The sequence below is a fragment of the Streptomyces sp. NPDC021115 genome (assembly GCF_044333065.1).
In the GTDB taxonomy this organism is placed as follows: domain Bacteria; phylum Actinomycetota; class Actinomycetes; order Streptomycetales; family Streptomycetaceae; genus Streptomyces.
This window is the reverse complement of record NZ_JBIRQF010000033.1, coordinates 1-55,868: the sequence shown is the minus strand read 5'-3', so window position 1 is coordinate 55,868 and position 55,868 is coordinate 1. Positions and strand designations below refer to the sequence as shown.

The 55,868-nt window shown below is 73.5% G+C and carries 52 protein-coding genes and 1 pseudogene (1 of these 53 running past the window's edge); 28 read left to right on the top strand and 25 right to left on the bottom strand.

Features of this window, described 5'->3' with window-relative positions:
- From dhaK to ACH4TL_RS44770, 4 genes are all read left to right on the top strand, one after another.
- Positions 1-355: the final stretch of a dihydroxyacetone kinase subunit DhaK gene (gene dhaK, locus ACH4TL_RS44785; RefSeq protein WP_398331234.1), read on the top strand. Its footprint begins 638 nt before the window's first position; 355 of the gene's 993 nt are visible here — the last part of the coding sequence; its start codon lies off the left edge, out of view; the stop codon is at positions 353-355.
- Between the two features lie 70 nt (positions 356-425).
- Positions 426-1,061, top strand: a complete 636-nt coding sequence (dhaL, locus tag ACH4TL_RS44780; protein WP_398331237.1) for a dihydroxyacetone kinase subunit DhaL — start codon at positions 426-428, stop codon at positions 1,059-1,061.
- Entirely contained in the window at positions 1,058-1,483 is a 426-nt protein-coding gene (locus ACH4TL_RS44775; protein ID WP_398331240.1) for a PTS-dependent dihydroxyacetone kinase phosphotransferase subunit DhaM, read from the top strand. The genes dhaL and ACH4TL_RS44775 overlap by 4 nt, the downstream gene beginning before the upstream one ends.
- Before the next feature lie 171 nt (positions 1,484-1,654).
- On the top strand, positions 1,655-3,022 hold the full coding sequence (locus tag ACH4TL_RS44770; protein WP_398331243.1) for an MFS transporter: 1,368 nt from the start codon (positions 1,655-1,657) through the stop codon (positions 3,020-3,022).
- Positions 3,023-3,068: 46 nt separating this feature from the next.
- Here the strand turns inward: ACH4TL_RS44770 and ACH4TL_RS44765 are convergent, their stop codons facing one another.
- Genes ACH4TL_RS44765 through ACH4TL_RS44755 form a run of 3 tightly spaced genes read right to left on the bottom strand, consistent with a single transcriptional unit; the run spans position 3,069 to position 6,476 of the window.
- Positions 3,069-5,156 (bottom strand): helix-turn-helix domain-containing protein, encoded by a 2,088-nt coding sequence (locus tag ACH4TL_RS44765; protein ID WP_398331246.1) that lies wholly within the window; start codon positions 5,154-5,156, stop codon positions 3,069-3,071.
- Positions 5,141-5,941 carry a 3-hydroxybutyrate dehydrogenase gene (locus tag ACH4TL_RS44760; RefSeq protein WP_398331249.1) on the bottom strand — a complete coding sequence of 267 codons (801 nt, stop codon included), beginning with the start codon at positions 5,939-5,941 and terminating at the stop codon, positions 5,141-5,143. The genes ACH4TL_RS44765 and ACH4TL_RS44760 overlap by 16 nt, the downstream gene beginning before the upstream one ends.
- Before the next feature lie 55 nt (positions 5,942-5,996).
- Positions 5,997-6,476 carry an NUDIX hydrolase gene (locus ACH4TL_RS44755; RefSeq protein WP_398331252.1) on the bottom strand — a complete coding sequence of 160 codons (480 nt, stop codon included), beginning with the start codon at positions 6,474-6,476 and terminating at the stop codon, positions 5,997-5,999.
- Positions 6,477-6,686: 210 nt separating this feature from the next.
- Here ACH4TL_RS44755 and ACH4TL_RS44750 point away from each other — a divergent pair, with 210 nt between their 5' ends.
- A complete protein-coding gene (locus tag ACH4TL_RS44750) occupies positions 6,687-7,727 on the top strand; it encodes an O-antigen ligase family protein (protein WP_398331255.1) in 1,041 nt (346 codons plus the stop codon).
- A 337-nt stretch (positions 7,728-8,064) separates the two neighbouring features.
- Here the strand turns inward: ACH4TL_RS44750 and ACH4TL_RS44745 are convergent, their stop codons facing one another.
- Positions 8,065-8,637, bottom strand: coding sequence for a hypothetical protein (locus tag ACH4TL_RS44745; RefSeq protein ID WP_398331258.1), 573 nt, complete (start codon positions 8,635-8,637; stop codon positions 8,065-8,067).
- A gap of 76 nt (positions 8,638-8,713) precedes the next feature.
- Positions 8,714-9,505, bottom strand: a complete 792-nt coding sequence (locus ACH4TL_RS44740; RefSeq protein WP_398331261.1) for a glutamate racemase — start codon at positions 9,503-9,505, stop codon at positions 8,714-8,716.
- A 68-nt stretch (positions 9,506-9,573) separates the two neighbouring features.
- Between ACH4TL_RS44740 and ACH4TL_RS44735 the strand changes: the two genes are divergently transcribed.
- Complete coding sequence (locus tag ACH4TL_RS44735) at positions 9,574-10,797, top strand: glycosyltransferase (RefSeq protein WP_398331264.1); 1,224 nt, start codon at positions 9,574-9,576, stop codon at positions 10,795-10,797.
- Positions 10,798-10,816: 19 nt separating this feature from the next.
- On the opposite strand, the gene ACH4TL_RS44730 is transcribed toward ACH4TL_RS44735, so the two are convergent.
- Positions 10,817-12,148: a TerD family protein gene (locus tag ACH4TL_RS44730; protein WP_398331372.1), complete on the bottom strand. Its 1,332-nt coding sequence runs from the start codon at positions 12,146-12,148 to the stop codon at positions 10,817-10,819.
- 212 nt (positions 12,149-12,360) lie between these two features.
- On the opposite strand from ACH4TL_RS44730, the gene ACH4TL_RS44725 reads away from it, so the two are divergent.
- Positions 12,361-12,867 carry a DUF6643 family protein gene (locus tag ACH4TL_RS44725; RefSeq protein WP_398331267.1) on the top strand — a complete coding sequence of 169 codons (507 nt, stop codon included), beginning with the start codon at positions 12,361-12,363 and terminating at the stop codon, positions 12,865-12,867.
- A gap of 136 nt (positions 12,868-13,003) precedes the next feature.
- Positions 13,004-13,849: an MOSC domain-containing protein gene (locus ACH4TL_RS44720; protein WP_398331270.1), complete on the top strand. Its 846-nt coding sequence runs from the start codon at positions 13,004-13,006 to the stop codon at positions 13,847-13,849.
- A gap of 259 nt (positions 13,850-14,108) precedes the next feature.
- Here ACH4TL_RS44720 and ACH4TL_RS44715 read toward each other — a convergent pair whose 3' ends face one another.
- Positions 14,109-14,828 carry a response regulator gene (locus ACH4TL_RS44715; protein WP_398331273.1) on the bottom strand — a complete coding sequence of 240 codons (720 nt, stop codon included), beginning with the start codon at positions 14,826-14,828 and terminating at the stop codon, positions 14,109-14,111.
- A gap of 132 nt (positions 14,829-14,960) precedes the next feature.
- Complete coding sequence (locus ACH4TL_RS44710; RefSeq protein ID WP_398331276.1) at positions 14,961-15,410, bottom strand: cyclic nucleotide-binding domain-containing protein; 450 nt, start codon at positions 15,408-15,410, stop codon at positions 14,961-14,963.
- A gap of 242 nt (positions 15,411-15,652) precedes the next feature.
- Here ACH4TL_RS44710 and ACH4TL_RS44705 point away from each other — a divergent pair, with 242 nt between their 5' ends.
- The 5 genes from ACH4TL_RS44705 (at position 15,653) to ACH4TL_RS44685 (ending at position 22,202) form a co-directional block, all read left to right on the top strand.
- Positions 15,653-16,087 (top strand): ATP-binding protein, encoded by a 435-nt coding sequence (locus tag ACH4TL_RS44705; protein ID WP_398331279.1) that lies wholly within the window; start codon positions 15,653-15,655, stop codon positions 16,085-16,087.
- A gap of 102 nt (positions 16,088-16,189) precedes the next feature.
- Complete coding sequence (locus ACH4TL_RS44700; protein WP_398331281.1) at positions 16,190-17,068, top strand: universal stress protein; 879 nt, start codon at positions 16,190-16,192, stop codon at positions 17,066-17,068.
- A 56-nt stretch (positions 17,069-17,124) separates the two neighbouring features.
- The gene (locus ACH4TL_RS44695; RefSeq protein ID WP_398331284.1) at positions 17,125-18,876 is read left to right on the top strand and encodes a GAF domain-containing protein; all 1,752 of its coding nucleotides are present in this window, start codon (positions 17,125-17,127) and stop codon (positions 18,874-18,876) included.
- Between the two features lie 91 nt (positions 18,877-18,967).
- A complete protein-coding gene (locus ACH4TL_RS44690) occupies positions 18,968-19,570 on the top strand; it encodes a hypothetical protein (RefSeq protein ID WP_398331375.1) in 603 nt (200 codons plus the stop codon).
- Between the two features lie 187 nt (positions 19,571-19,757).
- On the top strand, positions 19,758-22,202 hold the full coding sequence (locus tag ACH4TL_RS44685; RefSeq protein WP_398331287.1) for a right-handed parallel beta-helix repeat-containing protein: 2,445 nt from the start codon (positions 19,758-19,760) through the stop codon (positions 22,200-22,202).
- Here the strand turns inward: ACH4TL_RS44685 and ACH4TL_RS44680 are convergent.
- The gene (locus ACH4TL_RS44680) at positions 22,172-24,253 is read right to left on the bottom strand and encodes a hypothetical protein (protein WP_398331378.1); all 2,082 of its coding nucleotides are present in this window, start codon (positions 24,251-24,253) and stop codon (positions 22,172-22,174) included. The two genes, ACH4TL_RS44685 and ACH4TL_RS44680, sit on opposite strands and share 31 nt — an antisense overlap.
- Positions 24,254-24,810: 557 nt before the next feature.
- Here ACH4TL_RS44680 and ACH4TL_RS44675 point away from each other — a divergent pair.
- Positions 24,811-25,659: a DeoR/GlpR family DNA-binding transcription regulator gene (locus tag ACH4TL_RS44675; RefSeq protein ID WP_398331290.1), complete on the top strand. Its 849-nt coding sequence runs from the start codon at positions 24,811-24,813 to the stop codon at positions 25,657-25,659.
- 32 nt (positions 25,660-25,691) lie between these two features.
- A complete protein-coding gene (locus tag ACH4TL_RS44670) occupies positions 25,692-26,162 on the top strand; it encodes an SRPBCC family protein (RefSeq protein WP_398331293.1) in 471 nt (156 codons plus the stop codon).
- On the opposite strand, the gene ACH4TL_RS44665 is transcribed toward ACH4TL_RS44670, so the two are convergent.
- Positions 26,163-27,263, bottom strand: coding sequence for a PLP-dependent cysteine synthase family protein (locus tag ACH4TL_RS44665; protein WP_398331381.1), 1,101 nt, complete (start codon positions 27,261-27,263; stop codon positions 26,163-26,165).
- Positions 27,264-27,468: 205 nt separating this feature from the next.
- On the opposite strand from ACH4TL_RS44665, the gene ACH4TL_RS44660 reads away from it, so the two are divergent.
- Together ACH4TL_RS44660 and ACH4TL_RS44655 are read left to right on the top strand one after the other, a co-directional pair.
- Positions 27,469-27,795: a hypothetical protein gene (locus ACH4TL_RS44660; protein WP_398331296.1), complete on the top strand. Its 327-nt coding sequence runs from the start codon at positions 27,469-27,471 to the stop codon at positions 27,793-27,795.
- Positions 27,796-27,981: 186 nt separating this feature from the next.
- Positions 27,982-28,497: pseudogene (locus tag ACH4TL_RS44655) on the top strand (ATP-binding protein); the annotation flags it as partial.
- A gap of 238 nt (positions 28,498-28,735) precedes the next feature.
- Here the strand turns inward: ACH4TL_RS44655 and ACH4TL_RS44650 are convergent.
- The gene (locus tag ACH4TL_RS44650; protein WP_398331299.1) at positions 28,736-29,026 is read right to left on the bottom strand and encodes an SHOCT domain-containing protein; all 291 of its coding nucleotides are present in this window, start codon (positions 29,024-29,026) and stop codon (positions 28,736-28,738) included.
- 130 nt (positions 29,027-29,156) lie between these two features.
- Between ACH4TL_RS44650 and ACH4TL_RS44645 the strand changes: the two genes are divergently transcribed.
- Complete coding sequence (locus ACH4TL_RS44645; protein ID WP_398331302.1) at positions 29,157-29,753, top strand: TetR/AcrR family transcriptional regulator; 597 nt, start codon at positions 29,157-29,159, stop codon at positions 29,751-29,753.
- Between the two features lie 12 nt (positions 29,754-29,765).
- Positions 29,766-30,353 carry a DUF4865 family protein gene (locus ACH4TL_RS44640; RefSeq protein ID WP_398331305.1) on the top strand — a complete coding sequence of 196 codons (588 nt, stop codon included), beginning with the start codon at positions 29,766-29,768 and terminating at the stop codon, positions 30,351-30,353.
- A 16-nt stretch (positions 30,354-30,369) separates the two neighbouring features.
- Here ACH4TL_RS44640 and ACH4TL_RS44635 read toward each other — a convergent pair whose 3' ends face one another.
- Positions 30,370-31,596 (bottom strand): ROK family protein, encoded by a 1,227-nt coding sequence (locus ACH4TL_RS44635; RefSeq protein ID WP_398331308.1) that lies wholly within the window; start codon positions 31,594-31,596, stop codon positions 30,370-30,372.
- 17 nt (positions 31,597-31,613) lie between these two features.
- Here ACH4TL_RS44635 and ACH4TL_RS44630 point away from each other — a divergent pair, with 17 nt between their 5' ends.
- From ACH4TL_RS44630 to ACH4TL_RS44615, 4 genes are read left to right on the top strand one after another with little or no spacing between them, the layout of a single operon-like run.
- Positions 31,614-32,909, top strand: coding sequence for an MFS transporter (locus ACH4TL_RS44630; RefSeq protein ID WP_398331311.1), 1,296 nt, complete (start codon positions 31,614-31,616; stop codon positions 32,907-32,909).
- 49 nt (positions 32,910-32,958) lie between these two features.
- Positions 32,959-33,693 carry a maleylpyruvate isomerase family mycothiol-dependent enzyme gene (locus ACH4TL_RS44625; protein ID WP_398331314.1) on the top strand — a complete coding sequence of 245 codons (735 nt, stop codon included), beginning with the start codon at positions 32,959-32,961 and terminating at the stop codon, positions 33,691-33,693.
- A gap of 56 nt (positions 33,694-33,749) precedes the next feature.
- A complete protein-coding gene (locus ACH4TL_RS44620) occupies positions 33,750-34,028 on the top strand; it encodes a DUF6332 family protein (RefSeq protein ID WP_398331317.1) in 279 nt (92 codons plus the stop codon).
- Positions 34,025-34,924, top strand: a complete 900-nt coding sequence (locus ACH4TL_RS44615; protein WP_398331320.1) for a DUF2797 domain-containing protein — start codon at positions 34,025-34,027, stop codon at positions 34,922-34,924. The genes ACH4TL_RS44620 and ACH4TL_RS44615 overlap by 4 nt, the downstream gene beginning before the upstream one ends.
- A 21-nt stretch (positions 34,925-34,945) precedes the next feature.
- Here ACH4TL_RS44615 and ACH4TL_RS44610 read toward each other — a convergent pair whose 3' ends face one another.
- From ACH4TL_RS44610 to ACH4TL_RS44600, 3 genes are all read right to left on the bottom strand, one after another.
- Positions 34,946-35,611, bottom strand: coding sequence for a response regulator (locus ACH4TL_RS44610; RefSeq protein WP_398331384.1), 666 nt, complete (start codon positions 35,609-35,611; stop codon positions 34,946-34,948).
- A gap of 5 nt (positions 35,612-35,616) precedes the next feature.
- The gene (locus ACH4TL_RS44605) at positions 35,617-36,903 is read right to left on the bottom strand and encodes a sensor histidine kinase (protein ID WP_398331323.1); all 1,287 of its coding nucleotides are present in this window, start codon (positions 36,901-36,903) and stop codon (positions 35,617-35,619) included.
- Between the two features lie 95 nt (positions 36,904-36,998).
- Positions 36,999-37,700 (bottom strand): TetR/AcrR family transcriptional regulator, encoded by a 702-nt coding sequence (locus ACH4TL_RS44600; RefSeq protein WP_398331326.1) that lies wholly within the window; start codon positions 37,698-37,700, stop codon positions 36,999-37,001.
- Between the two features lie 135 nt (positions 37,701-37,835).
- Here ACH4TL_RS44600 and ACH4TL_RS44595 point away from each other — a divergent pair, with 135 nt between their 5' ends.
- Positions 37,836-38,291: a nitroreductase/quinone reductase family protein gene (locus ACH4TL_RS44595; RefSeq protein ID WP_398331329.1), complete on the top strand. Its 456-nt coding sequence runs from the start codon at positions 37,836-37,838 to the stop codon at positions 38,289-38,291.
- A 10-nt stretch (positions 38,292-38,301) separates the two neighbouring features.
- Here ACH4TL_RS44595 and ACH4TL_RS44590 read toward each other — a convergent pair whose 3' ends face one another.
- The gene (locus ACH4TL_RS44590; protein WP_398331332.1) at positions 38,302-39,507 is read right to left on the bottom strand and encodes a geranylgeranyl reductase family protein; all 1,206 of its coding nucleotides are present in this window, start codon (positions 39,505-39,507) and stop codon (positions 38,302-38,304) included.
- A gap of 148 nt (positions 39,508-39,655) precedes the next feature.
- On the opposite strand from ACH4TL_RS44590, the gene ACH4TL_RS44585 reads away from it, so the two are divergent.
- Complete coding sequence (locus tag ACH4TL_RS44585; protein WP_398331335.1) at positions 39,656-41,017, top strand: dipeptidase; 1,362 nt, start codon at positions 39,656-39,658, stop codon at positions 41,015-41,017.
- 63 nt (positions 41,018-41,080) lie between these two features.
- Here ACH4TL_RS44585 and ACH4TL_RS44580 read toward each other — a convergent pair whose 3' ends face one another.
- The 4 genes from ACH4TL_RS44580 to ACH4TL_RS44565 form a co-directional block, all read right to left on the bottom strand.
- A complete protein-coding gene (locus tag ACH4TL_RS44580) occupies positions 41,081-42,115 on the bottom strand; it encodes an NUDIX domain-containing protein (RefSeq protein ID WP_398331338.1) in 1,035 nt (344 codons plus the stop codon).
- A gap of 137 nt (positions 42,116-42,252) precedes the next feature.
- Positions 42,253-43,173 carry a carbohydrate ABC transporter permease gene (locus tag ACH4TL_RS44575; protein ID WP_398331341.1) on the bottom strand — a complete coding sequence of 307 codons (921 nt, stop codon included), beginning with the start codon at positions 43,171-43,173 and terminating at the stop codon, positions 42,253-42,255.
- Positions 43,170-44,084: a carbohydrate ABC transporter permease gene (locus tag ACH4TL_RS44570; protein ID WP_398331344.1), complete on the bottom strand. Its 915-nt coding sequence runs from the start codon at positions 44,082-44,084 to the stop codon at positions 43,170-43,172. Before ACH4TL_RS44570 ends, ACH4TL_RS44575 begins: the two co-directional genes overlap by 4 nt.
- A gap of 12 nt (positions 44,085-44,096) precedes the next feature.
- Positions 44,097-45,353, bottom strand: a complete 1,257-nt coding sequence (locus tag ACH4TL_RS44565; RefSeq protein ID WP_398331386.1) for an ABC transporter substrate-binding protein — start codon at positions 45,351-45,353, stop codon at positions 44,097-44,099.
- A 237-nt stretch (positions 45,354-45,590) separates the two neighbouring features.
- On the opposite strand from ACH4TL_RS44565, the gene ACH4TL_RS44560 reads away from it, so the two are divergent.
- The gene (locus ACH4TL_RS44560; RefSeq protein WP_398331348.1) at positions 45,591-47,627 is read left to right on the top strand and encodes an NPCBM/NEW2 domain-containing protein; all 2,037 of its coding nucleotides are present in this window, start codon (positions 45,591-45,593) and stop codon (positions 47,625-47,627) included.
- Between the two features lie 42 nt (positions 47,628-47,669).
- On the opposite strand, the gene ACH4TL_RS44555 is transcribed toward ACH4TL_RS44560, so the two are convergent.
- Both ACH4TL_RS44555 and ACH4TL_RS44550 read right to left on the bottom strand, forming a co-directional pair.
- The gene (locus tag ACH4TL_RS44555) at positions 47,670-49,310 is read right to left on the bottom strand and encodes a serine/threonine-protein kinase (protein ID WP_398331351.1); all 1,641 of its coding nucleotides are present in this window, start codon (positions 49,308-49,310) and stop codon (positions 47,670-47,672) included.
- Positions 49,311-49,371: 61 nt separating this feature from the next.
- On the bottom strand, positions 49,372-50,346 hold the full coding sequence (locus ACH4TL_RS44550; RefSeq protein ID WP_398331354.1) for an ROK family protein: 975 nt from the start codon (positions 50,344-50,346) through the stop codon (positions 49,372-49,374).
- A 147-nt stretch (positions 50,347-50,493) separates the two neighbouring features.
- Between ACH4TL_RS44550 and ACH4TL_RS44545 the strand changes: the two genes are divergently transcribed.
- The gene (locus ACH4TL_RS44545; RefSeq protein WP_398331357.1) at positions 50,494-51,558 is read left to right on the top strand and encodes a LacI family DNA-binding transcriptional regulator; all 1,065 of its coding nucleotides are present in this window, start codon (positions 50,494-50,496) and stop codon (positions 51,556-51,558) included.
- A 248-nt stretch (positions 51,559-51,806) separates the two neighbouring features.
- Here the strand turns inward: ACH4TL_RS44545 and ACH4TL_RS44540 are convergent, their stop codons facing one another.
- Positions 51,807-52,190: an SHOCT domain-containing protein gene (locus ACH4TL_RS44540; RefSeq protein WP_398331360.1), complete on the bottom strand. Its 384-nt coding sequence runs from the start codon at positions 52,188-52,190 to the stop codon at positions 51,807-51,809.
- A gap of 200 nt (positions 52,191-52,390) precedes the next feature.
- On the opposite strand from ACH4TL_RS44540, the gene ACH4TL_RS44535 reads away from it, so the two are divergent.
- Positions 52,391-53,023, top strand: coding sequence for a GAP family protein (locus ACH4TL_RS44535; protein ID WP_398331363.1), 633 nt, complete (start codon positions 52,391-52,393; stop codon positions 53,021-53,023).
- Here the strand turns inward: ACH4TL_RS44535 and ACH4TL_RS44530 are convergent.
- Complete coding sequence (locus ACH4TL_RS44530) at positions 53,007-54,221, bottom strand: hypothetical protein (RefSeq protein WP_398331366.1); 1,215 nt, start codon at positions 54,219-54,221, stop codon at positions 53,007-53,009. The genes ACH4TL_RS44535 and ACH4TL_RS44530 overlap by 17 nt on opposite strands.
- Positions 54,222-54,323: 102 nt before the next feature.
- Positions 54,324-55,601 (bottom strand): DUF6986 family protein, encoded by a 1,278-nt coding sequence (locus tag ACH4TL_RS44525; RefSeq protein WP_398331369.1) that lies wholly within the window; start codon positions 55,599-55,601, stop codon positions 54,324-54,326.
- Positions 55,602-55,868 lie beyond the last annotated feature (267 nt).

Below are 55,868 nucleotides of genomic sequence, written 5' to 3'. Positions count from 1 at the left end.
GGGCGTGGGTATCCACGGCGAGCCGGGGCGGGAGCGGCGGGCCATGATGACCTCGCGCGAGATCGCCGACTACGCGGTGGACGCGGTGCTGGACGACCTGCGCCCGGACAACCCGGTGCTCGTCCTGGTCAACGGCATGGGCGCCACCCCGCAACTGGAGCTGTACGGCTTCGCGGCCGAGGTGCACCGGGTGCTCGGCGAGCGCCGCGTGGCGGTGGCACGTACGCTCGTCGGCAACTACGTCACATCACTCGACATGGCGGGCGCCTCGGTCACGCTGTGCCAGGTCGACGAGGACCTGCTGCGGCTGTGGGACGCGCCCGTGCGGACCGCCGGGCTGCGCTGGGGCTGCTGACCCGGAACCTCCCACCACCTGGCCCGATACGTACGCTGTCGCCGTCGGTTACCGTCATGAGGAGGCGTCTGTGTCCAGCAGTGAATCCGCAGTCGAACACGCGCTCGACACCTCTTTTTTCCAACGCTGGCTCACCGCAGCGGCCGAGTCCGTGCACCGCGAGGCGACCCGGCTGACCGAACTGGACTCCGCGATCGGCGACGCCGACCACGGCACCAACATGCAGCGCGGTTTCACGGCCGTGACCGAGGCGCTGGAGAAGGAGCCGCCGGGCTCGCCCGGCGCCGCGCTCATCCTGGCCGGGCGCCAGCTGATCTCGAAGGTGGGCGGCGCCTCCGGGCCGCTCTACGGGACGCTGCTGCGGCGCGCGGGCAAGGCGCTGGGGGACGCGGCGGAGGTCACGCCCCAGCAACTGGCGGACGCGCTGCGGGCCGGGGTGGACGCGGTGGCCCAGCTCGGCGGCGCGGCGCCGGGCGACAAGACCATGCTGGACGCGCTGCTCCCCGCGGTGGAGGCGCTGGGCGGCGACACCGCGTCGTTCACCGCGGCGGGCGAGGCCGCCGACAAGGGCGCGCTGGCCACCGTACCGATGCTGGCGCGCAAGGGCCGGGCCAGCTATCTGGGCGAACGCAGCGTCGGCCACCAGGACCCCGGCGCCACCTCGTCCGCGCTGATCGTCACGGCGCTCGCGGAGGCCGTCCGATGACCGACACCACCGGGAGCGGCGACGAGAAGCTGGTCGGGGTCGTGGTCGTGTCGCACAGCGGGGAGGTCGCCGAGTCGGTCGCCCGGCTGGCCACCGCGCTGGCGGGCGGCGGCACCGCGCCCGTGCGCGCCGCGGGCGGCACCCCGGACGGCGGATTCGGCACCAGCGAGGAGCTGATACGCGACGCCGCCTACGCGGTCGACCAGGGCGCGGGGGTGGCCATACTGGTCGACCTCGGCAGCGCCGTACTGACCGTCAAGGCGCTGCTGGCCGAGGAGGACGAGCTGCCGGAGGGCTCGCGCCTGGTGGACGCGCCGCTGGTGGAGGGCGCGGTGGCGGCCGTCGTCACCGCATCCACCGGCGCGGACGTGGACACGGTCGCGGGGGCCGCGTCGGAGGCGTACGACTACCGCAAGGTGTGACGTCACGCGAACGGGCCCGGGGGCGTGGAAGCCCCCGGGCCCGTTCGTATGGGCGCGGGACCCGCAGCGGACGGCCGAAGTGTGGAGTCCGCGTACATATCCGAGCTGACATGCGCATTTCTACGGTGTGGCACACGAATCCGTCCCCGCACCCGCTCGGAAGTGGTAACCATGGCTCCTCCGACCAGCCCCGGATCGCTGCGCCGCGTCGTCGCGGCGAGCCTCATCGGCACCACCATCGAGTGGTACGACTTCTTCCTCTACGGGTCGGCCGCCGCGCTCGTGTTCAACAAGCTCTTCTTCCCCGACTCCGACCCGCTCGTCGGCACCCTGCTGTCGTTCCTGACGTACGCGGTCGGCTTCGCCGCCCGGCCGATCGGCGCCCTGGTGTTCGGGCACTACGGCGACCGGCTCGGCCGTAAGAAGCTGCTGATCCTGAGCCTGCTGCTGATGGGCGGGGCGACGTGTGCGATCGGTCTGCTGCCGACCCACGCCACCGTCGGCTCGGCCGCGCCCGTGCTGCTCACCGCGCTGCGGCTGGTGCAGGGCTTCGCGCTCGGCGGCGAATGGGGCGGGGCGGTGCTGCTGGTGTCCGAGCACGGGGACGCTCGACGCCGCGGATTCTGGGCGTCCTGGCCGCAGACCGGCGCCCCCGCGGGGCAGTTGCTGGCCACCGGGGTGCTGTCGGCGCTGACCGGGCTGCTCTCCGAGAGCGCCTTCGAGTCCTGGGGGTGGCGGGTGCCGTTCCTGCTCTCCGGTGTGCTGGTGCTGGTCGGCTTGTGGATTCGTCTCTCTGTCGATGAATCACCGGTCTTCAAGGCCGCGCTGGCGCAGGCGGAGGCGCGGAAGGCGTCCGACGTGGCGGAGAAGCTGCCGCTGGTGGCAGTGCTGCGCCACCACTGGCGGGACGTCCTGGTCGCGATGGGCGCCAGGATGGCCGAGAACATCAGCTACTACGTGATCACGGCCTTCGTCCTCGTCTACGCCACCTCCGACCACGTCGGCCTCGGCAAGCAGACCGCGCTCAACGCCGTACTCATCGCCTCCGCCGTGCACTTCGCGACGATCCCGGCCTGGGGCGCGCTGTCGGACCGTATCGGCCGCCGCCCGGTCTATCTGCTGGGCGCGGTGGGCGTCGGCGCGTGGGCGTTCCCCTTCTTCGCGCTCATCGACACGGAGGACTTCGGGGCGCTGCTCCTCGCGGTCACGGTGGGGCTGGTCTTCCACGGTGCGATGTACGCGCCCCAGGCGGCCTTCTTCTCGGAGATGTTCGCGACCCGGATGCGGTACTCGGGCGCCTCGATCGGCGCCCAGTTCTCCTCCGTCGCGGCCGGGGCGCCCGCCCCGCTGATCGCCACCGCGCTGCTCGCCGACTACGACAGCGCCACCCCGATCGCCCTGTACGTCATCGCGGCGGCACTGCTGACGGTGGTGGCGGTCGGCGCGGCGAAGGAGACCCGGGAGCGCGACCTGGCCGCCATCGGCGCGGAGGACGAGCCGCGGACGGCGTCGGCGACATCCCCCTCGGCGTCGTCCTGAGCCCTGGGGGGGGGTCAGGCCCGGCCGGGTTCAGGACCTGCCGGGCTCAGCGCTCCACGGCTTCCGTCAGCCGGTGCAGCCGCAGCGCCAGCTGTATCTCCAGCGACCGGGCGGGCGACTGCCAGTCGGCGCCGAGCAGCCGCCCGACCCGCTCCAGCCGCTGCGCCACGGTGTTCACGTGCACATGCAGTTCGTCCTTGGTGCGGGCCGGGCTCATCCCGCTGGCGAAGTACGCGTCGAGGGTGCGGACCAGTCCGGTGCCGCGCCGCGCGTCGTAGTCCACGACCGGACCGATGGTGCGCGTGACGAAGTCCCGCACCCGGGTACCGTCCGGGGCGCCGCCCCGGGTACCGGCGAGCAGCAGGCCGAGGAAGCCGAAATCCTCCGCTGCGGCCCCCTCACCGGCCCGGCCCAGCACCCGCAGGGCGGCCAGGCAGCGCCGGGCCTCGGCGTACGAGGCGGCGACCTCGCCGGGGCGGGCGGCGGGCGCGGCGACGGCCGCGGATGCGCCGACGGTGACGGGCGCGTGCACGGCGGTGCCCAGCTGCCGGGCGGTGCGGCGGGCTACGGCGTCGGCGGTGTCGCCCTCGGCGAGCGGCAGCAGCAGCACCGTGCCGCCGTCGCGCGCCGCGGCCAGCCCCTGCCGGGTGGCGGCCAGATGGGACGCGGCGGACCACAGGCGCTGCCGGTCGGCGGCGTCCTCGGCGGTGCCGGGGCCCGGCGCGACCGCCGGTTCGGCTCCGGGTTCGCCGCCCGCCGCGGCGCCCGGCGCGTCGATGGCCGCGGCGAGGACGACATGGGGCGCGTCCAGGTCCGCCCGCAGCCGCGCGGCACGCTCCCGCAGCAGCCGCGGCTCCCGGTCGGGCGCGTCGAGCAGATCGTCCAGCAGCTCGCCGCGCACCCGCTGTTCGGCCTCGCCCGCCGAGCGGCGGGCGAGCTGGAGCAGCGAGGTGACCATGGCGGCGCGCTCCAGGGTGCGCTGGTCGACGGGGTCGAGCCGGGGGTGACCGTGCAGGACGAGCGCGCCGAGGAGTTCGCCGCCCGCGGAGACGGCCGCGATCCAGTCCTCGCCGTGGCGTACGGCGTGGCCGTCGGCCCGCGAGCGGTCGAGGGCGTCCGCTGGCGCCTGATCCGCCTCCAGGAACTCCACCGATCCGCTCAGCACCTCGGCCACGGCTGCGGCGACGTCGCGTACTCCGCCGCCGCGCAGCACCAGTTCGGTGAGCCGGTCGTGGACCTCGGAGGCGCGCTCGATGACACCGCTGCGGTCCCGGATGATCTCGTTGGCGGTCTCCAGTTCGGCCAGCGCCGTCCGCGTCTCGGCGAGCAGATGGGCCGTGTCGATCGCGACGGCCGCATGCGCGGCGAACGAGGCGAGCAGGGCGATCTGTTCGCGTTCGAAGACGCGCACGCGGCGGTCGGCCGCGAACAGCACCCCGATGACGCCGCTGCCGAGCAGCAGCGGCACCCCGAGGATCGCCACCAGGCCCTCGTCGCTGACGCCCGCGTCGATGGTGCGGGTGTGCTGGAACCGTGGGTCGTCGAAGTAGCTGTCGGTCACATAGGGGCGCGCGGTCTGGGCGACGAGCCCGCCCAGCCCCTCCCCCATGCCGAGCCGCAGCTGCTGGAAGCGCGCCGAGACCGAACCGTCGGTGACCCGCATATAGGTGTCCCCGGCGGTCGGGTCGTTGAGGGTCAGATACGCGACCTCGGTTCCCAGGAGCGAGCGGGCGCGCTGCACGATGGCCTGGAGGACGGCGTCCAGATCGCGCAGCCCGGCGAGGTCGTGGGCGGTCTCGAAGAGCGCGGACAGCTCGGCCTCGCGCCGCCTGCGGCCCTCCAGTTCGCCGCGTACGCGCAGGGCGAGCAGCTTGGCGCGCTCCAGGGCGGCCAGCCGCTCGGCCGGGGCCTTCTCGGCGCGCGCCCGCAAGCCTGGGCGCTCGTACGCCTCGGCGGGCGCGCCGCGGGCGAGGAGTTCCAGGTACGGGGCCTCGGGGTGGTCGTCGGGCGGGGGCGCGCTCCCGCCGGAGGCGGCGGCACCGGCAGTCGCGCGGCCCGGCGGTCGGTGCGCGGGGCGGCCGGGCAGCGGTCCTTCCGGCCGGTCGTCCGGTGGTCCGTTCAGTGGGCCGTCCATCCGCCGTCCATGGTGAGCGAGGCACCCGTGATGAACGAGGCGTGCGGACCGCACAGATACACCACGGCCTCCGCCACCTCCTCCGGCTCGACGAGCCGCTTGACCGCCGCGTCTGCCAGCAGCACCTCGGAGACGACGCGCTCCTCGGAGATGCCGTGCGCCACGGCCTGATCGGCGATCTGACGCTCGACCAGTGGGGTACGCACATAGCCGGGGTTGACGCAGTTGGACGTCACCCCGTGGGGCGCGCCCTCCAGGGCGGCGACCTTGGACAGGCCCTCCAGCCCGTGTTTGGCGGCCACATACGCGGACTTGTACGCGGAGGCGCGCAGCCCGTGCACGGACGAGATGTTCACGATCCGCCCCCAGCCCCACTCGTACATCGCCGGCAGCGCACCGCGCACCAGCCGGAACGGGGCCTCCAGCATCACCGTGAGCACCCGGGAGAAGACCTCCGGCGGAAAGTCCTCGATCGGGCGGACGAGCTGGAGCCCCGCGTTGTTGACCAGGATGTCGGCGCCCTCGGCGGCCCGTTCGGCCGCGTCGAGGTCGGTGAGGTCCAGGACGTACGGCTCGACGGTGCCCGGCGCGTCGGCCGTCCGCTCGGCGGCGGCGACCAGGTCGGCCAGGCCCTCGGCGTCCATGTCGACCGCCCGGACCCGCGCCCCTGCGGCCGCCAGCCGCAGGCTGCAGGCCCGCCCGATGCCCCCGGCGGCGCCGGTGACGACTGCGGTACGGCCGGCGGGACCGGGGGCCTCGGAACTGGATGCGGGGGACGCGCTCATGAGCGGCAGACTAGGCGGCGGCCGCGCCCGGACCGATGGGGGCGCGGCACACTCTTCACTCCGCCGGGGTGGGTTCGAACCACGTCGGCCCCTCACCGAGCGCCTGCTTGATCCGGGTGAGCGAGAAGTCCTCCAGCTCCGGCAGCGCGTCCAGCGGGAACCAGCCCACGTCCAGCGACTCGTCGTCGTTCACCCGCGCCTCGCCGCCCACCGCGCGGCAACGGAAGCAGACGTCCATGAACTGGCACTGGTCGTCGTTGGGGTACGTCACCGGCGCGAGGGTCCGTACGACCACGATGCGCTCCGGCACGCACCGCACCGCGGTCTCCTCGTACACCTCGCGCACCACCGCCGTGGCGGGCTGCTCGCCCGGTTCCGGGATGCCGCAGATGATCGCCCAGCCTCCGTTGTCGGCGCGGCGGCCCAGCAGCACTCTGTCCTGGTCGTCGAAGACGACGGCGCTCACGCCCGGCAGATAGAGAAGTTGATGGCCGATGGAGGCCCGCAGGCCGAGGATGAAGTCGGGGGTCGCCATGCGGCGAGGGTATCCGCCGCACGGGAATCCGCGCCGGTCGCCCGCGCCGGGCGTCCGTTCTGCGCGCTCGGGGTGCGTTTCACCACTGACACATCGTTTCTGCGCAACATATACACATACCTCATGCCAAGCGCTACCGTTCCCGGAGCATGGCTCGCGACGCGACGTACCGTCGCTGCGCGATGCCCGTCACGACGGGGGGTCGACGGGATGACGTCATCAGCGCTGGGTCCGGTCGTACAGGATCACGACCGAGGTCACGACAGCGATCACCGAAGCCAGGCCCTGGGCAGCGCGCCCGACATCGCGGGCGTGGCGATCTTCGCTTCCTGCGCCCTCTGGGCGCTCATCACCGCCATGGGGCGCACCGCGCGCCCCGAGGGGGTGCTGCTCGCCGTCCTGGCCGTGGGCGCCGGGTACGCGTGCGGCCGCATCGCCGGGTCGCTCCTGCCGGTCGCCTGCGCGGCCGCCGCCGCGCTCGCGGGGCTCGGGCTGACCCTGGCCACCGGTTCGAACGGCCATCAGGGTCTTGGCGCGGCCCAGCCGACCCTGGCCACCGGCGCCGCCTGCTGCGCCGCGTGGGCCGCCCGGCGGCCCGCGCTCCGGCTCGCGCTGTGGCTGCTGGCCCTGACGATCACGCTCACCGCCGTGGTGAGCGCGCCACCGGCGGGGTGGGCCGCGAGCGGCGCGGTCCTGCTGTGCTCCCTGGCCGCCGCCCGGCTGCGGCGGCGGCTCGCCGCACTGACCGTGCTCGCGCTCGTCGCCGCGGTCGCCGTCGTCGGCTGCTGGGCCGTCGCGGCGGACGCGGTGCCCGGCGGGCTGCCGCGCTCGCTGCGGTCCCACCTCACCGAGCACCGGATCCGCCTGTGGCACGACGCGGCCCACCTCGCCGGGGCGAACCCGGTCCGCGGCGCAGGACCCGACCTCTTCACCGAGCTGAGCCCGACCGCCGCGCGGTCCCCCGCCCCGGAGACCACCCCGCACTCCGCCCCGCTCCAGCAGGCCGCCGGACAGGGCCTGCCGGGGGTGGCCCTGCTGGGCGCGGCCTTCGCCTGGCTGCTGTACGGCCTGTGGCGCTCGCCCCGCTCCACGCCGGCCGTCCTGACGGCGGCGGTCGCGCTGACGGCCCTGGCCGTCGAGGCGTCGCTGGGCAATGCGCTGAGCTTTCCGCAGGTCACGGCCGGTGCGGGCCTCCTAGCAGGCCTAGCCACAGCCCGCCCCCCAGACCCCCCGCCCCAGCCCCTGCCCTGACCCACTCCGCCGAGGCTCCTCTCCCCTACCCCGCCCCTCCCCGAAACCGGGGACACCCCGGCCCCCGCCCTGGCGGGATCGGCCAGTCCCCAGGGCGGCCGGGGCGCCCAGCCCCCGGCGGTCACCGAGGACGCCCCGGGGCGCTGCGGGCGCCCGGTTCAGCGAGGGCCCCGGCACAGGAAACCGCGCCCGGCGCCAGCCGACGCCCGGCCCCACCCCGGACTGAGCCTCGAACGGGGCCGGGGGTATCCCCCGGATTCGGGAAGGGGCGGGGTAGGGGAACAACCACCACCGGACTCGGGCGGCCTCGCCGCCGGGGGCAGCCCGGGCTTGAGGGCTAGACCTGGGGGGTGGGGGTGGCGATGCGGCGGAGGCGGTCGCGGATGACGCGGACGGCGGCCTCCGCGTCGTCGACCGTCACCGTGAAGATGCGGCCGTCCCCCAGCTTCAGCACCAGCCCCTCACCGCGCCGCACGATCACGGCGGTGCCCTTGTCGGGGCGCCATCGGTAGCCCCAGCCGCCCCATTGGCAGGGGGTGACGCGAGGGGCGACGTCGGCGTGGACCACGTCGCTGAGGGGGATGCGGCGGCGGGGCAGCCCCATGTGGCCGCAGCGGACCTCCAGACACTCCTCGTCGACCCGCACCGCGACGTGGACGAAGGCGAGGGTGCCGAAGAGCATCAGCAGGCCGGCGGCGAGACAGCCGATGACGGACATCAGGAGCGGGGCGAGCCCGGTGGTCCAGGGGGAGGCGACGGCCAGGTCGATGCCGAGCGCCACACACGCGGCGCCCGCGATCGCCAGCACCCACTGCACCCGGTTGTGGGCATGCCCGGTCCAGACCGCGGGCGTGCCCTGGCCCGGGGTCTGCTTGCCGTGGTGGTCGGGGTCCTCGGCGTGGGGCCTCATGACTGGCAGGGTACTCAGATTCCGGTACCACGGCAGCCGACGGCACCGTTCGGGCCGGTGGGAGGGGTGCGGGAGGTCAGCCGCGCGCCGGGGCGGCGGGGGCCAGCAGGCCGCCCTCGGCGTAGGCGAGCGCGCCTTCCGGAAGCGTGCCCTCGCGGCCGCTGAGGATGACCGTGAGCGTGCCACGGGCAGAGCCGGCCGGCAGGGAGGGCTCGGCACCGATCCGCCGCAGCGCCTGCGCGGCGACGGCCCCGGCCGACCCGTGGAGGGCGATGGGCGGCGCGCCGGCGGGCTGGACGGCGGCCCGGATGCGTTCGGCGACCAGCTCGTAGTGGGTGCAGCCGAGGACGACGGCCCGGACATTGTCCGGGGTGCGGGCAGCGGCGGCGGCCACCGCGGCGTCGATGCCCGCCTCGTGGACGTGCTGGACGGCGTCGGCGAGCCCGGGGCAGGCCACCGCCGTCACGTCGACGCCGTCCGCGAAGTCACGGATCAGCTCGCGCTGGTAGGGGCTGCCGGTGGTGGCGGGCGTGGCCCAGATGGCGATGGGCCCGCCCCCGGCCGCCGCGGGCTTGATCGCGGGTACGGTCCCGATGACCGGAAGCCCGGGCTCCAGCTCGGCCCGCAGCGTGGGCAGGGCGTGCACGGAGGCGGTGTTGCAGGCGACGATCAGCGCGTCGGGCCGGTGCGCGACGGCAGCGCGGGCGCAGGCCAGGGCGCGTTCGGTGACGTCCTCGGACGTACGCGGCCCCCACGGCATGCCGTCGGGGTCGGAGGAGAGGACGAGATCGGCGTCGGGCCGAAGGCGGTGCATCGCCGCCGCGGCGGGCAGCAGGCCGAATCCGGAGTCCATTAGCGCGATCTTCACCCCGTCACTTTAATGGATCGGCCCCGAGCCCTCGGCACCCGGGCGCCGGTTCGGGCAGACTGCGGCGGGTGAGCGCGCTGACGTGGATCGCCGCCGGAGCCCTGCTGGTGTGGCTGTGGTTGCTGCTGGGCCAGGGGTTCTTCTGGCGTACGGACGTCCGGCTGCCCCGGACCCCGCTCGGTGACAACGGCCCCCCGAGCGGACCCCCGATCGGGGCCCCGGGCGGCGAGGAGCCGGGCGACTGGCCCTCGGTGGCCATCGTGGTGCCCGCCCGGGACGAGGCCGCCGTCCTTCCCCGCAGCCTTCCGTCGCTGCTCGCGCAGGACTATCCGGGACCGGCCGAGGTCTTCCTGATCGACGACGGCAGCTCCGACGGCACCGGAAAGCTGGCCCGTGAACTCGCCGACACCTTCGGCGGGCTGCCGCTGACCGTCGGCTCACCGGGCGAACCGGAGCCCGGCTGGACGGGGAAGCTGTGGGCGGTGCGGCACGGTATGGCGCTCGCCAAGCATGCCCATGAGGCCGAGTTTCTGCTGCTCACGGACGCCGACATCGCTCATGAGCCGGACTCGCTGCGGGAGTTGGTGCGGGCCGCCCGGGCCCACGGCCTGGACCTGGTGTCGCAGATGGCGCGGCTGCGGGTGACGACCGGCTGGGAACGGCTGATCGTCCCCGCGTTCGTGTACTTCTTCGCCCAGCTGTACCCGTTCCGTTGGGTCAACCGGCCCGGGGGCCGCTGGGCGGCCGCCGCGGGCGGATGCGTCCTGCTGCGCCGGGAGGCGGCCGAGCGGGCCGGGGTCCCGGAGGCCGTCCGGCAGGCGGTCATCGACGACGTGGCGCTGGCCCGGGCGGTCAAGCGCTCCGGCGGGACGATCTGGCTGGGCCTCGCCGACCGGGTCGACAGCGTGCGCCCGTATCCGGGGCTGGGCGAGCTGTGGCGGATGGTCGCGCGCAGCGCGTATGCCCAGTTGCGGCACAATCCGCTGCTGCTGGTGGGGACAGTCGTGGGGCTCGCGGTGGTCTATCTCACGCCGCCGGTCGCGCTGTGCGCGGGCGCGCTCGCCGGACGCCCGGCGCCGCTGGCGGCGGGCGCCGCCGCGTGGGCGCTCATGGCCGCCACGTACATCCCGATGCTGCGCTACTACCGGCAGACCCTGTGGCTGGCGCCGCTGCTGCCGCTGACGGCCCTTCTCTATCTGCTGATGACCGTCGACTCGGCGGTACGGCACTGGCGGGGGCGGGGCGCGGCCTGGAAGGGCCGCACCTACGCCCGTCCCAGCGCCGCGCCCTGACGGGAATGTGGCCGGATTCTCACTTGCGGCCGGGGGTCCAGTTCATGCCCCAGCCGTACGCGTAGTCGAGGGTGCGCTGCGGGCTGACGCCGCGGTCCGGCACCAGATAGCGAGCCTCGCGCTGAACGACGAGGTCGCCGCCGTTGTTGGTGATGAGCGCGAGCGCGCAGACCGTGGACGGGACGGTGCACTCGTCGAGCGAGAAATCGACCGGCGCGCCGAACTGTGGCTGAAGAGTGACGGTGGCGTGGAGGTTCGCGAAGCTGCGTGCACCTTCGTAGATGGTGACGAACACGAGAATGCGGCGGAACGCGTCCTTGTGGTCGAGGTTGACGGTCAGGTTCTCGCCCGCGGAGCGGGCGCCGGTCCGGTCGTCGGCGTCGAGCTGGATGAACGGCGGCTGGTGCAACGAGCCGAACGAGTTGCCCAGCGCCTGCACCACGCCCTTGCTGCCGTCGGCGAGTTCGAACAGGCAGCCCAGGTCGAGGTCGAGATCGCCGTGCATGGCCAGGGCCCTGCCGAGCTTCTGGCCCCACCCCTGGAACTGCTTGTGCACCTGCCAGTTGAGGTTGACCCGCAGGGCGCCCGAGGTGCCGCCCTGCTTGGTGAGCGAGACGGCGGGCGCGTCCTTGGTCAGCGTGACCTTGCTGAGGCTCACGGGCGCACCGCCGCCGGCGGCACCCGCGGGCGGCGGGAAGGGCGCGGAGGCGGCCGCGGACGGCGGCGGGAAGCCGGCGGCCGGAGGCCCCGACGGCGGGGGCGGGGGCGCGGCGGGAGGCGCGGGAGGCGCAGCCGGGGGCGCGGCGACGGAGGCGGGCGCGGGCGCCTGCCGCGGTTCGTCGACGCTGATGCCGTAGTCGGTGGCGAGGCCCGCGAGCCCGCTGTCGTAGCCCTGGCCGACCGCGCGGAACTTCCAGCCGCCCTGCCTGCGGTAGAGCTCGCCGAGGACGAACGCGGTCTCCACTGAGGCGTCCTCGCTGTCGAAGCGGGCGATCTCCGCGCCGCCGGACGCGTCGAGGACGCGGATGTGCAGGCCGGGCACGCGGCCAAACGTTCCGCCATCGGCGGAGGCGGCGAGCACCACCGTCTCGATCGCGGGCTCGACCCGGCCCAGATCGACGGTGAGGGCGTCGGTCACGGTGTCACCGGCGGTGCGCTTGCCCTCGTGCCGTACGGCGCCCGAGGCGTGCACGGCCTGGTTGTAGAACACGAAGTCCGCGTCGGAGCGAACCTTTCCGGCCACCAGCAGCAGCGCGGAGGCGTCCACGTCGGGCACTCCGGGGCCGGTGCGCCAGCCGAGTTCGACCCTCACCACCCCCGCCGCGACCTGGGTGTTGCTGCCTTTGCGCATCGCCATGTGGTCCCCCTGTCTTTCTGTTCGCTTCATCTTCTGGACGGGCATGTGACCCTCTGAAAACGCGCCCTTTACAGGATCTCAACGTACCCTGACGACCGTTTTTCCCGGGTTCGATCGCATTGGGGATCCGGGACCGCTCCGAACACTGAAAACAACCCACCTACCGGGCTCCCCAATCAGCACATGGTGGGCTTAACTTATGGTCTATGACCTCCCCCCGCAGCACCTACGGCGGCGGCTACTACTCCTCGCCGTCCTTCCCGGACACCCCCATCTACGACAGCCTTGTCGCCGAGCGGGGAACGCCCCAGATCGCACCCATCCGGGTGCCTTCCGCGTATGACAGCGGAAGTCACCTTCCGGCACTGCCCTCGGCGCTTCCCGCGCTCCCGGCCGCTTCGTCCCAGCAGACCCCGCCGCCCGGCTATCAGCAGCAGGCCCCGCAGCAGGGCATGCAGCCCGGCGGCATGCAGCCGGGCGGGCTCCAGCAGACGCCCTCCCCGTACATCCCGCCGCAGGCGGGCCCGCGCGGCTACCCGGGGGCGCAGCAGCAGCGCCCGGCGGCGCCGAACGGGTACGAGGCGATGCGCCCGGCGATGCCGCGTCCCGCGGCGCCCCGCCCGGCGGCTCCCTCGCCGTCGCCGTACGACGACCCGTACGGCCGTCAGCAGCAGTACCCCGGGCGTCCCCAGCAGCCGGGGGGCGGCTACTGACCCCAGCGCACTCTTCGCGCACCGTTCACCGCACGCCCCGTGGGCCCGGTGGTCCGGCTTCCGGACCGCCGGGCCTCGGCTCGTGTTCACCCTGCGGCCCACCGGCCTGTCGGACCCTGCTGGCAGGATGTTCAGCATGGTCGACCCACAGCTCAGCGCCCTGAATGTCTACCCCGTCAAGTCCGTCGCGGGGTCGGCACCCGGTGCCGCGACCGTCGAACCGTGGGGGCTGGCCGGTGACCGCAGATGGATGGTCGTCGAGCCGGACGGGCGCTATGTGACCCAGCGTCAGCAGCCCAGGCTGGCGCTCGCCTCGGCCGAGCCGCTGCCGGACGGTGGCGTCCGGCTCACCGCCGAGGGCCACGAGCCGTTGACCGTGACCGCACCCGGGCCGGGGGACCCGTCGGTGCCGTCATCGGTCACCGTGCCCGCGATGCTGGCGCGGACGGAGGTCGAGGTGGTGTCGGCGGGCGCCGCCGCCGACGCCTGGTTCAGCGCCTTCCTGGGCACCGAGGCGCGGCTGGTCCACCTCGACGATCCCGCCCGGCGGCGGCCCCTGACCCCGGAGTACGCGCGCGGCGGGGAGACCGTGAGCCTCGCCGACGAGTTTCCGCTGCTGCTCACCACCACGGCCTCGCTGCACGCGCTCAATTCGCTGATCGCGCAGGGTGACCACCCCGACGAGGGCCCCCTGCCGATGAACCGCTTCCGGCCGAATGTCGTGATCGACGGCACCGCGCCCTGGGCCGAGGACGACTGGCGGCGGATAAGGATCGGCGAGGTCGTCTTCCGGGTGCCCAAGCCGTGCTCCCGCTGTGTGATCACCACGACCGACCAGAGCACCGGCGAGCGCGGCAAGGAGCCGCTGCGGACGCTGGCGCGGCACCGGCGGTCGGGTGACCGCCTGCTCTTCGGCCAGAACCTGGTTCCGGAGGGCACGGGCAGGCTGCGGCTGGGCGACCCGGTCGAGATCCTGGACTAGCCACGGCGCCGGGGCGTCCCTTGGCGCACGGCGGCCCAAATGGCCCCGCTCCAGGGGCCGTTCGGCCCTCCCCGCCGGGGGCCGAGGCGCGGGATGCTGGCGGGAAGCGGTGTGACCCGGCTGACCACGGGGCGGCCGGGCTCTCACTCCACTGCGGTGATGAGCCTCCACGATGGGCCGACCCCGTTCGGCGTGGGGTGCGGGGCCGGATGGGGAGCCGGCCTCGTGCCCCCCGCGACCCGGGGGCCCGGGGAGGGCGTCACTGCCCGGTCTCGCGCTCCCTGATCCGCTCGGCGATCACCGCGGCCTGGATGCGCCGCCCCACGCCCAGCTTGGACAGGATCGCGGAGATCCGGTTCTTGACGGTCTTCTCGGCGAGGAACAGCCGCTCGGCGATCTGCCGGTTGGTCAGCCCGTCGCCGATCAGCTCCAGGATCTCCCGTTCGCGCGGGGACAGCCGCTCCAGTTCATCGGGCGCGCTGGGCTGGGGTCCGCGGAGCCGGGCCATGACGCGGGCCGTCGCGCCCGGGTCGAGCATGGACCGGCCGCCCGCCACGGTGCGTACGGCGGACACCAGGTCGGAGCCGTTGATCTGCTTGAGCACATAGCCCGCGGCCCCCGCCATGATGGCGTCGAAGAGTGCCTCGTCGTCGTCGAAGGACGTGAGCATCAGGCAGGCGAGGCCCGGCAGCCGGGCCCGCAACTCGCGGCAGACCGCGATCCCTTCGTGGTCGGCGCTCTCCCCCGCCCCGCCCAGCCGTACGTCGAGCACCGCCACGCGGGGCCGCACGGCGGGGGCGCGGGCGATGGCCTCGCGGGCGGTCGCCGCCTCGCCGACTACCGTGAGATCGGCTTCCGCCTCCAGCAGGTCGCGCAAGCCCCGTCGCACCACCTCGTGGTCGTCGAGCAGAAAGACCCCGATGGGCTCGGCGGGCGAGTCGACGCCCACGGCCTCGGCGGTGTCGGCTGTTTCGGGCACTGCCCTCTCCTCCGTGGCGCGCGGGGCGCCGGTCGTGATCCGGTTGCCCACTCTTACCGTCCTGCCGCGGGAAGGAGTAAGGGGCCATTCGGCCCCCTGGCGCCCCTCTCCGCGATCGGCGGAGCGGCCCGGTCAGGGGGACATGCCGCCCGCGTAAGGCCCGTACAGGTCCAGCAGCCTGCTGCGGGCGGCCTGGAGGCGGCGTCCGATCACCTGGGCGCAGGCCAGCGCGAGCGCGTAGCCCAGCTCCGCGTCCTCGTCGCACAGCCGGCGCACCGCCTCCGCGTCGAACTCATGTGCGCGCACCGGGCTGAGCGCCTCCGCGCCCAGGTGCCAGGTGTCCGGCGGGAACAGCCACGACCAGCCGATCAGCTCGCCGGGGCCCAGTGTCTCGATGACCGCGGCCCGGCGGCCCGGGACCCGCAGGTCGAGGGTGACCGCGCCGGTGCGGATGATCCAGAAGCGGTCGGCCTTCCGGCCCTCCTCGAAGATGCGGCCGCCCGAGGGGAAGGACACCTCATGGGCGAGCGCCATCAGCCGCTCGCGGTGCTCGGTCTTCAGTGCGCCCAGAAGTCCCATCATGGCCTCACTCTGCCGCTTCCTCCCCCGCCTCGCCCCTCGGCAGTGACCGTGCGTGCGAGGTGCCGCCGATCCGAAGCGATACGCCGATGAGCGCGTACCGACTCTCTCTTAGTCATTTCCAGTCGAATTGCCGATATGACACGTCATTTATGGTCACACCTCCCGATGGCATCCCGCGCCCCATACCCTCGGCTGCTTCACCGACCCTGAGGTCACTCGCCCTCGTCACCCGGGAGGCCCTGGTGCCAGCCGACTGTCGCCGTCGGTCCGCCAACCGAGCCGCAGCACACCTGGAGCATCTTCTGCACCGCCGCTTCACCGCCGGTGAGCTGCCACGGCTGCGCGTCCTCGTGGAGGAGTGCGCCGCCTGGGCCGGGCTCAGCGAGACCCGCCGCGGTGACTTCGTCCTCGCCGTCGACGAGATCGCCAGCAACGCGATCGAACACGCGGGCGGGAAGGGGTCCCTGCTGCTGCTGCGGGTGGGCGACGAGCTGGAGTGCCGGATCAGCGACTCAGGACCCGGCTTCTCCGAGGACGTCATCCCGCAGATCCTGCCGGGCCTGGACGGCGCGACCAGCGGCCGCGGGCTGTGGCTGACCCGCCTGGTCACCGACCGGCTGGCGATCAGCGCCGGGGCCATGGGCGCCGTCGTGACGCTCGCCATGCGGCTGCGCTAGCCCGTATGCGCGAGTGTGCCCCGACAGCGCGTGATGGCCATCGCTTCGAGGGGACAATGAGCGGGAATACAGCCATGTGCCGACAGGAGAGGCGGTGGCAGCGTGGAGCTCCCCGTGGTCGTCGGGGTCGACGGTTCGGACGCCGCCTCCGCCGCGCTGGACTGGGCCGCCGACATGGCGGCCCTGCGGCGGCTCCCCCTGCGCATCGTGCACGCCTCCCTGTGGGAGCGGTACGAGGGCTATGTCTCCGCCACGGCCGCCGACCGCCCCACCGAGCGCCTGCACAGCGAGGCCGTGCTGGCCACCGCGGCCGAGCGGGCCGGGCGGCGCGCACCGGCGCTGAAGGTGATGACCGATCTGGCGGCCGACGACGCGGTGACCGCCCTGCTGCGCGCCGGGCAGAGCGCGGAGGCGGTGGCCGTCGGGTCGCGCGGACGCGGCGAGTTCGCTTCCCTGCTGCTGGGCTCGGTCGGGCTGGGCATCGCGGCCCGCGCGTCCTGCCCGGTGATCGTCGTCCGCGGCCGCCCTGAGGGCGGGTACGGCGGGACGCACCGCGTCGCGGTGGGCATCGCCGAACGCGAGCGCCCCGGTGAGCACGACCCCGTCCCGCCCTCCCCCGCCGTCGCCTTCGCGCTCCGGGAGGCCCGGCTGCGCGGCTGTGAGCTGGAGGCGGTGCACGCCTGGCGCTGCGCGGGGCCGGAGGACCACGGACCGCACGAGGACCACGCGCGGCACGCCGCCGAGCTGCTGGACGAGGCGCTGGGCGGGGTGACGGAGATGGCGCGGCCGCCCGTACCGGTGGCCTACCGCGCGGTCGAGGGCCCGGCCCGCAAGGCGCTGCTGGACGCGTCGGAGCGGGCCGGTCTGCTGGTGGTGGGCGCCCGGCGGCGGCAGGGCCACTTCGGGATGCAGCTGGGCCTGGTCAACCACGCCGTACTGCACCATGCCCGCTGCCCGGTGGCGGTGGTCCCGCAGCCCTGACTGTCCCACCCGCTCGCTACCCTTGTCCGGGGGAAGCATCAAGGGGGGGCTGACAGGTGTCTGCGGATCAGGGGCGTCACCCCGCGCTGCCCCAACTCCGGCTGGATCAGCTCCTCGACGAGCTCCAGGCGCGGCTGGACGCCGCCCGGTCCACGCAGGGGCGGATGCACAGCCTGCTGGAGGCCGTGCTGAGCGTGGGCCGCGAGCTGGATCTGGAGCAGGTGCTGCGGCGGATCGTGGAGGCGGCGGTGCTGCTGGCCGACGCCGAGTACGGGGCGCTGGGCGTGGTCGACCGGAACCGGCTGTCGCAGTTCCTGCCGGTGGGCATATCGGAGGATCTCGCGCACCGGATCGGCCCGCTGCCGAGCGGCCACGGGCTGCTGGGCGAGCTGATCCGCCATCCGCAGCCGCTGCGGCTGACCGATCTGTCCGAGCATCCGGCGAGCCATGGCTTCCCGGACGACCATCCGCCGATGCGCTCGTTCCTCGGGGTGCCGATCCGGGTCCGGGACCAGGTGTTCGGCAATCTGTACCTCACGGAGAAGCGCGGTGGCGCGCAGTTCGACGCCGATGACGAGGCGGTGCTGACCACCCTGTCGGTCGCCGCTGGGGTGGCCATCGACAACGCGCGGCTGTACCACGAGAGCCGCCGCCGCGAGCAGTGGCTTGAGGCGCTGGGGGTGATCACCCGCACACTGCTGGCGGGCACCCCGGCGGCCGAGGTGCTGAGCCTGATCGCCCGGCTGGCCCTCCAGGTCTCGCTGGCCGATTCGGCGGCCATCCTGCTGCCCGCCCCGGGCACCGACAGCCTGATGGTGGAGGTCGCGGAGGGGCATGACGCGGAGCGCGTCGGCGGCCTGGTGGTGCCCTCCGACGGCTCGCTGGCCGGTCTCGCGGTGCGCACCGGGCGGCCCGCGGTGGCGAGCGACGTACGGACCGACGCCCGGGCGCGGGCCTGGCCGCTGCCGGACCAGGAGAGCGAGTTCGGCCCGCTGGTGGCCGTACCGCTGGTCGCCCATGAGCGGTCCACCGGGGCGCTGCGGCTGTGCCGCCTGGCGGGGCGGCCCGCGTTCGACGACCACGAGGTGGAGCTGCTGTCGGGCTTCGCCGCGCAGGCGGCGCTCGCGCTCGAACTGGCCCGGCACCGTGCCGAGTCCGAGCATCTGACGCTGCTGCACGACCGCGACCGGATCGCCCGTGACCTGCACGATCTGGCGATCCAGCGGCTGTTCGCGACGGGTCTTACGCTCCAGAGCGCGAGTCGGCTGATCGAGCATCCGGAGGCGGGTGAGCGGGTCGGCCGGGCGGTGGACGACCTGGACGAGACGATCAAGATCATCCGTTCGACGATCTTCGCGCTGCGGGCGGTCGGGGACGAGGACGGCGAACCTGCCAGTTTGCGGAGGCGGCTGGTGAAGGCTGTACGGTCGGCGTCGGACATCCTGGGTTTCACGCCGTCGCTGCTGATGGACGGGCCGGTCGACACCGATGTGCCGGACGAGACCGGCGACCAGGCGCTGGCGGTCCTCGCCGAGGCGCTCAGCAACACCGTCCGGCACGCCCATGCCCAGCGGGTCGACGTGCGGTTCACGGTCGGCGCCGATGTCGCGCTGACGGTCACCGACAACGGAGTGGGCGTCGGGGACGCCGTCCCGAGCGGCGGGCTGGTCAACATGCGGTCCCGGGCCGAGCTGCTGGGCGGCACGCTGAGCATCGAGGCTCCGGAGGCGGGCGGTACCCGGGTGGTGTGGCGTGTCCCACGCACCGTAGGCGGCCCCGCGGGTGCGGCGAAAGGGTTCAGCCCGTGATATGGCTCTCTCTTCGCCGAATCGGCGCATATCCGGCCTGCCATGCGGTATCCACGAATGGGGAAGGGGGTTGTCGAAACACGTGCGGATGATGCAAATGATCAGGGGCTTGTGGCGTTGGCGGCGTAATCCGCTCCGCCGTAAGACCGACTTGGCCGAGGCGTACGCGGCGCTGGTCGCTGCTGTGCTGATCGTGCTCGCGGCCCCAGCCGTGGGCTGGGCAGCGGGTTCACTGGCGCATGGGGCGCTGGTGAGAACGGCACAGGAGCAGCGCGCCGAGCGCCACCTTGTAGAGGCGACGGTGGTCGAGGTGCTGCCGCAGCCACCCATCGATTCCGATCCGGAGACCGCTTCCGCCCGCGATGCCCACCACCGGGTGCACGCCCGCTGGACGGGCCCGGACGGCAGCAGGCACGAGGGCACGCTGGGCGCCCACCCGGGTGCCGACGCGGGCGAGTCGTTCCGTATCTGGACGGACGACCAGGGCCGCTTGAAGAGCCGTCCGCTGGACTCGGCCACCGCGGCCACCCATGCGGTGCTGGCGGGGATCGGCGCGGGCGCGATGACGGCGGGTCTCGTCGACGGCGCCCGGCGGCTGGTCGTATGGCGGCTGGTGCGGCGGCGTTACACCCAGTGGGACATCGCGTGGGAGCGCGCCGGACAGGACTGGGGCCGCGCCGACGCGGACAGCTGAGGCGGACCAGTACCGTAGGCCGGGTATTGCCCCGGTTCGCTCCCCGTCCTCAGGACGCCTCGTGCGCCGGGCCTTCCGGGCAGGTCAACTCGGCGTGCCACGCGCACGCTACGGTGGGGCCTTCACGTGAACAGCGGCACAGTCGCGCACATCCGGCATTCGCACGAGGTGGGGGCACAGCAGCACCATGGCACAGGGCTCGGTCGTCCAGGTGACGCACAGCGGAACGTCGCGGTGGCGGCGCCGCACCGGAGAGTACGCCTCCCTCGCCGCGGCCCTGGAGGCCGCCGGGGACGGCGATGTGCTCTCCATCTCGCCCGGCACCTACCGTGAGAATCTCGTGGTGGGACGGGCCGTCACCCTGCGCGGCCCGGAGGGCTCCTCGCGCGGTTCGGTGCGCATCGCGCCCGCGGACGGTGTCGCGCTGACGATACGGGCGTCCGCCGTGGTCCAGGACCTCCACGTGGAGGGCATGGACTCGGCGTCGCCCGCGCTGCTGGTCGAGGAGGGCACCCCGGAGCTGTCGGACGTACGGGTCGCGACGCGCTCCGCCGTAGGCATCGAGGTGCGCGGCGGCGCGCGGCCGACCGTGCGGCGCTGCACCGTGGACAACCCGGCGGGCGTGGGCCTGAGCGTCCTGGACGGCGCGGGCGGGGTGTTCGAGGACTGCGAGGTCGTCGCGGCCGGACAGTCCGGGGTCGCGGTGCGCGGCGGCGCCCGCCCGCGCCTGGAGCGGTGCCGCATCCACCACGCGTCCGGGGCCGGGGTCGCGCTGACCGGCGAGGGCAGCTCGCTGGAGGCCGTCGGCTGCGAGGTGTACGAGATCCGGGGCGCGGGGGTGACGGTCTCCTCGCGGGCGACCGGGCACCTCACCGACTGCCGGGTGCACCGCACCACGGGCGACGGCGTCAACCTGGACACCGACGCCGTGCTGACGCTCGCGGACTGCGAGATCCACGACGTCCCGGAGAACGCGGTCGACCTGCGGTCCCGTTCGGTGCTGACGCTGACCCGCTCGACGGTGCGCCGGTTCGGGCGCAACGGGCTTTCGGTGTGGGACCCGGGCACCCGGGTGGACGCCAACCAGTGCGAACTGCACGAGAGCACCGGCGACTATCCGGCGGTGTGGGTGAGCGACGGCGCCACGGCCGTGCTCGACTCGTGCCGGGTGCGCGACGTCCCCGACGCACTGTTCGTCCTGGACCGCGGCTCGCGCGTGGACGTCGTCGACAGCGATCTGGCGCAGGTGCGCAACACGGCGGTGTCGGTGAGCGACGGGGCGACCGCGCAGCTGGACGACTGCCGCATCCGGGAAGCCGCCACCGGCGCCTGGTTCCGCGACCACGGCAGCGGCGGCACCCTCGCGAACTGCACCATCGACGGCGCCGCGACCGGAGTGATCGTCACCAAGGGCGCCGACCCCACGGTCGAGCGCACCACGGTCTCCTCGCCGACGGAGGCCGGGTTCTACGTGTCGGCCGAGGGCCGCGGCACCTTCACCGGCTGCCGGGTGACGGGCAGCAGCGGCTACGGCTTCCACATCATCGACGGCTGCCGCACCACCCTCACCAAGTGCCGCACTGAGCGGTGCGCGCGCGGCGGTTACGAGTTCTCCGAGGCGGGCCCGGCCGTCGAGGACTGCACCAGCGACGAGAGCGCGACCAGCGCCGTCACCACCCCGGCGACGGCCCCCGCCCTCCCGGCGCCCGCCGTGGAGACCGCCGCCTCGACGGGCGGGCTGCTGGGCGGCATCCCGGCACAGCGGGCCACCCAGCCCCCGGCCGCGGCGGCGGCCGCCGCCCCCGCCGAGCCGGTGTCGGTGCGGCCCTCCACCACGGTGCTGGGCGAACTGGACGCGCTGGTCGGGCTGGACAGCGTCAAGCGCGAGGTGCGCGCCCTCACCGACATGATCGAGGTCGGGCGGCGGCGTCAGCAGGCCGGGCTGAAGGCCGCCTCCGTCCGCCGCCATCTGGTCTTCACCGGCTCCCCCGGCACCGGCAAGACGACGGTCGCCCGGCTCTACGGCGAGATCCTGGCCTCCCTGGGCGTGCTGGAGCGCGGCCATCTGGTGGAGGTCTCCCGGGTCGACCTGGTCGGCGAGCACATCGGCTCGACGGCGATCCGCACCCAGGAGGCGTTCGACCGGGCGCGCGGCGGGGTGCTGTTCATCGACGAGGCGTACGCCCTCTCGCCCGAGGACTCCGGCCGGGACTTCGGGCGCGAGGCGATCGACACCCTGGTGAAGCTGATGGAGGACCACCGGGACTCGGTGGTGGTCATCGTCGCGGGGTACACCGCGGAGATGGAGCGCTTCCTGTCGGTCAACCCCGGGGTGGCGTCCCGCTTCTCGCGCACCATCACCTTCGGGGACTACGCGCCCGAGGAGCTGCTGCGGATCGTGGAGCAGCAGGCCGACGACCAGGAGTACCGCATCGGCGAGGGCGCGTCGGAGGCGCTGCTGAAGTACTTCACGGTGCTCCCGAAGGGCCCGGCGTTCGGCAACGGCCGTACCGCCCGGCAGACGTTCGAGGCGATGGTGGAGCGGCACGCGGGCCGGGTCGCCCAGTTGGGCGACCCGACCACCGAAGACCTGACCCTGCTCTACCCGGAGGATCTGCCCGAACTGCCCTGAGGCGTCTGAGGATCGCTCCGGGCCGGTTTCGGTACCGGAGCGCGGTCCGCCGGGGTCCGCTCGGGGAGCCGGGAGAGCAGCTCGGCCCGTTCCCGGTCGAACGCCGGGTCGGCCTGGTATTCGGAGTGCCCCAGGATCGGTGCGGGCAGCGGGTGTTCGGCGGTACGGCCGTACGCGAGCGGGTCCTTGAAGGCGTCGCAGTCCACCTCGGGCCCGGTGCCGTCGGGCAGCCGGATCGGGCCGCCGATGGGGTCGGTGTAGCGCCACAGGTTGCGCCAGCACCGCACCTCGCCGTGGAGCGAGCGCAGTTGCGCGGGGCCGAAGTAGGCGGGGAACCAGCGCCCGTACAGCCGCTCCAGCGGTGAGCCGTAGGTGAGCAGCGCGACCTGGGCGCGGGTGCGCACGTCGACCTGCCAGACCGCGGCGGCGGCCAGCACGCTGCCCTGGGAGTGCCCGGAGATGACGAGGCGGCCGCCGTAGGTGCGGGTCCAGGTCTCCATCCGCCAGGTCAGGTCGGGGACGGCGCGCTCGGCGTAGCAGGGCGGGGCGAAGGGGTGCGCGGCGCGCGGCCAGAAGGTGCCGACGTCCCACAGGATGCCGATGGTGCGCCGGGCCGAGGGGCTGCGGTAAGCGCGGCGGGCCCAGGTGACCAGCATCAGGACCGCGAACCCCATCATCCAGGAACCGAGCGCCTGGGCCGTCTGCGTGGCCGCGTCCACGATGCCCGGGGTGTCGTCGGCGGCCCGCCCCGGCACCTCGTTGGTGGCCAGGGTCCCGGCGACCGCGAGCCCGCCGAGGAGCAGGGTGAACAGGGCGACGGGGCCGATCAGCCAGGGGGTGGAGTCGGTGAGCCCGGCGCGGGCGATCGTGCCGGCGATCCGGCGGGTGCGCACCGCGTCGGCCGGTTCGCCCGGGTAGCTGTCCAGGACGTCGGGGATGAGCCGTTCCCGTATCCGCCAGGCGCGCAGGGCGAAGATCACGGCCAGCAGCAGGATCATCAGCAGCAGGACCGGTATGGCGGTGGCCCACCAGGACAGCAGGATGGGCGGCCCTATGGTGCCGCCCTCGCCCGGGGTGGCGCCGCCGTCCAGCCAGTCGGCGATGCGCTGGGCGACGCCGCCCGCGAGCACCGAGCCGAGCCCGCAGGCGAGCATGGCGGTGGCGGGACCGGCCAGCCCGCGCAGCGGGGTGCGCGCGGTGGGCGCCTCCCGATACAGGACCAGGGCGCACACCGCGATGGCCACGATGAGCGCGCCCTGCACGATCGCGATCACGCTGAAGGTCTGGTCCCCGGGGAGCCTGTCCTGGGAGACCCAGCCGGGGCGTGACCAGCCCGCGTACAGGACGGACAGCACGAGCACGCCGAGCGCGGCGCCGGGCAGCGCGGAGATGGTGAGGCGGTCCAGGCCGCTGTCGACTTTGGTCTCGCTGCGGCCCCGGTGGCACACCACGAACACCACCACGCACCCGCCGGCCACCACCAGGGTGATCAGGCTCCAGCCCACGGCGGCCAGCAGGGCGCTGCCGTCCGTCCCGCGGTCGTACCCGACGGTGGCCGCGGTGACGGCCGCGGCGATCGTCAGGAAGCCCGCGGCGGTGTGGGCGGCGCGCAGCCGGGCGACGATCCGGCGGCCGTACCAGAAGCCCGGCAGGCACAGCGCGGGGCTGTTGCCCGACTCGGGGCAGGTCTCGTCCACCGGAAGCTCCAGCGGGGGCTGCGACTCGTACGCGCTCCAGGTGCGGTTCGACAGGTACCACAGCAGGCCGACCAGGGCCGCCGGTACGACGGCGGTGAGCGCGAGCCGACGGCCGGGCTGGCTCCACCAGCCGTCGTCCCCGGCGGACAGGAAGCCCATCCAGGTGCCGTCGGAGCAGTCGGGCGTGCCCGCGCACTGCCAGGCGACCAGGTCGAGGGCCACCTCACCGGCCCCGGCGATCAGCAGCACGGTCAGGCTGAGCGCGACCAGCCGCACGAGCAGGCCGTAGGTGCGCACGGTGCGCTCCCGCCGGTCGGCCGCGGGGCGCATCCAGTGGGCCAGGTTGACGACCATGAACGGCAGCAGGAGCAGCCACAGGGCGCGGGCACTGTTGCCGGAGGTGAGGTTGGACCAGACGTACGCCTCGCGGACCGGGGCGTCCCGGTAGTCCTCGGGGCGCGACTCGGCGTCGACGTCGTCGATGCGCCGGTAGACCGCGGCGGTCTCGTCGCCGGTGACCGCGGTGGTGCGCGGATCGCTCAGCATCTCCTGGGGCGTGGTGCCGCCGACGCCGTGGACCAGCAGTTCCAGATCGGGCGGCGGCTCACCGTTCCTGGGCGGGGGCGGTGCCCCCAGCGCCCGGTCCGCCCCCGCTGCCGATGCGCCCGTACCCGTGGTCGATGCCACCGTCTCCCCCGATCCCGGTGCCGTGCGGTGTGCCGTGCGGCCGTTCCGTCCCGGTGCCCGCTCGTGTTCGCTCCAGGATTGTGCCCAACGGGGTGGGTCACGGACCATGACAGGCCGGGCGTGGCGAAATCGTAACCCCCGGGCGCTCAGGGGACCGGCTGTCCGCCCCACATGCGAAGATGTCCGCGCGGGCGACGTGCGCCGACCGGAAGGGAACGGGCAGGGTGAGCGACAACCAGAATCTCCTCGCCGAGCAGCGGCGCGCCCTGATTCTCGACGAGGTCAGACGGCGCGGTGGAGTGCGGGTCAACGAGCTGACCCGCAAGCTCAATGTGTCGGACATGACGGTCCGTCGCGATCTGGACGCGCTGGCCCGGCTGGGCGTGGTGGAGAAGGTGCACGGCGGCGCGGTGCCGGTCGCCGAGGCGAGCACGTACGAGCCGGGGTTCGAGGCCAAGTCCGGGCTCGAGCTGACCGCGAAGGAGGACATCGCGAAGGCCGCCGCCGCGATGGTCACTCCGGGCACGGCGATCGGGCTGGCCGGGGGCACGACGGCGTTCGCGCTGGCCCAGCAGCTGCTGGAGGTGCCGGATCTGACCGTGGTGACCAACTCGGTCCGGGTGGCGGACGTGTTCTACACGGCGCAGCGGTCGGCGGCGCTCGGCGGGGCCGCGCCGCGCCCCGGGGCGGCGACCGTGGTGCTCACGGGCGGGGTGCGCACCCCGTCGGACACGCTGGTGGGGCCGGTCGCGGACGCCGCGGTGCGCTCGCTCCACTTCGATGTGCTCTTCCTCGGGGTGCACGGCATATCGGTCGAGGCCGGGCTGTCCACGCCGAACCTGGCGGAGGCGGAGACCAATCGCCACTTCGTGCGGTCCGCGCGACGGGTTGTGGTGGTCGCCGACCACACCAAGTGGGGCACGGTGGGCCTGAGTTCGTTCGCCTCGCTGGACCAGGTGGACGCGCTGGTGACGGACCCGGGGCTGCCGGCCGGGGCGCGGGAGGAGATCGCCGAGTATCTGCCGCGGCTGGTGGTGGCGGGCGAGCCGGCCGAGGCGGCGTCGGACATCTGACGGTGCGACAGCCGTGCGGCTATCGTGGCCCCATGGCATACCGGTTGCGTTCCGTGGGGCTGGACTACACCGAAACCGCCCCGGTCCGACTCGCCTTCACCGCCGAGGTGTCGGCGCCGCCCGAGGCCGTGTTCGGGGCGCTGGCCGATGTCGAGGGCTGGCCCCGCTGGTTCCACCAGGTGTCCGACGCCCGCCCGTCGGCCGACGGGACGGAGCGGGAGATCCGCCTCCTGGGCGGCACCCGCTTCCGCGAGACGATCATGGCGAAGGACCCCTGCGAGCGGTACGCGTACCGGGTCGACGAGACGAACGTACCGGGGCTGCGGGCGCTGCTGGAGGAATGGCGGCTGGTGCCGTGGCACTCCGGCACGGTGGTGCGCTACACGTTCGCGCTGGACGGCACGGCGGTCGTACGGGCCTCGGCGCGGGCCTTCCGCCCGGGACTGCGGAAGGCGTTCCACGACGCGGTGCGGTGCCTGGACCGGCGGTTGACGACGGCCTGACTAGCCCCCCACGCCCGGCCAGTGGCCGGTCGTCAGGAAGGTGTCGATCGCCTTCGCGTACGGTTCGATGTCGAGCCCCTGCTCCTCCAGCCAGGCGTCCGAGTAGTACTTGTCCAGATACCGGTCGCCGGGGTCGCACAGCAGCGTGACCACGCTCCCCGTGCGCCCCTGCGCCACCATCTCCGCGACGATCTTCAGCGCGCTCCACAGCCCGGTCCCCGTGGACCCGCCCGCCTTGCGCCCGATCACCCGTTCCAGCGCCCGTACGGCCGCGACGCTCGCCGCGTCCGGGACCTTCATCATCCGGTCGATCGCACCGGGCACGAAGCTGGGTTCCATCCGGGGGCGGCCGATGCCCTCGATGCGGGAGCCGGACTCGCTGCACGCGTGGGCGTCGTGGCGCACCCAGCCGTCGAAGAAGCACGAGTTCTCCGGGTCGGCGACGCACACCCGGGTGTCGTACTGCATGTAGTGCGCATAGCGCGCGATGGTCGCCGAGGTGCCGCCGGTGCCCGCCGTGGCGACCACCCAGGCCGGTTCGGGGTAGCGCTCGCGCCGCAGCTGCTGGTAGATCGACTCGGCGATGTTGTTGTTGCCGCGCCAGTCGGTCGCCCTTTCGGCGTAGGTGAACTGGTCCATGTAATGGCCGCCGGATTCCGCCGCGAGCGCGATGGACTCCTCGTACATCTTCCGCGGGTCGTCCACGAAGTGGCACTGGCCGCCATGGAATTCGATCAGGCGGCACTTTTCCCGGCTCGTCGTGCGCGGCATCACCGCGATGAAGGGGACGCCGATCAGCTTCGCGAAGTACGCCTCGGACACGGCGGTGGAACCGCTGGACGCCTCGATGACGGGTTTGCCGGGGCGGATCCAGCCATTGCACAGCCCGTAGAGGAACAGCGAGCGGGCGAGCCGGTGCTTGAGGCTCCCTGTGGGATGGGTGGACTCGTCCTTGAGGTAGAGGTCGATCCCCCACCGCTCAGGGAGCGGAAAGCTCAGCAGATGCGTATCGGCGGAACGCTGGGCGTCCGCCTGCACTTTCCGGACGGCCTCCTTGAGCCAGTTCCGGTAGTCGTGGTCGCTGCGGTCCACGTCAACCATGTCGACGACCGCCCGCGTCGTACTGTCCACGCCGCTCCTCGTGCTTGTGCCCCGTGCCCGGTCCGAGTGGCATACTCGGTCCATTTCGATCCTAAATGGACCCCGGTGCGCCCTGGTGCCCCGGCCCGGTCCCGGGCACACTGCGCAGCAGGGAGAATGAGGCAGCAGCGCTTGCCAGTCGGAAGCCACCGGGGAGGCGGTCGTGATGGCCGATACCGAATTCAACGCCAGGGGCGTGCGGATCGAGCGATTCCTGCGCTCGGTCACCCGCGCCGGCCAGGTCTCGATCAAGGACGGCAGGCTCGAGCTGCTGACCAGCTACGGGCGCGAGATCGACAGCGCCCCCGTGCAGTCGGTCCGGGCGAGCAAGCCGTGGTTCGTGGACGGCGACCAGGCCATGGCGACCGTCAACGGCACCCGCTACCGCCTCACCCTCGGCCAGCACGACACGGCCAAGCCCTCCGGGTCCGGCACCGCCAGCCGCTTCCTCGACGCCGTCCGGTCCGCCCGGGGGCGCGTCCGCAAGGGGTGACGGCGGCCGAGTTGCGCATGCGCGCGGAGGGACCGACCCTGGACGAGCATCAGTATCACTGAGGGTCAACAAGCGGTGACGCTGAGAACCGGCCCACCGGTCGCGCACGGCTGCCACCACTGCCGCACGCGTTCGTCGCCCGCATCTGCATCAGGCTAGCCCCAACTTCTTCAGGGAGTCGCAGCCGTGATCAGTCGTCCTAGCAGGCATTGCACGGTGGAGCTGCAAGCCCTGCCGTCGCGGATCGGTCAGGTCCGCAGAATCGTGTCGGCGCAGTTGCGCTACTGGCATCTGGATCCGCTCATCGACCCGGCGGCGCTCGGTGTCACCGAGCTGCTCACCAATGTGCACCGGCATGCCGAGCCGGACAAGCAGTGCACGGTGGAGATCGCCCTCGTGCTCGACCAGCTGACGGTATCGGTCCGCGACCAGGACCCGCGGCTGCCCCGGGTCCGCGAATGCGACCCCGCGTCCACGCACGGCCGGGGGCTCGCCCTGGTCGCGGCGGTCAGCCAGACCTGGGGGATGCGCGTACGGGACGACGGCGGCGGCAAGGTCGTCTGGTTCACCCTGGCCGTGCCGCAGCCCGCCACCGTGACCGGCTCGCCCTGCGCGGCGTACGCGGCGGGCCGCACCACGCCGCCGCACCGCGCGAGCGTGTCCCGCCCGGCGGCACCGTCCGTCCCGGCCTCCGCACCGGCCCCGGTGACTCCGGTCGCTCCGGTCGCGCCAGTGACTCCGGTGTCCCCCGTGTCCCCGGTGACCCCGGTATCCGCACCGGCTCCCGTGGCGGCCCCCGCCCCCGCGGCGGCGGCCCCCGCACCGCCCGTACGGGAGCGGGCCCCGGCCGCCCGATCGGCCGTATCCCACTGAACGGATCGTCGGCACCGGTCATTCGGGCCGCCCCGCCCCCGACGCGGACGGGACGGCCCGACCGGTTCTACGGGGCGCCCTTGGCCTGACGGCCGAACTGCTCGTCCAGGACGGACAGCCGGCGCCAGTACTCGTCCTCGTCGATCTCCCCGGCCGCGAAGCGGCGGCCCAGCACCACGATCGGAGACTGCTCGCCGAGCATCGGGCGGCCCTGCTGCCAGGGCGCGCGTCCGCGCCACACCGTCCGCCGCAGCAGGAAGATCCCGCCGCCGACGACCAGCGCCCACATCAGGGGGAAGAAGAGAATCCACGGACCGGGTCCGGGTCCGTCGGCGAAGCCGTGCGCCAGGGTGTTCATGGTGATCGCGCTCCTCGGTCGTTCCGCAGGGTTCGCCTCCGAGCGTCCCGCCCGGCGGCGCCCGGGTCGTCGTACGACCGAGGGCAGTTCGTGTAGTCCGCGGGGAGTACGCGACTCTGTACCTACTGGTATGTACACTGACCGCATGACCACCTCGGAACGGCTGATCGAGAGCGCCCGGGAGCTCCTGTGGGAGCGCGGCTACGTGGGCACCAGCCCCAAGGCGATCCAGCAGCGGGCGGGCGCGGGCCAGGGCAGCATGTACCACCACTTCACGGGCAAGCCCGATCTCGCGCTCGCGGCCATCCGCCGCACCGCCGAGCAACTGCGGGCCGCCGCCGAGGCGACGCTGTCCGGCCCCGGTGGCGCGTACGACCGCGTCCGCGGCTATCTGCTGCGCGAGCGCGACGTGCTGCGCGGCTGTCCGATCGGGCGGCTGACGATGGATCCGGACGTGATCGCCGATCCCGTGCTGCGGCAGCCGGTGGACGAGACGCTGGACTGGCTGCGCGGGCGGCTGGCGGACGTCCTCGCCGAGGGGCGGGAGCGCGGCGAGTTCACGCCTTCCCTGGACCCGGCACGTACCGCGTCGGCGGTCGTGGCGACCGTACAGGGCGGCTATGTGCTGGCCCGCGCGGCGGAGTCGGCGGCGCCCTTCGACAGTGCCGTGGAGGGGCTGCTCGCCCTGCTGGCCGCGTACCGGACGGCCGATTCGCCTTCCGCCTGAGGGAGTTCGCCCATGCATGCGATGCAGTACCGGATCACGCTGCCCGCCGACTACGACATGGAGATCATCCGGCGCCGGGTGGGGTCCAAGGGGCCGCTCCTGGACGACTTCCCGGGGCTCGGCCTCAAGGCGTACGCCATCCGCGAGCGCGGGGTCGACGGCTCACCGGTCAACGCTTACGCGCCGTTCTACCTCTGGGCCGCCCCGGACGCCATGAACCGCTTCCTGTGGGGTCCCGGATTCCGCGGCATCGTCCAGGACTTCGGCCGCCCCGCCGTCGAGCACTGGCAGGGGCTGGCCTTCCACCGCGGCCCCGCCGCCGGTGCCGCGCCGCGCACCGCCGTCCGCCACACCGAGCCCATCCCGGCCGCCGCCGACCCCGCGACCGCCGTCGAGGGCGCGGTGGAGGAGCTGCGGCACCGGGCGGCCGCGGACGGCGTGCACACGGCGGCGCTCGGCATCGACCCGCGCGGCTGGGAGCTGGTGCGGTTCACGCTCTGGGCGGACTCGGCGCCGCCCGAGGAGCCCGGCGACCGCTGCCAGGTGCTCCACCTCTCGGCCCCGGGGACGGCCGCGCTCCCCGAGGGCCGTCAGTGGTGATGTGAGCCCGTCATGGCTACGCGACGCCCAGCGCCGTCAGCGGGTCGTCCAGCACCGGCTGCCACGCCAGCTCCGCCGCGCCCACCAGGCTGTTGTGGTCCAGCGAGCAGGCCAGGATCGGTACACCCCCGCTGCGCCCCCACAGGCTGCGCTCGGCGACGACCGCCCGCAGCCGCTCCTCGTCGGCCTCCAGCAGCTCGCGGTGGAGGCCGCCGAGGATGATGCGGTCGGGGTTGAGGATGTTGACGAGCCCGGCGAGCCCGAGGCCCAGACGGTCGATCAGCTGCTCGGCCGCGGCCCGTACGGACGGATCGGCGTAGTCGTCGCGGATCAGCTCGCGGGCCTGTTGGAGCAGGGACACCTCGGGACCGGGTTCGCGCCCGGCGGCGTTGAGGAAGGCCAGCGGGTCGGTCTCGATGTCCAGACAGCCGCGGCTGCCGCAGTGGCAGGGCGGCCCCTCGGGGTTGACGGTCAGATGGCCCACCTCCAGGGCGAGCCCGGCGCTGCCGGTGTGCAGCCGCCCGTCGAGGACGAGCGCCCCGCCGACGCCGCGGTGCCCGGTGGCGACGCACAGCAGATGCTGGGCGCCGCGCCCGGCGCCGTGCCGGTGCTCGGCGAGGGCGGCGAGGTTGACGTCGTTGCCCGCGTGCCCGGTGAGGGGTCCCCCGTCCGCGCCGTGGATGCCCGCGGCGGCCAGGCTGCGGGTGAACAGCTCGCGCACCGGCGCGCCCGCGGGCCAGGCGATGTGCAGCGGGTTCAGCGCGGTGCCCTCAGGTTCGGCGACCGCGGACGGCACCGCGAGCCCGGCGCCCACACAGCGGCGGCCGGTCTCCCGCAGCAGCTGGGCTCCGGCCTCGACGACCGCGTCGATGACGTGCGCCGGGTCGGCGGGCACCGTCATGCAGCCGGGGGCGGTGGCGACGGTCTTCCCGCCGAGCCCGACGAGCGCCGCCCGGAAGCCGTCGGCGTGCACCTGGGCGGCGAGCGCGACGGGCCCGCGCGGGGCGATCGCCAGCCGGTGCGACGGGCGGCCCTGCGCCCCGGCGGAACCGAGCGGGCGGGCATCGACCTCGATCAGGCCGAGCGCCTCCAGTTCGGCGGCGACGGCGCCCGCGGTCGCGCGGGTCACCCCGAGTTCGGTGGTGAGCACCGCGCGGGTGGGCGCGCGGCCGGTGTGTACGAGCGCCAGTGCCGGGCCGAGAGCGCCCCGGCCCCGCTCAAGCCTTGTCCGTGTCTGGGTCACGCCCCTATTCTCACTTTGTGCCGACACCAAACAAAACATGGACGGCCATTCCGGGGAAGCGCGGCACCGCCGCTCCAGAGCGCGCTCTCTCCCAACTCCGTGCCGCCCTGACCGTGTTCTTCGCCCTCGACGGCTTCGTGTTCGCCGGATGGGTCGCCCGTATCCCCGCGATCAAGGACCAGACGGGCGCCTCCGCGGGCGCCCTGGGGCTGGCCCTGCTGTGCGTATCGGTGGGCGCCACGGCCACCATGATGACCACCGGATGGCTCTGCCGCCGCTTCGGCAGCCATGCCACCACGGTCGCCCTCGCCGTGCTGCTCTCGCTCAGCGTCACGCTGCCGCCGCTGACCCATTCCGCGACCGCCCTCGGGCTGGTGCTGCTGGTCTTCGGCACCGGCTTCGGCGGGCTCAACGTCGCCATGAACAGCGCGGCCGTCGACCTCATCGCCGCGCTGCGCAGGCCGGTCATGCCCAGCTTCCACGCGGCGTTCAGCCTGGGCGGCATGGCCGGGGCGGGGCTCGGCGGGCTGATCGCGGACCAGCTCACCCCCACCCGCCATCTGGCGCTGCTGGCCGCCGTCGGGCTGGTGCTCGCGGCGGGCGCCGGCCGGACCCTGTTGTCCATTCCGCCGCCGTCGCCCGTGCCGGGGCCTTCGCCGTCTTCACTGTCTTCGCCGCCTCCGTCGTCTTCGCCGCCTTCGTCATCCGAAACCGGGACGGGCCCTGCGGCCGAGGCATCCAGCGGGGCGCGGCCGGGCCGCGCGCGCTGGCTGGTCGCGGTATTCGGCCTGATCGCCCTGTGCACGGCGTACGGCGAGGGCGCGATGGCGGACTGGGCCGCGCTCCATCTGCACCAGGACCTCGACGCGTCCGCCGGGGTCGCCGCCGCCGGTTACTCCGTCTTCGCGCTGACGATGGCCATCGGGCGGCTGTCCGGTACGGCACTGCTCGAACGGCTCGGCCAGACCACGACGCTGACCGCGGGCGGCGCCACGGCGGCGGCCGGGATGCTGCTGGGCGCGCTCGCGCCGACGGTCTGGCTCACCCTGCTCGGCTTCGCGGTCACCGGGCTCGGCCTGGCCAACCTCTTCCCCGTTGCCATCGCCCGGGCGGGCGCGCTGACCGGCCCCAGCGGGGTCGCCGCGGCCTCCACCCTCGGCTACGGCGGCATGCTGCTGGGCCCGCCCGTGATCGGTTTCCTCGCCGACGGGTTCTCGCTGCCCGCGGCCCTCACCACGGTCGCGGCGCTGGCTGCGGTCGCGGCGGTCGTCGCGTACGGCACACGCAACGCCGCCCACCCCGGGGACGGTTGAATTTGGCCAGGTCACCCCGTATGTCGGCGGTGGCTGGCAGAATTCCGCCATGGAGATTGCCGAGCTGATCGACGTCCTGGACCGTGAGGGACAGCTGCTGGCCGACGCCGCGGCCAAGGCGGGCATGGACGCCCGGGTGCCCACCTGCCCCGGATGGCAGGTCCGGGAGCTGCTGTCGCACACCGGGCGGGTGCACCGGTGGGCGACCCGGTACGTCACCGAGAGCCTGAAGGAGCGGATGCAGCTGGGCGACGATCCGGAGCTGGACGGCGCGGAGCTGGTGGCCTGGTACCGGGAGGGGCATCGCGCGCTGGTCAAGGCGCTGAGCGACGCCGATCCGGCCCTGGAGTCCTTCGCCTTTCTGCCCGCGCCCTCACCGCTGGCGTTCTGGGCCCGGCGCCAGGCGCATGAGACGGCGATCCACCGGGTCGACGCGGAATCGGCGCTGGGCGCCGACCACTCCCCCTTCGATCCGCGCTTCGCGGTGGACGGGATCGACGAGCTGCTGGTCCGCTTCCACGGGAGGGACCGCAGCCGGGTGCGGATGGACACCCCGCGCACGCTTCGACTGCGGGCCACGGACACCGACGACGTCTGGACGGTGCAGCTCTCCGAGGAGCCCCCGCACACCACGCGCGGCGCCGAGGGGGACGCGGACTGCGAGCTGACGGGGCCGGTCGGCGAGCTGTATCTCGTGGCGTGGAACCGGCTGCCGTACAGCGCGCTGAGCGGCAAGGGCGATCTGTCGCTGGCGCAGGTGTGGCGGGAGCACTCGCGCGTGTGAGCGGCTCCCGGGAGAGAAGCGACCAGCGAACGGACACGACGGAGGACTGATGCCGGATGACGACCGGACCGCGTAGCCAGGCCGAACGGGACGCGCTCACCGTGGAGATCGTGTTCGCCGTCGTCACGGGTGCGCTGCTGGCGGCCGCCCTCTTCGTCGCCGTCGCGAGCCCCGCGCTCTTCGGCGAGCTGGGGCGGGCGCAGGAGACCGCGTGGCGGACGGCGGCGGCCGCGGTGGCCACCGTGGGGTTCGTCTACCGCGTCACCAGGGTGCTGTGGCTGCCGCCCCGTCAGAGGCCACCGCGTCAGGGGCTGCCCCGCCAGGGGCGCGGATGACCTGGGACGGGCGGTGGTGGTGCGCGGGGCTGCGCTGGTCCTACGGCTCCGGCCCCGCGCTGGTCTGGCGCCACCCGGCCCGTGGTGAGCGGACGTCCGCGCTGACGGCGGACCGTCCGCTGGCCTTCACCACCGGGCCCGGTCGCCACTGCACCGGGGTGTGGCGGGGCGCCCGGCACACGCCGTGCCCGGACGAGGCCGGGGTGACGGCGTCCGCCGTCTCCTCGCAGTGCGCTGACTGCGCCCGGCTCGACCGTTCGTACTCGGTCGCCGCCGACACCCGGAGCGACGACCCCCGCCCGTACGACGTCTATCTCGCCTGGTTCGGGCCGGGGTTGGTCAAGGTCGGCATCACGGCGGCCGAGCGGCAGGGCGTACGGCTGCTGGAGCAGGCCGCCCTGTCGTACGCGCTGCTCGGCCGGGGCCCGCTGATGGCCGCGCGCCGCGCGGAGGCCGTGCTGGGCGCCGCGCTCGGCGTCCCGGACCGCTTTCCGTACGCCGCCAAGCGCATCGCGCGCGAGGCCCCGCCGCCCCGGGAGGACCGCGCCGCGGAGCTCGCGGCGCTGCACGCGCGGGCGCGGGGGCTCGGCGGTCTGCCGGAGTCGCTGGCCCTCGCCGCCTTCGCGCCGGTCCACCACGACGAGGCGTTCCATCTGGAGCGGCTGCGTCCGGTGCAAGGGGTGGTGCGGCTCGCCGCCGACCGCACGGTGGCGGGGCGTATCGAGGGCGTGGCGGGCCCGGACATCCATCTGACCTCGTCGGACGGCCGGGCCCTGCTGCTGGACGGCCGTCTGCTGGCGGGCCGTGCGCTCGGCGCGGCCCCGGCGGACGCGGGGACGACGGCCCCGGTGGAGGCTCCGGCGCGGGAGGCCGCGCGCCCCGAGGCGCTGTTCTGACGCGGCGGGGCCCCGGGAGGATCAGCCCAGCCAGCCCGGGCGCACCAGGCCCGACTCGTAGGCGAGGACGACGAGTTGGGCGCGGTCGCGCGCGCCCAGCTTGACCATCGTGCGGCTCACATGGGTCTTGGCGGTGAGCGGGCTGACGACCAGCCGCCGCGCGATCTCCTCGTTGGACAGGCCGATTCCGACCAGGGCCATCACCTCCCGTTCCCGCTCGGTCAGTTCGCCGAGGACCGACGCGGGCGCGGGCTCCTTGGAGCGGGCGGCGAACTCGGCGATGAGGCGGCGGGTGACCCCGGGCGACAGCAGCGCGTCGCCGTCGACCACGGCCCGTACGGCGCGCAGCAGCTCCTCCGGTTCGGTGTCCTTGACCAGGAAGCCGGAGGCGCCGCCGCGGATGGCCTCGAAGACGTACTCGTCCAGCTCGAAGGTGGTCAGCATGACCACCTTCACCTCGGCGAGGGCGGGGTCCTCGGTGATCCGGCGGGTCGCGGCGAGGCCGTCGAGGAGGGGCATGCGGATGTCCATGAGCACGACATCGGGGCGGTGCTCCCGCACCTCCTTCAGGGCCTGTTCCCCGTCGGCGGCCTCGGCGACCACGTCGATGTCCGGCTGAGCGGCCAGCAGCGCCCGGAAGCCCGCGCGGACCAGGATCTGGTCGTCGGCGAGCAGGACGCGGATCACTCGGCTCACGGGGGCTCCTCGGTCGCGTCGGGCGTGGCTGTCCTGGGGGTGCGCGGGATGCGGGCGTGCACGCGGAAGCCGCCGTCGGGGCGCGGGCCCGCGTCCACCGTGCCGCCGAGGGCCGCGGCGCGCTCGCGCATGCCGACCAGGCCGTTGCCGCCGCCCGTCGCACGGTCCGCCGTGTCGTCCGTCCTGTTGTCCGCTCTGTCGTCCGTGGTCGCCGGGCCGTCGTCGTCCACCCGGAGCGCCAGCTCGCCGGGGGCGTAGGACAACCGGACGCGCGCGGTCCGGGCGCCGGAGTGGCGGACGATGTTGGTCAGCGCCTCCTGGACGATGCGGAACGCGGCCAGGTCGGTGCCCGGCGGCAGGACGGCCCGTACGCCCTCCGTCTCCACCTCCACCGTCAGCCCCGCGCCCGCGGCCTGTTCGGTCAGCTCCGGCAGCCGGTCGAGGCCGGGGGCGGGCTGGCGCGGCGCGGCGCCGGAGGCGCGCAGGGTGTCCAGGACCTGGCGGACCTCGCCCAGCGCCTCCTTGCTGGCCGCCTTGATGGTGGTCAGCGCGGTGCGGGCCTGTTCGGGGTCCTGGTCCAGGAGGGCGAGGCCGACCCCCGCCTGCACATTGATGACCGAGATGCTGTGGGCGAGGACGTCGTGCAGTTCGCGGGCGATCCGCAGCCGCTCCTCGTCCGCCCGGCGCCGTACCGCCGCGGCCCGCTCCGCCCGTTCACGGGCCCACTGCTCGCGCCGTGCGCGCACGAGTTCGGCCGCGGCGAGCACCGCCACCGCCCAGGCCGCGACCGCCACCTCCTGTCCCCATCCGGCGGGCCTGTCGCCCGGGGGCGGCAGCCAGCGGTAGAGCCAGTGCGCGATGAGCAGCCGTCCCGCCCACAGCGCGCCGACCGCGCACCAGGCCGCCACCCGCTGCCCGGCGGCGACAGCGGCGACGCAGGCCACGACGACGCTGAGGAAGACCGGGCCGCCCGGGCCGCCCGCGGCGAGATAGCCCAGGGTCACCGCCGCGACGCCCAGGACGGTGAGCCGCGGATGGCGATGGCGCAGGAGCAGCAGCGCGGGCCCGGCGAGCAGCAGCGCGTAGACGCCGGGGCCCAGGTCCGCCCGCTCGGGCTGCCGGTGTGCGGCGAACCCGGTACCCATCAGCTGGACGACGGCGACGGCGAGCGAGGAGCGCCAGGGCACACCGGTGCCGGGCGGCCCGAACGGCCCCGCGGGCCACGGCCCGCCGCGCCACCATCTGCCCGGCCCGCGCCCCGGCTCCCCCGTGAATGCGTGCATACCGGCAACGCTAGACCCGGCCGCGGCGAACGGCGTCCCCCGCGCGTGGTGGCCGCCCGTACTCCCGCCGGAGTAGGCGGCGCTACGAGGGCGCGCTACCCCAGGCCCACCTGCCGTCCCAGGGCGGCGGCCGTGTGTGCGAAGAACTCCTCCCGCGCCTCCACGACCTTCTGGAACTGGCCGAACAGCTCGAAGCTGATCAGCCCGAACAGCTGCGCCCACGCCGCGACGAGCGCCGCCAGCACCGGAGCGGGCAGTTCGGTGCCGAGGGCGTCGGCCAGGGGCGCCACGTCCGCCCGCACCTCCTCCGGCAGTTCCTCCGTCCCCTCCGGTACGCGCAGGGCGCCCGCGGCGTGGGCGTCGCGGATGACGGCGATGAGGGCGAGGGCGACGCGGGACGCGGGGGCGACGGTGGTCTGCGGCGCGGAGTAACCCGGCACCGGGGAGCCGTAGATCAGCGCGTACTCGTGCGGGTGGGCGAGCGCCCAGCCCCTGGCCGCCCGGCAGACCGCGGTCCAGCGCGCCACGGGGGCGTCGTCGCCGCGCGTCGCGGCGAGCGCGCCCTCGGCGGCGGCGCCGATCGCGTCGTACGCGTCCACGATGAGCGCGGTCAGCAGTTCGTCGCGGCTCGGGTAGTAGCGGTAGAGCGCGGAGGAGACCATGCCCAGCTCGCGTGCGACGGCCCGGAGCGACAGCTTGGCCGCGCCCTGGTCGGCGAGCTGGCGGCGGGCCTCTTCCTTGATGGCGGCGGTCACTTCGGCGCGGGCCCGTTCCCTGGCCCCTCGGATCGCGGTCATGCGGCCAGTCTGCCACCTTTCGGATCGGCGCCCCAAAAAGAGAGCACTGCTCTTGCGAAGGCTGGGCGACCGCGCAACAATGCTCTAGAACGAGAGCACCGCTCTCATCGTGGCTCACGGCCTGCGGAGGACGTCATGACATCGCACCACTACATCGAGCCCGGCCGCTTCGAGGTGCCCGTCCACCGCGCCGTGGCCTGGCTGGCGCGCCATGGGCTCAGCCTCTTCGGCGCGGCGGAGCTGTCAGTGCCCGGCCGGTCCAGCGGGGCGTTGCGGCGCGTCCCGGTCAACCCGCTGGCCCTGGACGGCGGGCGCTATCTCGTCTCGGCGCGCGGTGAATCCCAGTGGGTGCGCAACCTGCGGGCGTCCGGCGGCGGACAGCTGCGCCAGGGCCGCGGAACACGGCCGTTCACCGCCGCCGAACTGCCCGAGGGCGAGGAGAAGGCGGCGGTGCTGCGGGCCTATCTGCGGCGGTGGGGGTGGGAGGTCGGCGCCTTCTTCGACAGCGTGACCGCCACCTCCCCGGACGCCGAACTCGCCCGGATCGCGCCCATGCACCCGGTCTTCCGCGTCGACGCCACCGGCAAGTAGGCGTCCGCTACTACTTCTTGTCCATCGCCGCCAGGGCGCGCCGCGCCGCCGGATGCGTACGGACCAGGTCGGCCAGGGTCGTCGTGCCCCGCGTGATCTTCGTGAACGCCCGCCACGCCGGGCGGAAGCCGGTGATCGCCGCGTGGAACATCCCGGGTCGGCGGGCGAACACCGCGTACAGCCGCCGTCCGACGCCCATCTCCACGCCCAGACCGGCCTTGATCGCGAAGGCGTAGTTGAGCGCCTGGCGCCGGGCGTCCACCGCGTCGTGCGCCTCGGCGATCCGTACCGCCCACTCCCCCGCGAGGCGGCCCGAGCGCAGCGCGAAGGAGATCCCCTCCCGCGTCCACGGCTCCAGCAGCCCGGCCGCGTCCCCGCACACCAGCACCCGGCCGCGGGAGAGCGGCGAGTCGTCGGCGCGGCAGCGGGTCAGATGGCCGGAGGACATGCTCGGCTCGAATCCGGCGAGGCCGAGCCGGGCGATGAAGTCCTCGAGGTAGCGCTTGGTGCCCGCGCCCTCGCCGCGCGCCGAGATGACGCCGACGGTCAGCGTGTCGCCCTTGGGGAAGACCCAGCCGTAGCTCCCGGGCATCGGGCCCCAGTCGATGAGCACCCGGCCCGCCCAGTCCTCGGCGACCGTCTCCGGAACGGGGATCTCCGCCTCCAGGCCGAGGTCGACCTGGTCCAGCTTCACCCCGACGTGCGCCCCTATCCGGCTCGCACTGCCGTCCGCGCCGACCACGGCCCGCGCCAGCACCGTCTCGCCGTCCGCGAGCACGACGGCCACGGTGCGGCGGTCCGGCACGGACGGGCCGTGCTGCTCGACGCGGCTGACGGCCACGCCGGTACGTACCTCGGCGCCCGCGTCCTTGGCCGCCTCGACCAGACCGGCGTCGAACTCCGGTCGGTTGATGAGCCCGAACAGCACGTGCTTGGAGCGGCGGGTACGGGACAGCTTGCCGTTCATCGAGAAGGTCACCGCGTGCACGCGCTCGCGCAGCGGCAGTTCGAAACCGGGCGGCAGCGCCTCGCGCGACGGGCCGATGATGCCACCGCCGCAGGTCTTGTAGCGCGGCAGTTCGGCCTTCTCCAACAGCAGCACCCGGCGGCCGGCGCACGCCGCGGCGTGGGCCGCGGAGGCACCCGCGGGCCCCGCGCCGACCACGACGACATCCCATACCGTCTCTTTGTCCGGGGTTGCGTTGTCGCTGCTCACGTGTGCTTCCGCTCCCAATCGCCCGTCCTGCATGCGCCTACCGGGCATCCTACGGCTCACCTCCGCGCGCACCTGCTGTGGGATGATCGCCCCACCGCGCAACCCGCACCTCACCGCCCGACGCCGTGTATCCCAGGAGCGTTCCCCCATGGCACAGGACCTCGCCGCCACCGTCGCCGCACTCCAGCCCCGTGCCCTGGCCGAGCTGGCCGAGCTGGTGGCCTTCCCGTCGGTGGCGGACCCGGCGCAGTTCCCGCGCAGCGGATGCGAGGCCGCCGCGGAGTGGGTCGCGGCCGCGCTGCGCGCCGAGGGGTTCCAGGACGTGGCGCTGCTGGACACCCCGGACGGCACCCAGTCCGTCTACGGCTTCCTGCCCGGCCCGGCCGGCGCCCCGACGGTGCTGCTCTACGCGCACTACGACGTGCAGCCGCCGCTGGACGAGGACGCCTGGCTCAGCCCGCCCTTCGAGCTGACCGAGCGGCACGGCCGCTGGTACGGGCGCGGCGCGGCGGACTGCAAGGGCGGCTTCATCATGCACCTCACGGCGCTGCGCGCGCTCAAGGAGCACGGCGGCGTCCCGGTCAACGTCAAGGTGATCGTGGAGGGTTCGGAGGAGCAGGGCACGGGCGGCCTGGAGCGGTACGCCGAGGCCCATCCGGAACTGCTCACCGCCGACGCGATCGTGATCGGCGACGCGGGCAACTTCCGGGTGGGGCTGCCGACCGTCACCGCGACGCTGCGCGGGATGACGCTGCTGCGCGTCTCGGTGGACACCCTCGCGGGGAATCTGCACTCCGGGCAGTTCGGCGGCGCCGCCCCGGACGCGCTCGCCGCGCTGATCCGGATCCTGGACTCGCTGCGCGCGGAGGACGGCTCGACCACGGTCGACGGCCTCTGCCCGGACACGTCCTGGGACGGCCTCCAGTACCCGGAGGAGGACTTCCGCAAGGACGCCGGGGTGCTGGACGGGGTCGAGCTGACCGGCTCGGGCACGGTCGCCGACCGCATCTGGGCCCGCCCCTCAGCCACGGTGCTGGGCATCGACTGCCCGCCGGTCGTCGGCGCCACCCCCTCCGTCCAGGCAAGCGCGCGGGCTCTGGTCAGCCTGCGGGTGCCGCCGGGCGTCGACGCGGCCGAGGCGAACCGGCTGCTGACCGCCCACCTGGAGGCGGCAGCGCCGTGGGGCGCGCGGGTCGCGGTGGAACAGGTCGGCCAGGGCCAGCCGTTCCGCGCGGACACCGGCAGCCCGGCGTACGAGGCGATGCGCGAGGCCATGCGGGTGGCGTACGACGGCCAGGAGATGGCGACCGCGGGCCAGGGTGGCTCGATCCCGCTGTGCAACACGCTCGCCACGCTGTACCCGGAGGCGGAGATCCTGCTGATCGGCCTGAGCGAGCCGGAGGCGCAGATCCACGCGGTCAACGAGAGCGTGTCCCCGGAGGAGCTGGAGAAGCTGTCCCTCACCGAGGCCCTGTTCCTGACCACGTACGCCACCAGCAAGAAGCCCTGAGGTAAGCCCCGCGCCGTCGCCCCGGAGGCCGGGCCTCCGGGGCGACGGCGGTACGGGCGGCGGTCAGCCCACCGGGACTCCGGCCTCCAGGTACAGCGGGCGGCCCTGTTCGCGGGCGCGGAGGGCCCAGCGGAGGCGGCTGAGGCGGACCGGGGGCAGCAGGTCGGCGGCCTCGGCCTCGGTGACGAAGCGCCAGCCGCGCAGTTCGGCGCCGGGCAGCAGCACCTCCTGGGCCTCCCCTGTGGTGAGGCGACCGCCGTCGAACAGCAGCCGCAGGCCCCCGTGGCCGGGCGGCTGGGGGCGTTCCCAGTCGGCGACGAGCAGCCGCAGCGGCTCCTTCAGCCGTACGCCCAGCTCCTCGGCCACCTCCCGGCGCCCGGCGCACATCGGCGGCTCGCCGCGCTCGACGACGCCGCCGGGGAACTCCCAGCCGGGCTTGTACGTGGGGTCGACCAGCAGCACCCGGTCGGCCTCGTCGAAGAGCAGGACCCCGGCCGCCAGGGTTTCGGCCGTCGGCTCGGGCGTCTGCACGATGTCGCAGCTCCCGGCGCCCTCGCGGACGGCGTCGGCGACCCGCTCGGCGGTCTGGCGCGGAGTGAGCCCGGTGGTGTCGACCACATGGGCGTCGGTGGTCAGCCAGCTCAGGGCCGCGCGGTAGGGCGCGAGGTGGTCCAGGCACCAGCGGCGCACGGACTCGCTGGCCTCCGCGTCGCCGGGTATCTCCTCGCGCTCGGCTATGCGCCGGCGAAGGATCGTTTCGTCGGTGTGCAGCAGGACATGCCGCACGGGAATCCGCCGGGCGGCGAAGCCGCCGAAGATCTCGTCCCGGTACTCCTGTCTGAGGATCGTCATCGGGACCACGAGCGGGCCGCCGACCTCCGCGATCAGCGCGGCACCGGTGTCCACGACGAGCCGCCGCCACGAGGGCAGGTCCTGGTAGTCGGAGACCTGTTCCAGACGCTTGCGCGGCAGCATCATGCGCAGACCGTTGCCGACCAGCTCCGGGTCGTAGAACGTGCTGCCGGGCATGAAGTCCACCAACTCACGGGCCGCGGCGGTCTTCCCCGCGCCGAACGCACCGTTCAGCCAGACGATCACATTTCCCCCTAATCCATCGCCTCCTGACAGTTGCCCGCATCACCCTGCCACGGAAACGCCCGAATACGACTGAGTGAGGGATCGCCCGCATCCCAGGGGTCACTGTGGCCCCGTGCGCCACAGTGACCCCTCCCCCATCACCCCTTGTTGGCCCCGAGCGTGAGCCCGGCGATGAAGTGGCGCTGGAGCAGCAGGAAGACGAGCACCGTGGGCAGTGCGACCAGCACCGAGCCCGCTGCCAGCAGGTTGTAGTCCGTGAAGAACTGCCCGCGCAGATTGTTGAGCGCGGAGGTGACGGGCAGCTTGTCGCCGTCGGAGATGAAGACGAGCGCCCACAGGAAGTCGTTGTACATCCAGGTGAATTGCAGCGTGGCGAGCGCGGCGAGGGCCGGTCGGCACAGCGGCAGCGTGATGCGCCAGTACCGCGTCCACACCCCCGCGCCGTCCACCACCGCCGCCTCGATGATCTCGATCGGCAGGGTGCGCATGAAATTCGCGAGGACGAAGACGCAGAACCCGACCTGGAAGGCGACCTGGACGGCGATGACGGCCCAGTAGGAGTCGTACATCGTCATCGAGTCCGACATCCAGTAGGGCAGATCGATCTTGGTGAACAGGACATAGAGCGGGGTGACGATGACCTGCTGCGGCAGCAGGTTCCCCGCAGTGAACACCATCAGCAGGACCAGCCCGCCGCGCATTTTCAGCCGGGTGACGGAGAAGGCCACGAAGGACGCGAGAAACAGCGTCAGCAGCACTCCGGGGACCGCGATGAGGATCGAGTTGAGGAAATACTTGCTCATTCCGGAGTCGGTGAACGCCTGCTTGTAGTAGTCGAAGGACAGATGGCGCGGCAGCGAGAAATAGCCGTATTCGGCGGTCTCCTCGTACGGCCGCAGCGAGGCGTAGACGGCGAGCAGCAGCGGGGCGAGAAAGGCCAGCGAGACGGTCATCAGGAAGGCGTGCAGCCCGAGCCGCCCGGGGCGGACCCGGCGCCGCCCCGGACCGGTCACCGTGGCGGCGTCCGGTGCGGAGGCCGGGCGGATATCGGTGATCATCCCTTCTTCTCCCCTCGCAGCTCCTGGACCAGATAGGTCACGATGAATCCCAGCGACACGGTGAGCAGGACGACGGCGATGGCGGAGCCGAATCCGATCCGGCTGGCCTCACCGATGATGTTGTCGGTGACCAGTACGGAGAGCAGTTCCAGCCCATTGCGGCCGTGATTGATGGCGTAGACGATGTCGAACGCGCGCAGCGCCTCGATGACCGTGATGACTCCGACGATCACATTGACCGGCCGCAGCGTGGGCAGCACGACCCGGAAGAAGGTCTGGGACTCGCTCGCGCCGTCGATCGCGGCGGCCTCCTTGAGCGAGGGATCGACGGATTTGAGCCCCGCCAGATAGAGGATCATCACATACCCGGTGTGCCGCCAGGCGGCCGCGAGCAGCACCATCCAGATATTGAGGTCGGGATCGCCGATCCAGTCCACCGGATGGCTCTTATTCCCGAGAATCGCGTTCAGCGCGCCCTGGTCGCGGGAGAAGATCAGCTGGGCGATGAAGCCGACGATGGCGAGCGACAGCACCACCGGCATGTAGAGCGTGGACTGGTAGAAGCGGCTGAACCGGACGCCCTTGTCGAGCAGGACGGCCAGCAGCAGCCCGAAGGGCGTGGCGACGAGGCCGAGAAAGGCCACCCAGAGCAGGTTGTTGCGTACGGCGGGCCAGAAGGGCGGATAGTCGGTGAACAGGTTCCGGTAGTTGTCGAAACCGACCCAGTGGAGGTCGCCGATCCCGTCCCAACTGGTGAAGGACAGTCCGATGGAGGCGAGGGTCGGGCCCCAGACCAGGGCCAGGTCGAGCAGGACGGGTATGCCCAGCAGCACGCCGATGACGGCGAGGTCGCGGGAGGTGAACCTCCGCGGCCCCCGCCGTTTGGCACGCCGCGCGGTGGTGAGCGGCACGGCGCGAGTCTCCTAGCTGTCGGCGAACATGGTCTTCTTCTGGGACTCGATGTCCTTGGTCAGGGTGTCGATGTCGTTCGGCTTGTTGATGAATTGCTGGATCGCCCGGATCATCACCTGCGACGCGAAGTCGGGGCGGGTGTCGCGGTCCATGAACTGCGATATCTGCTTGGCCCCTGAGACGAGTTCGACCGCCTTCTTCTGGAGCGCGTTGTAGGAGGAGGTGGCCGCCTTGTCGTTGCACGCGATGTTGTTGGGGTCCCGCTTCAGATAGATCTCCTCGGCGGCGGGCGTGGCGAGGTACTTCAGCAGTTCCTTGCCCTCCTTCTGCCGCTTGGACTTCTTCGCCAGCAGGAATCCGTCGATCGGCGCCTCGACCGCGTCCTGGCCGTAGGCGGAGTCGATTTCGGGGAAGGGGAAGAAGTCCAGGTCGTCGCGGTCGGCGGCGGAGAACTGCTGTCCGGGGTGGGGCAGCCCGAAGACCGCCATGCCGGACTTCTTCTGTGCCAGGCTCTGCGCGGCCTCCTGCCAGGTGCGCCCGTTGGCGCCCTGCTGGTGGTACGGCATGAGGCCGCGCCACAGGTCGAAGACGTGCTTGACCCGGGGATCGGTCCAGGACTCCTTGCCGCCCATCAGCGAGACATGGAAGTCGTAGCCGTTGGCCCGCATATTGAGATAGTCGAAGGTCCCCATGGCGGGCCAGCCGTCCTTGTCGCCGAAGGCGATGGCGTCGAGGCCGTCCTTGTCCATCCGCTTGGCGAGCGCCCGGTACTCGTCGAAGGTCTTGGGGATCTCGTAGCCGTGCCGCTCGAAGACGCTCTTCCGGTAGAAGACGGCCCACGGATAGTAGTAGTACGGCACGAAGTACTGCTTGCCGTCCTTGCCGGTGGACTGCTTCTTGAGCGCGTCGGAGAAGCCGCTGAAGCCCTTCCAGAGATCGCCGATCTCGGCGAGCTGCCCCTGCTCGGCGAAGAACTGCATGCGGTATCCGGCGAACCACATGAAGACGTCGTCGGGGGTGCCCTTCAGATAGCGGTTGATGCCCTCCTGGAAGGCCTCGTGGTTGACGGTGTTGACCTTGACCTTCTTGTCGGACTTCTTCTCGTACGCCGCGAACACCTCGGCGAACGCCTTGCGGGGCACGGCGTCCGAGGCGTTGGAGCCCATCTTCACCTCGTTGCCCGGACCGCCGCAGGCGGTGAGGAGCGCGGGGAGGGTGACCGCCCCGGCTCCGACCGCGGTGCCGCGGAGCAGCGCCCGACGGGAGATCCGATGTCCTGACGATGACTGTGCCACGAGCCCTCCACAGAGGATCAATCAAACACAACCGAACGCGAGTGGCTGGATCACATCGAGCAAGAGGCGGCGCAGTCAAGGGTTTTGACGAGATATCGAACAACTGTTATCGCATCTCTTCCAACAGACTCCAACACGGCCTACCGTAAACGCTCGCATGTGACGCGCTCGCGACGCTGCGTCACCCGTTGAGAACGGAGGACCCGCATCATGCGCCACCGCTCTTTACGCACCGCGAGACATCGAGTCATCGGAGGTCTGGCCGCCGCGCTGCTCAGCGCGGCCGGTCTCACCCTCCCGGCCGCGGCGGCCCAGCCCGGCCGCTCCGAGCAGCCCGCCCCGGCCGCGGACGGGCTCGCGCTCACCCCGCCGATGGGCTTCAACAACTGGAACTCCACCCACTGCCGCGCGGACTTCAACGAGGCGATGGTCAAGGGCATCGCCGACATCTTCGTGAACAAGGGCCTCAAGGACGCCGGATACACCTACGTCAACCTCGACGACTGCTGGGCGCTGCCGCAGCGCGACGCGGACGGCAAGCTCGTCCCGGACCCGGCGCGCTTCCCGAACGGGATCAAGGCCGTCGCCGACTACGTCCACTCCAAGGGCCTCAAAATCGGCATCTACACCAGCGCGGGCACCAAGACCTGCAACACCGCGGGCTTCCCCGGGGCGCTGGGCCATGAAAGGTCGGACGCCCAGCAGTTCGCCGGCTGGGGAATCGACTACCTCAAGTACGACAACTGCAATAACCAGGGCGTGGACGCCAAGCAGCGCTACCGCACCATGCGGGACGCGCTGAAGGCCGCCTCCGAGACCACCGGGCGTCCGATCGTCTACAGCATCTGCGAATGGGGGCAGAACAAGCCGTGGGAATGGGCGGCGGATGTCGGCCAACTCTGGCGCACCACCGGTGACATCAGCGACAGCTGGGGCAGCATGCTGTCGATCGCCAAGAAGAACCTGCCGCTCGCCCCGTACGCCGGGCCCGGCCACTGGAACGACCCCGACATGCTGGAGGTCGGCAACGGCGGTATGACGGACACCGAGTACCGCAGCCACTTCTCGCTGTGGTCGATCATGGCCGCGCCGCTGCTGATCGGCACCGATCTGCGCAAGGCCGACGCCAAGGCGTTCGACATCCTCGGCAACCGCGATGTCATCGCCGTGGACCAGGACCCGCTGGGCAAGCAGGGCACCGTGCTCTCCTCCGAGGGCGGCCGCTGGGTGATCTCCAAGGAGATGGCGGACGGCAGCCGCGCCGTCGCCCTCTTCAACGAGAGCGATCAGCCGCAGCGGATCACCACCACCGCGGCCCGGCTCGGCCTGCCTCAGGCGGACGGATACCGGCTGCGCGATCTGTGGCGGCACGAGGACCACAACACCGCGGGCTCGGTCACGGCCACCGTCCCGGCCCATGGCACGGTGCTCTACCGGGTCTCCGCCGACCGCCGCTGGGCCTCCTACCCGCCCGCCGCCGAACTCGGCGTCGGCGCCGCCCCGCTGACCGAGGCCGGAGCCACCGCCCCGGTCGAGACGGCGCTCCGCAACGTCGGCGGCACCCCGGCCCATCAGGCCCGGGTCCGGCTCACCGGCCCCGAAGGCTGGCGGATCAGGACCACCGGGCCGACCCGGGCCGCCACCCTGCCCGCCGGCAGCAGGCTCGCCACCCGCTGGCAGGTCACCGCTCCGAAGGGCGCCGAGCCCGGGGCGTACGAGCTGACCGTACGGGCCGACTACCGCTCGGCGCGCGGCGACGAGGTCACCACCGAACTGCCCGTGCCGGTCCACGTGGTGGTCGCGCCGCCCTCCGGCGCCACCTACGCGAGCGATCTGCCGTGGCTGAGCGCGGCCAACGGCTGGGGCCCGGCCGAGAAGGACACCAGCGTCGGCGAGAACGCGGCGGGCGACGGTCATCCGATCACCCTCGACGGGACCGTCCACGCCAAGGGCCTGGGCGTGCACGCCCCCAGTGAGGTCACGTACTACACCGGCGGCCGCTGCACCGCCTTCACCGCGAAGGTCGGCGTGGACGACGAGGAGGGCACCGCGGGAACGGTCGCCTTCGAGGTGTGGGCGGACGGCACCAAGGTGCTGTCGACCGGGACGCTGGCCAACGCCGATCCGGCCAAGGCCATCAGCGCCGCGATCGACGGCGCGACGACGGTCCGGCTCGTCGTCACCGACGGCGGCGACGACGTCACCAGCGACCACGGGGACTGGGCGGACGCGGCGTTCAGCTGCTGACGCCCGGCCCCGGCGACCGGCCCGCTCCCCCTGACCGCCGTCTCAGCAGACCGGCAGCCCGGGGAGGGGCTGGTCGTTGTCGCCGCCCCGCACGTACACATCGCTCACGTACACGTCCTTGTTGCCGTTGTCGTCGTCCGTCCTCGCCCACCAGATGTTCGTCCACTTGCCGTACCGCTCCGGGCGGTTCAGATTCTCCTGGCAGTAGAAGTAGTTGACGCCCTGCTTCAGGGTGCCGACCGGTTCGCCGCCGTGGGTGTACGACGTGGCGTCGCGCCACACCACGCAGTTGTACTTGCCGCCGCCGAGGTCACGGCACGCGGGCGCGGTGCCGGGGCTGGACGCCGGGGAGGCGCTGCTGCCCTTCCCGGTCCCGCCCTTGCCGTCGTCGTCCTCCGCCCCGCCGCCCTTGGCGTCGGACGGGCCGTCCTCCGGCCCGTCGTCGGAGCCGCCCGGTGCGCGCGAGGCCGAGGGGGACGCCACCCCGCTCGCCCGCGGGCCGCTCGTGCCCGCCTCGCCCGTCGCCGCGCGGTCCCCTCCCCCGGACTCCGGCGACCCGGATCTCGTCGGGTCCGGCGAGCGGCCCGCCGCCGTGGGGTCGCCGGCGCCGCCGAGCAGCGCGTACGTCACCCCGCCCCCGACGAGCACCACCCCGGCGACCGCCGCCGCCACCAGCGCGCGCGTCCGCCCGGGTCCCGGCCCCGGCACGCCGCCCTCCCCGGGAGGGGCGCCCGCGGGCGGCCGGGCCGCGACATCCGGTGCGGTCGGGGTCCGCGTCACCCGCGGCGCCCGCGGCGGCGCCGGTGGAGGAGAGGGCTGCGGCGCGGCCCCGGCGGCGACGGCCGCCAGCAGCTGCCGCGCCTCGGCCGCCGTGGGACGCCCCTCCGGGTCCTTGTCCATCAGCTCGCGCAGGACGGGCGTCAGCGGACCGGCCAGCCGGGGCTCCGGCAGCGGCTCGGTGACGATCGCGGTCAGCGTCGACCACACGGAGGTGCGGCGGAACGGCGACGAGCCCTCCACCGCCGCGTACAGCGTCATGCCCAGCGCCCATACGTCGGACGCCGGGCCCGGCTCCTGGCCCTGGGCGCGCTCCGGCGCCAGGTAGTCCAGCGAGCCGATCAGCTCGCCGCTGCGGGTCAGCTTGGTGGTCGCGCCGTCGTCGGGCGCCTCCATGCTCGCGATGCCGAAGTCGGTGAGCACGACCCGGCCCCTGTGGTCGAGCAGCACGTTGCCCGGCTTCACATCGCGGTGCAGCACCCCGGCGTCATGGCCCGCGGCGAGCGCGTCGGCCACCTGCGCGCCGATCCGCGCGGCCTCCAGGGGGTCGACGACGCCGCGCTCGTCGATCAGGTCGTCGAGTGACGGGCCGTCGATCAGCTCCATGACGATGACCGGCAGCCCGCCCTCGTCGGCCACATCGTGCACGGTGATGACACCCGCATGGCGGATGCGGGCCGCGGCGCGCGCCTCGCGCTGCATCCGGGTGCGCAGATCGGCCAGCTCCGCGCCGGACGCGTCGGTGTAGGCGCGCAGCACTTTGACCGCGACCTCACGGCCCAGCAGTTCGTCCACCGCCCGGCAGACCACGCCCATGCCGCCGCGGCCGATCTGCTCCGTCACCCGGTAGCGACCGCCCAGCAGCCTGCCGGACAGATCACCGCCCATGTCCCCCGGTGCCACCATCGGTCCCCTCGCATCGCAAGCAGTGAGCGAACAGCTTAGGCGGAGCCGGTGACAGTGGGGCTCAACTCGGACCGGCAGGCGCGCCCAGGGGGCCGAAATCCTCCAGCCGCTGTTCCTGGGCCGCCGCGGCGGCCGCGCCGACGAGGCCCGCGTCGGTGCCCATCTGCGCCGGTACGACCTCCAGGCCCTGTACGTAGCTCAGGGTCGCGTAGTCGCGCAGGGCGCGCCGCAGGGGCGCGAAGAGCACATCACCGGCGCCCGCGACCCCGCCGCCGATCACCGCCACCTCGATCTCGACGAGCGCGGCGGTCGCGGCGATCCCGGCGGCCAGGGCCTGGGCCGCGCGGTCGAAGGAGGCGCGTGCGACCGGGTCGCCGTCGCGCGCGGCGACGGCGACGGCCGCGGCGCTGGTGTCGCCGTCCGGGCCGGGCCGCCAGCCGCCGGACAGCGCCCGGCGGGCGATGTTGGGGCCGCTGGCGATGCGCTCGACGCAGCCGCGCCCGCCGCACGGGCACAGATCGCCGTCGAGGTCGACGCTGATGTGGCCGATGTGTCCGGCGTTGCCCGTGGGGCCGGGGTGGAGCCGTCCGTTCAGCACCAGGCCGCCGCCGACGCCGGTGGACACCACCATGCACAGCGCGCTCGCGTGCCCGCGCGCCGCGCCCTGCCAGTGCTCGCCGGCGGTCATCGCCGGTCCGTCGCCGACCAGGGTGACCGGCAGTTCGCCGGTGGTCTCCCGGACCCCGGCGACCAGCGGGAAGTCGCGCCATCCTGGGATGTTGACCGGGTTGACGGTGCCCACGGAGGCGTCCACGGGGCCCGCGCTGCCGATCCCGACGGCGGCCACCAGGGACCAGTGCGCGGTGGCGGCGAGTTCGCCGAGCACCGCGGAGACCTCCCGCATCACCGCCGCGCCGTCGCCCTGCGCGGGGGTCGCGCGCCGGGCCCGTACGACCAGCTTGCCGCCGCCGTCCACCAGGGCGCCCGCGATCTTGGTGCCGCCGATGTCGAGCGCGGCGATGAGGTCACGTGCCATGGCGGTCGGCTCTCCTGGTGGGCGTCGGTGTCATCAGTCGATGTCATCAGTGTGGGGCCACAGTCTTCCCTGCCGCTGACAACGTTGTCCAGAGGCTATGCTCGACACCCCTTCCGCCACGACGACCAGCGACGGGACGAGCACACCGTGACCGACACCGCCCGGGACCTCGCCGACAGCACCCCACCGCACCGCTACGGCTCCCGGCCCACGATGAAGGACGTCGCCGCCCGGGCCGGGGTCGGCCTCAAGACGGTCTCGCGCGTGGTCAACGGCGAGCCGGGCGTCACGCCCGACACCGAGCACCGGGTGCAGGAGGCGATCACCGCGCTCGGCTTCCGCCGCAACGACAGCGCCCGCATCCTCCGCAAGGGGCGCACCGCGAGCGTCGGCCTCGTCCTGGAGGATCTCGCCGACCCCTTCTACGGCCCGCTCAGCCGCGCCGTGGAGGAGGTGGCCCGGGCCCATGGCGCGCTGCTGATCAACGGGTCGAGCGCCGAGGACCCGGTGCGCGAGCAGGAGTTGGTGCTCGCCCTGTGCGCGCGCCGGGTGGACGGCCTCGTCGTCATCCCGGCGGGCGACGACCACCGTTACCTGGCGCCCGAGATGGCGGCCGGTGTGGCGACCGTCTTCGTCGACCGTCCGGCGGGCCGTATCGACGCCGACGCGGTGCTCTCCGACAGCTTCGGCGGCGCTCGGGACGCGGTCGCGCATCTGATCGCCCACGGCCACCGCCGGATCGGCTTCCTCGGCGACCAGCCGGGCATCCACACCGCCGCCGAGCGGCTGCGCGGCTATCACGCCGCGATGGCCGCGGCGGGGCTGCCGGTCCACGACGGCTGGGTCTCCCTCGGCCCCACCGACCCGCGGCGGGTGCGCGGCGCGGCCGCCGCGCTGCTGGACGCGGCCGAGCCGGTCACCGCGATCTTCGCGGGGAACAACCGGGTGACGGTCACGGTGGTACGCGTCCTCGCCGAGCGCCCCGCGCCCGCCGCCCCCGTCGCGCTGGTCGGCTTCGACGACTTCGAGCTGGCCGATCTGCTCTCCCCCGCCATCACCGTGGTCGCCCAGGACGCGGGCAGTCTCGGCCGCACCGCCGCTGATCTGCTCTTCCGCCGTCTCGACGGCGCGGGCGGCGCACCGCGACGGGTCGTGCTGCCGACCCGCCTGATCGCCCGCGGTTCGGGCGAACTGCCGCCGCCCCCGGCCTGAGCGGCCCTGATCCGCCCGGAACGGCGTCCTGAACGGCCCCGCCCCGGTTGCCCCGGCTCCCGGCCCCCGGCACCGTGGGGTGCGGAGGGCCGGGAGACCTCAGCCGACGGGACGGAGGAGGTGCGATGGCCGGGCGCCGTACGCGAACGATCCGCGCGGCCGGTCACCGCGGGCCGCTCACAGGAGGGCGGCACCCCGTCGGCGGCGGTGTCCCGGGCCTCCGCGCCTGATCCGGCCTTACCGCCTCCTCAGGCGGCGAGCACCTTGGCCTTGGCGCGTTCGTACTCCTCGGCCGTGATGTCACCGTGGTTCTTCAGCTCCACGAGCCGTGAGAGCTCCTCGGCGTGACCGGTTGCGGCGGTGTCCCGGACGTACTCCCGGAATTCCGCCTCCGCCTGCTCGGCCCGCTTCATCTCGCGCGTGCCCATTCCGCGGCCCCGTGCCATCAGGTACACGAAGACGCCGAGGAAGGGCAGGACGATGACGAAGACGCACCAGCCCGCCTTCGCCCAGCCGCTGAGCGAGTCGTCGCGGAAGACGTCCCCGATCACCCGGAACAGCAGCATCAGCCACAGGACCCACAAGAAGATCCACATCGTGGTCCAGAACACGTTGAGCAATGGATAGTCCATCGTCTGCCTCCCAGCCGGACGCGCCGGACGGGACCGACCGCCACCACCGACGGCCACCACCGGAGCCGACGCTTCCAGAGTACGGCGGCGGGCGCCGCGTCCGGGGGCGCGGAACGACCCGGTCGGCGCAGCAGCGGGTGCGGCGCGGGCCCGGGCGCGTACCAATGGAGGCAGGGCGGACGGGGCCGGAAGGGCGGGCCATGGACCTCCAGATTCTCCCGCTGGCCGTCACCATGATGGCGGGGCCGCAGATCGTGGCGGCGGTGATCCTGGTGACCACCGCGCGGCCGGTGCGGGTGTCAGCGGCGTTTCTGCTGGGGGTGGCGATCGCGACGGCCGTGGGGGTCGCCATCGCCCGGGGGATCTTCGCGCTGCTGGGCGAGGCGGTCGCGCCGGGCAGCCCGTCCGACCCGGGGGCGGCCGCGACCATCGTGCAGCTGGTGCTGGTGGGGCTGCTGGTGCTGGTGGCGGTGAAGAACATGGTGCGCCGGGAGTCCGTCGAGCCGCCGAAGTGGCTGGGCTCGCTGATGGAGGCGGGCCCTCTGCGGGCCCTGCGGGCCGGGCTGCTGGTCATCCTGCTGATGCCGTCGGACATCATGGTGATGCTGACGGTGGGAGCGTCCCTGGAGCAGCACCGGGCGGCCCTGGTGCAGGCCCTGCCGTTCATCGGGGCCACCGTGCTGATCGCGGCGCTGCCGCTGCTGGTCTATCTGGTCTTCGGTACCCGGGCGCGGCGGGCGATGCCCCGGCTGCGGGAGTGGCTGAACACCCACAGCTGGGTGGTCAACGTCGCCGCCTGCCTGCTGTTCATCGTGCTCATCCTCGCTCCCTGAGACGTTCCCTGAGCCGGCCCGTCGCGGCCAGCAGCGTGATCACCGCGAGGACGGCCAGCAGGACCAGCACCAGGAACAGCACGGTCAGCACCGTGGGGTGGTTCCACAGCGCGAAGACGGCGGCCGGGGCCAGCAGCGCCGCGACCGTCAGCTCCCGCCGGTGCTCCGCGGTCCACACCCCGGCCCGCCCGGTGCGCATCCCACGGGCCGCGCCCCACCGCGCGGCGGCGTCGGCGGCGCGCTCGGCGGTGGCCCGTAGGGTGCGCGGCAGCCGCCCGGGCCCGGCCAGATAGGCGCCGGCCGCGACGGCGGCGCTGAGCACCAGCACGGTGAGCACGGTGACCCGCAGGAAGCGCACGACGGTGTCGAAGAGGGCCGAGGAGGCGGCCCGGGACAGCACGCCCGGCGGCACATGGTCCAGGCAGTACCGGCGGGCCACGGTGAGCGCCAGGGCCAGCGCGAGCGAGGCGACGGCGACCCCGAGGGCGGCGCGGGAGAGCGCGCGACGGCGGCCCCGGGCGAGCAGGACGCCGGTGGTGCCGAGCACGACGGTCAGGGTGGGAAGCCAGTTGCCCGCCACATCGAGCAGGCGCACGGCCCGCTTGATGCGGTGGAGCTGCTGGGAGTGGAAGAGGATCGTCCGCCGGTGGATGTCGGGGATGTCGCGCGCGGAGGGGAATCCGGCGTCCACGAGCTGGAGTTTGACCTTCTCCACGGCGGCGCCGACGTTCAGGGTGACGGTGTCGCCGCGTACCCCGACCGGGCCGCCGCCCTCACCGGTGAGGGCGCGCACGACCGCCGCGTGGGCGGCGCGGTTGGCGCCGGTCCACACGGCGGCGAACTCCTCGGTGTGCACGATGTGCGTGGCGACCTTGCGCACCGCCTGGTCGAGGGCCGCGTCCAGTTGGGGGGCCAGGCTCTCGATGGTGTCGGCGGCCCGGGGCGGCAGGCCCTGGTGGCGCAGCCAGTCGGCGATGTCGGAGGTGACCCTGCGGCTGTTGTGCCGGAGGTCGACGGCATCGCTGACATGGTCCACGGCCGCCGTCTGGATCGCCGGATCGGTCGCCAGCGGGGCGACCGTCGCCACGTAGCGGTCGGTGTCCAGGACGATGCCGTGGACCCACACGGTCAGCACGGACACCGGTACGAGCAGGCAGCCGAGCAGGATCAGCAGGGCTGACACGGCACTTCTGACCATGCCACCATCTCCCGCCCTCCCCGGCGGCACCGCATCCCGGGTGACACGGAGGGGTGAGCGAATGTGGCCGCCGGGTCAGTGCCGGCATCGGACCGCGCGGGTTCAGCGCGGGGTGCGGCCCGCCAGGGCGTCGAGTTCGGCGCGGCCCAGTCCGGTCAGCCGCTCCACCTCGGCGGCGTCGACCGCTCCGCAGTCCAGACCGCGCAGCAGATGGCCGCTGAGCGCCTTGGCGGTGGCGGGCTCGTCCATGACGTCCCCGCCGGTGCGGTTCACATACGCCGCGAGCCGGGCCGCGGCCGTCTCCAGGCCCTCGCGGTAGAAGGCGTAGACGGCGGCGTAGCGGGTGGGCAGATGGCCGGGGTGCATGTCCCAGCCCTGGTAGTACGCGCGGGCCAGGGACCGCCGGACGAGGCGGTGGTGGAGCCGCCAGGCGTCGTGGACGCGCTCGGTGGGGCCTACGGGAAGCACATTGGTCGAGCCGTCGGAGAGCCGTACGCCGGTGCCCGCGGCGGCGACCTGCATGACGGCCTTGGCGTGGTCGGCGACCGGGTGGTCCATGGCCTGGTGGGCGGCGCTGACGCCGCAGGAGGCGCTGTAGTCGAAGGTGCCGTAGTGCAGTCCGGTGGCCCGGCCCTGGGCCGCGTCGATCATCCGGGCGACGGTGGCGCGGCCGTCGGAGCCCAGGATGGACTGGGTGGTCTCGATCTGGATCTCGAAGCCGAGCCGCCCCGCGGGCAGCCCGCGGGCCTTCTCGAACTCCTCGCACAGCCGGACCATGGCGGTGACCTGTTCGGCGTACGTCACCTTGGGGAGGGTGAGCACGAGCCCGTCCGGCAGCCCGCCGGAGTCCATCAGTCCGGTGAGGAAGATGTCGAGGGTGCGGATGCCGCGGTCGCGGACGGCGGCCTCCATGCACTTCATGCGGATGCCCGTGTACGGCGGCGCGGTGCCCGCCGCGTGGGCGGCGGCGACCACGGTGGCGGCGTGGGCGGCCGCGGCGTCCTCCTCGTCGTCGGGGCGCGGCCCGTAGCCGTCCTCGAAGTCGATGCGCAGATCCTCCACCGGTTCGCGCTCCAGCTTGGCGCGCACCCGCCGGTACACCGGCTCGGCCAGTTCAGCGGGGATGCCGAGGACGGCGGCGAGGGCCCCGGCGTCGGGCGCGTGGGCGTCGAGGGCGGCGAGCGCCTGGTCGCCCCAGTCGCGCACGGTGCCCTCGGTGAAGGCGTCGGCGGGAACGTAGACGGTGTGCACGGGCTGGCGGGTGCCGGAGTCGCCCGGGTAGCGGCGGGCGAGGTCCGCGTCGACGGCGGCGAGGTCCGCGCTGATCCCCTCGCGTACGCCACGCGGCAGGCTGGTCCCCGCCTTCTCGTGCTGAGTCATGCCCGCACCTCCGCCTTTCAGGTCGTCCGACTGCAAGCTTTTCCGTGTTGCGGAAAAAAGTATCCGCAGTGCGAAGTTATACGGGCCCCGAGTGGAGGTCAACACCCCATTGACGCACGTGAGGCCCCGTACGCGCAGTGCGTACGGGGCCTCGGCGACAGCGGCCGGACGGTCAGCCCTTGCGGGTCTTGACCTCCTCGGTGAGCTGCGGGACGACCTCGAAGAGGTCGCCGACCACGCCGTAGTCGACCAGGTCGAAGATCGGGG

Bases quoted from the DNA above. Each gene is read 5' to 3' on its own strand.
- ACH4TL_RS44765 (WP_398331246.1), bottom strand. From the start codon at position 5,156: ATGGACGGCCCACTGAACGGACCACCGGACGACCGGCCGGAAGGACCG.
- ACH4TL_RS44720 (WP_398331270.1), top strand. From the start codon at position 13,004: ATGGTCGACCCACAGCTCAGCGCCCTGAATGTCTACCCCGTCAAGTCC.
- ACH4TL_RS44660 (WP_398331296.1), top strand. From the start codon at position 27,469: ATGGCCGATACCGAATTCAACGCCAGGGGCGTGCGGATCGAGCGATTC.
- ACH4TL_RS44685 (WP_398331287.1), top strand. From the start codon at position 19,758: ATGGCACAGGGCTCGGTCGTCCAGGTGACGCACAGCGGAACGTCGCGG.
- ACH4TL_RS44665 (WP_398331381.1), bottom strand. From the start codon at position 27,263: ATGGTTGACGTGGACCGCAGCGACCACGACTACCGGAACTGGCTCAAG.
- ACH4TL_RS44535 (WP_398331363.1), top strand. From the start codon at position 52,391: ATGGACCTCCAGATTCTCCCGCTGGCCGTCACCATGATGGCGGGGCCG.
- ACH4TL_RS44775 (WP_398331240.1), top strand. From the start codon at position 1,058: ATGACCGACACCACCGGGAGCGGCGACGAGAAGCTGGTCGGGGTCGTG.
- ACH4TL_RS44770 (WP_398331243.1), top strand. From the start codon at position 1,655: ATGGCTCCTCCGACCAGCCCCGGATCGCTGCGCCGCGTCGTCGCGGCG.
- ACH4TL_RS44755 (WP_398331252.1), bottom strand. From the start codon at position 6,476: ATGGCGACCCCCGACTTCATCCTCGGCCTGCGGGCCTCCATCGGCCAT.
- ACH4TL_RS44575 (WP_398331341.1), bottom strand. From the start codon at position 43,173: ATGATCACCGATATCCGCCCGGCCTCCGCACCGGACGCCGCCACGGTG.
- ACH4TL_RS44555 (WP_398331351.1), bottom strand. From the start codon at position 49,310: ATGGTGGCACCGGGGGACATGGGCGGTGATCTGTCCGGCAGGCTGCTG.
- ACH4TL_RS44585 (WP_398331335.1), top strand. From the start codon at position 39,656: ATGGCACAGGACCTCGCCGCCACCGTCGCCGCACTCCAGCCCCGTGCC.
- ACH4TL_RS44625 (WP_398331314.1), top strand. From the start codon at position 32,959: ATGGAGATTGCCGAGCTGATCGACGTCCTGGACCGTGAGGGACAGCTG.
- ACH4TL_RS44645 (WP_398331302.1), top strand. From the start codon at position 29,157: ATGTACACTGACCGCATGACCACCTCGGAACGGCTGATCGAGAGCGCC.
- ACH4TL_RS44605 (WP_398331323.1), bottom strand. From the start codon at position 36,903: ATGCACGCATTCACGGGGGAGCCGGGGCGCGGGCCGGGCAGATGGTGG.
- ACH4TL_RS44600 (WP_398331326.1), bottom strand. From the start codon at position 37,700: ATGACCGCGATCCGAGGGGCCAGGGAACGGGCCCGCGCCGAAGTGACC.
- ACH4TL_RS44730 (WP_398331372.1), bottom strand. From the start codon at position 12,148: ATGCGCAAAGGCAGCAACACCCAGGTCGCGGCGGGGGTGGTGAGGGTC.
- ACH4TL_RS44595 (WP_398331329.1), top strand. From the start codon at position 37,836: ATGACATCGCACCACTACATCGAGCCCGGCCGCTTCGAGGTGCCCGTC.
- ACH4TL_RS44620 (WP_398331317.1), top strand. From the start codon at position 33,750: ATGACGACCGGACCGCGTAGCCAGGCCGAACGGGACGCGCTCACCGTG.
- ACH4TL_RS44745 (WP_398331258.1), bottom strand. From the start codon at position 8,637: ATGAGGCCCCACGCCGAGGACCCCGACCACCACGGCAAGCAGACCCCG.
- ACH4TL_RS44640 (WP_398331305.1), top strand. From the start codon at position 29,766: ATGCATGCGATGCAGTACCGGATCACGCTGCCCGCCGACTACGACATG.
- ACH4TL_RS44760 (WP_398331249.1), bottom strand. From the start codon at position 5,941: ATGAGCGCGTCCCCCGCATCCAGTTCCGAGGCCCCCGGTCCCGCCGGC.
- ACH4TL_RS44550 (WP_398331354.1), bottom strand. From the start codon at position 50,346: ATGGCACGTGACCTCATCGCCGCGCTCGACATCGGCGGCACCAAGATC.
- ACH4TL_RS44750 (WP_398331255.1), top strand. From the start codon at position 6,687: ATGACGTCATCAGCGCTGGGTCCGGTCGTACAGGATCACGACCGAGGT.
- ACH4TL_RS44690 (WP_398331375.1), top strand. From the start codon at position 18,968: ATGCAAATGATCAGGGGCTTGTGGCGTTGGCGGCGTAATCCGCTCCGC.
- ACH4TL_RS44650 (WP_398331299.1), bottom strand. From the start codon at position 29,026: ATGAACACCCTGGCGCACGGCTTCGCCGACGGACCCGGACCCGGTCCG.
- ACH4TL_RS44710 (WP_398331276.1), bottom strand. From the start codon at position 15,410: ATGATGGGACTTCTGGGCGCACTGAAGACCGAGCACCGCGAGCGGCTG.
- ACH4TL_RS44670 (WP_398331293.1), top strand. From the start codon at position 25,692: ATGGCATACCGGTTGCGTTCCGTGGGGCTGGACTACACCGAAACCGCC.
- ACH4TL_RS44525 (WP_398331369.1), bottom strand. From the start codon at position 55,601: ATGACTCAGCACGAGAAGGCGGGGACCAGCCTGCCGCGTGGCGTACGC.
- ACH4TL_RS44725 (WP_398331267.1), top strand. From the start codon at position 12,361: ATGACCTCCCCCCGCAGCACCTACGGCGGCGGCTACTACTCCTCGCCG.
- ACH4TL_RS44615 (WP_398331320.1), top strand. From the start codon at position 34,025: ATGACCTGGGACGGGCGGTGGTGGTGCGCGGGGCTGCGCTGGTCCTAC.
- ACH4TL_RS44530 (WP_398331366.1), bottom strand. From the start codon at position 54,221: ATGGTCAGAAGTGCCGTGTCAGCCCTGCTGATCCTGCTCGGCTGCCTG.
- ACH4TL_RS44680 (WP_398331378.1), bottom strand. From the start codon at position 24,253: ATGGTCGTCAACCTGGCCCACTGGATGCGCCCCGCGGCCGACCGGCGG.
- ACH4TL_RS44560 (WP_398331348.1), top strand. From the start codon at position 45,591: ATGCGCCACCGCTCTTTACGCACCGCGAGACATCGAGTCATCGGAGGT.
- ACH4TL_RS44540 (WP_398331360.1), bottom strand. From the start codon at position 52,190: ATGGACTATCCATTGCTCAACGTGTTCTGGACCACGATGTGGATCTTC.